Origin of the sequence: Pseudomonas sp. NFR16 (assembly GCF_900108875.1) — a bacterium.
Classification (GTDB): Bacteria; Pseudomonadota; Gammaproteobacteria; order Pseudomonadales; family Pseudomonadaceae; genus Aquipseudomonas.
The window spans coordinates 842,373-897,556 of sequence record NZ_FNYJ01000002.1 but is presented as its reverse complement, the minus strand read 5'-3'; the positions used below and the strand labels follow the sequence as shown (position 1 = coordinate 897,556).

The window sequence follows — 55,184 nt, the reverse complement described above, 5'->3', positions numbered from 1 at the left end:
GAGTCGCGCATTGCCTCGAACAACCCGGCCGGGATCGTCATGTCCGATTCTTCGCAATTTTTTGCATTTCAGCGCACGCCTCGAACGGGCCCGGTTGATGCTTTTGTAAGGCAAGCATGAACGCATTTTCTGGCCCAGACAGCCATTCGACTATCGTCAAGGCATCCGGTCGTGCGGCCAAATCCGTCGTGGACAGGCTTCAGACTCCGGTCAGGGAGACTGCGCTGCGATGGGTCCTTTGCAAGGGGGCTGGGTCAGACGCTAACGGTGCATGTACAAACGCGTAACTATTCATTTGCTCGCCACACTCTTGTGAAGTTGTGAAAACCCGTTTTTTTCACGCTCTTTTGGAGACGCGAACCTCAAAAAGGGCTGCGCGATGGCAGCTCTGCAGATCAGGTTCAATCACGATGTGGGGCAAGGGCATGCGCAAAAGGTTCGAAACAATCAATCGATCTGCGCCTGCACAGCGATCACATCGCGCTGCACATGTCTGTGTGGAAGGCTCTCTGTGGGCGATACGGAGGAGTCGGCAATGCTGTCGACGATGCTGCGAGGCCCGATCAGGAGACGTCCTTATAATCGGGGGGAGATTATAGCGATGAAACGCGCAGAATTGATCCAGAAAAAATGACTTTTATTCGCCGTTCGGTCAGATGCTGAGCAATTGTCGGGCGGTAATCGCACGTTCACGGAGCGCAACCCGGGCGCTGGCGGGCAAGGGTTGTTGCAGCCAGCAGAGCTTGGCTTCATGAACTTCGATCCAGTCTTGGCCATGAGGCGGCCTAGCGCAGTGTCTGAAAGCCAGGCAGATACCCGATTGACTCACACGAGCGTAATGGCGATAGCGGCGGCGCAGGGCGAACAACGACCAAAGAAAATCCATGACAGGACTCCTGGCTGGGAAGTTGTGAAAAGTATGTCGAGGAGCGATGACAATGCGGTGACGCTGACGTTGCGCAATTGTGTTCGGGTGAGTGAGCGGCGGAACCGGGGGAATGGCACTTTGTCGTATCTTTACGCTAGTGAGCGACCTCGCGAGGTCGTTATACTGCCGCACAATTTGTCCCTTGGCCCATGGAGAGATGAGCATGTTGCGTCGCGTTTTGTTCGGTTTGCTTGCTGTAGGCAGTCTGACGCTGGTGGGCTGTGCTCACAGTCCGCAATCCCTTAACCCGCAACCGAAGTTGAACAGCCAGCTGGCGCCGGTCGGGCATGGTCAGCAAGTGGTTGTCCGGGTCGTCGACGGACGTCCTTCGCAGACGCTCGGCACGCGGGGTGGTCTGTACCCGGAAACCAGTTCGATTTCCGTCAATGGCCAGCAACTGGTGCCGCAATTGCAGGCGCAGGCCGAGGCAGCCGTGCGTTTGATGGGTTTCACGCCTGTGCAGGGTGGCAACGGTCCGCAACTGACCGTGACGCTGGCGGACCTCAAATACCAGTCGCCCAAAGAAGGGCTGTATGTGACCGAAGCCAATATCAGCTCCACGTTCCGCGCTGACGTGCAGAACAACGGTCGCAGCTACAGCGGTCGTTATGCAGCCTCCCTGGACCAGCGTTTCGGCATGGCGCCGAACGAGGAAACCAACACCAAACTGATCAGCGACGTGCTCAGCGATGCCCTGACCCGTCTGTTCCAGGATCAGACAATCGGTCGTCTGCTCGGCCAATAATCCCGGCGGCATGACGAAAAGCCCCCGGTTTCGCGAGAAACCGGGGGCTTTTGCTTTTAAGGTCGCTTTCGGTTGCGGCGTGCCGGTTCAAGCCGCCTGATAGAAATCCAGAAAACTGTACCCCGTCACCAGATCCACTTCCGGCAGGTCGTTGTGGGCATGCCCGCCCAGTGCGCAATACACCAGCCAGTGCCGGTCTTGAACATTGAACGCCAAGGCATCGATCAACGCTTCCTGCTCGTCGCTCGGCGCGATCAGATAAAGGCGATCCTGGTTGTGGGCATGCAGCATGACGGGCTCTCTTTTTCGGGTCGGCAATTGAAGGGTGCTACACAGTGACCGGTTCAGGTGACGTTAAGGTGACACTGGTTACCTTTGCATCACCGCATTGCTCAGGTGCACCGCGTTTAAACGGTAGAACCGGCGTTAGCTGGAAAGGCGAAGCCGTTACGCCGCGTAATGGGAGGGCGTTCGTCCAGGGCTATTCCCGGCGGAAGCCGGTCCTACATCGCATTTTCCCGTGCGGCGCCGTCCGACCAGGCGCCATCGAGGCCTCATGTCGCTCATTCAGCATTCCCCTGGCGTGGTCATTAATCTGTTTGCACTGCTGGCGGCGAATCCCGGCATCTGGTTGCCGCACACCACGCGCAGTCGCGAGCAGCGAGTGAACGCCCGTCTGCACAACCTTGCCGAAAACGCCCCAATTGACGAACCCATGCACTTGATGGATGGGCCAACCGTGCGCATGATCCGGCTGAGCTACCGTATTGGGGCGGCGTGTCTGGTGTTTGCGCTGTTGCTGTCGTGGGTGAGCACGAAACTCTGACTGGCCGCGCACCTTTGGGCCATGCACGCCCATCGAGTTTGTGTTTCCGGGGTTGCAGTGTCATGCAAAAAAAAGGCGCCTTGTGAGCGCCGTTTTTGCTGAGTGCGTTAAAGCGGCAAACCGGCCTTGACCCGGTATTGGTTGCGCACTGGCGTGGCGTATTGCAGAACCAGATAAGGACGATGTTCTTCTGGGCAGCCGTCGAGGCGGCGCTGCCATTCTTCCTGCGCACGCTCCAGCTCGTCAGCCGGAAATACTTTTGCGGCAGCGGGCACGTTCAGGCTCGGGTCGGCATCGGCCCACTGTGCGTACGCCAGGTAATGCACCGGGAACAGGCGATAGCCCCCCAGAATCTGCTTGTCCATCTCGATCGCCAGCTGCTTGGTGTCCTCGAACAGCCCGGTGACCGGTGGCGCGAAGTTGACGTGCACACGTCCTTTGTAGCCGGTGATGCCCAGCGCAATGCTGACATCGTCCTCACCCGGCGCCTTGGTGTAGCTGCCGGTCGTGGCGCGAATGTACAACTCTCGCGCCTTGGCGTGGTCGCACGGATCGTATTCATAGCTGATCGACACGGGCGTCAGGTTCAGCGACTGGATGACCTCGCCGAATGGCTCGTCCTTGCGGCTCATGTGAAACATCTTGAGGATGGCCGACTCGGTGCGATCGTCGCCGTCTTTGGCGCGGCCTTCGGCCTGGGCGATCCAGATCGACTGACAGTCGTTGCGGATCGAGTGATTGATGTACGCGGACAGCAACTGATAGGCCGCCATTTTTTCCCGACGCCCGCTGATCGAGCGGTGGACGATGAAGCTTTTGTTCAGGCGCATCAGGTCGCTGACAAAAGGCTTTTGCAGCAGGTTGTCGCCAATGGCGATACGTGGCGTCGGCAGTCCGGCGTGATAGACCGCATAGTTGACGAACGCCGGGTCCATGACGATATCGCGGTGATTGGCCAGAAACAGATAGGCCACGCCGGACTTGAACTGCTCGACGCCGGTATAGGTCACACCATCGGTGGCACGCTCGATCGTATGATCGACATAATGCTCGACTTTGTCCTGCAGGGCCGCGACCGAATCGATACCGGCAAACTGACGGCGCAGCTTGCGCGCGATGGCAGGCTGAAGGATCCAGCCCAACGAGCCGGCCAGTCGTGGAAAACGGAAATGCGTGAGAATCGCGAGGAACGCCTTGTCACCGAGCAGCCGGTTGAGTACGGCTTTTACTTCGGAGTCGTCGTAAGGTCGGATGGCATCGAATTCGCCCATCATGCTCTCTTGTTGGAAACGGCTAGGGTAAAGGTAGGTCGAGTCCGGCGTGACGCCTGGATGTCGAGAAATAAAGCTCGACCCGCAAACAAGTCGGCGATTATACGCAAAACTGCTCTCGGAGACTGTGATGCACGAAATACAACCTGCAGCCCCTTATGAGTGCCCTTATTGCGGCGAGCCGGGAGAAACTGTCCTGGACCTGTCTGAAGGCGATCACAACTTCATCGAGGATTGCCACGTCTGCTGTCGGCCTATCGAGTTCCATCTCGAAACCGACGGTGAGCAATGGGACCTCGAGGTCCGTGCCGAGAACGATTGATGCGCAAAATCTATGAGCCGGAAAACATGCTGGAAGGCGAGTTATTGCAGTCCATGCTTGCCAGCGAGGGCATCGAGGCGCATATCACCGGGCGCCATCTGCTCGGGGGGATCGGTGAACTGCCGGTGTTCGGCCTGCTCGGGCTGGCGGTCGAGGACCATCAGGCGGAGCGGGCGCGGCAACTGATCACTGAGTACAATGGCGCTTTTCCGCTGTCGGGCGATGAGCCTGACAGTTACCCCGACGTGTTGTTGTGCTGAACGCCGTTCAGCCCCGCCTCATCCGCTTTCCAGAAGAGTTGCCTCAAGCCCATGTGTGGACGTTATGCGCTGTTTCGTTGGACGCCCGCTTTCGCGGCCCTGCCCGGATTCCCGACCGATCAGCAAGCGCAATGGAATATCTCCCCAGCCGACGCAGTGCTGATGCTGAGGGCGGGGCAGGGCGAGGACGGCGGACGAGAGGTGGCCAGAGCCCGCTGGGGCCTGACGCCGCCCTGGCTGACCGATATGTCACGCACGCCAGCCCATGCACGGGCCGAGACCCTGGCCGAGCAACCGATGTTTCGTCAGGCGTTTCGGGAGCGGCGGTGCCTGCTGCCGGCGAACGGGTTTTACGAATGGCGCGGCTCGGTGCGCAAGCGGCCTTTCTGGCTCACGCCCGCTGAAGGGTCGACCCTGTTTTTCGCCGCCATTTGGGAAGCCTATCCGGTGGAAGGCCACACCTACCTCAGCGTGGCGGTGGTCACGCAGGCGGCGATGGGGCAGCGCCGGCCGTTGATTCTCGATGAGCAAGGCCAGGCACAGTGGCTCGACCCGGAAAGCTCGCCGGTCACGCTGCAATCGTTGCTGGCCGCACCGCAAATGCAATTGCGCGAGCGCCCGCTGGCCAACCTGGTGAACGATCCGAAGCTCAATGCGCCGGAATGCCTGACGCCGCTTTGATAACTCCGCGTGGCCTTTTTTGAAGCGCGCTTGCCCGCGATAGCGGTGGATCAGCCAATCGCTTCGTCGCATGAATATCGCAACCGCGGGCAAGCGCGCTCCTAAAGGTCGGCCAGTGAGCGCGTGGCGTATCAGGACACGTGCTCTTACCTCATCAAACCCTGAACTGATTGATCAACCTGCGCTGCTGCTCTGCCAGTTTGGTCAGTTCGGCGCTGGCCTGGCTCGACTCGTCGGCGCCGCCGGCCACTTCGTTGGCGACCTGACCGATGTTGATCACGTTACGGTTGATGTCGTCGGCGACCGCGCTTTGCTCCTCGGCAGCACTGGCGATCTGGTTGTTCATGTCGTTGATCACCGACACCGCTTTGGTAATGCTCTCCAGTGCCTGCGCTGCCTCGGCGGCATGGCCCACGCTTTCGTCGGTCTTGCTCTGGCTGTCTTCCATCACTTTGACCACCTGACGCGTGCCGTTCTGCAACTGCTGAATCATGTTCTGAATTTCTTCGGTGGCCTGCTGGGTCTTCTGCGCCAGGTTGCGCACCTCATCGGCAACCACTGCGAAGCCGCGGCCCTGTTCACCGGCACGCGCGGCTTCGATGGCGGCGTTGAGCGCCAGAAGGTTGGTCTGTTCGGCGATGCCACGAATGGCGGTCAGGATGGCGTTGATGTTTTCGCTGTCTTTGGCCAGCGTTTGCACCACGCCGACGGCGCGGCCGATTTCCACCGCCAGTTCGCTGATCGAGTTGGACGTGTTGTGGACGATGCGCATGCCTTGACTGGCGGCGTCGTCTGCATGGTTGGCTGCTTGCGCGGCCTGCGTCGCGTTGCGGGCGACGTCCTGTGCGGTCGCGGTCATTTCGTGCACGGCGGTGGCGACCAGATCGATTTCGGCCATCTGCTTGTGCACGCCTTTGTTAGTCCGGATGGCAATGTCGGCGGTGTGCTCGGACGAGTCGCTGACCTTCTGCACCGAGGTCACCACCTGGCTGATCATCACCTGCAGTTTGCTCAGGAACGTGTTGAAACCGATGGCGATGGCGCCCAGTTCGTCGGCGCGATCGCTGGTGAGGCGGCGAGTGAGGTCGCCCTCGCCCTTGGCGATGTCGTCGAGCATGGCGACCATTTGCTTGAGCGGGCGGGCGATGCCTCGGCCGACGAACCAGACGATCAGCAGCCCCAGTGCGGCGATCAGCAGACCGACCACCATCATGCCGAAGATATCGGTCTCGCGTTGATGCTTGAGGTCCTTCTGCAACTGCTGAAGGTCGGCCATGACCGCATCGAGAGGCATGCGCATCATCAAGGTCCAGCGTGCGTCGGTGTTGCCGATGGCGAAAGGCAGGTACAGCTCGATGTGGCCGTGAGCCTTGTCGATGTCGTAACGTACTTCACCTCTGGTGATCGTGCTCAGGTTGGCGACTTCGTTGGCGTCGAGGATGTCGCTGGCTTTTTCGCCGAGCTTGCTCGTGTCCTTGGTGTAGGCGACCAGGCGGCCGTTGGTGGCGATCAGGGCCATATCGCCAGCGCCGTCGTACAGCTTTTTGTCGGCGCTCTCGAGCATGTCCTGAATGAAGTTCACCGACAGGTCGGCGCCGACGATGCCCTGGAACTGGCCGTTGAGCATGATGGGCTCGATGAACGAAGACAGCATGACCATCTTGTCGCCGACTTTGTAGGGCGCCGGGTCGATCACACAGGCCTTGCGTGTCTCCCGCGAGCACAGGTAGTACTCGCTGGAACGGATGCCGGTCGACAGGATCTTCTGATCCTCAAGGCTGGCAAGCTTTTCCAGATTGAACGTGCCGTCCGGCTTGCGATACCACCAGGCCATCATGCGGCCGTCCTTCGGGTCGACACCGATCATCGACGAGCCCACGTAGGCCGCGTCGTTACGGTCCAGCGCGTCGTGTTCCCAGCCGATGTAGGCGCCGAGAATCTTCGGATTACGGACGACGGTTTCGTGCAGCACATTGAGCAGCTGCTCACGGCTGAGGGTCAGGGCCGGCTCACCTTTGGCGTCCTTCATGCCCAGCAAGGCGTTGGTCGTGGCCAGCGCCGCGGCGGTCTGCAGCGGCGCTTCGAGTTCGCGCTGGATTTCACTGGCCTGCGTGCGCGCAATGGCGCTCAGACGTTGCTCGACCGCTTGCTCGAACTGCGACGTGGTGCGCTGCTCGACCATTTCCTGGGTACGCGCCCCTGAAAACAGGGCGAACAGCACGAGAGCAACCACGACGCTGAGGACGATGGAGCCCGCCAGAGCGGCAACGGAAAACTGGATCGACTTGAACTTCATAGGAACTCCGGACGTGGAATTACGCCTGAAGGGGATATCGCCTTGCGGCGGCGAAGCATGAGATGGATCCGACGAAATGGGCGTTTTTGATTGGGTTTCGTCGTTGCTGGATAAGTCGAGTGCGCGCCCCGGATATGAAGGGCTGCAGCTGCCCTTCGAATGAACGCACCGGTATTTCGAATCTGTTACGGATGTGTGTTTTTTTGTGTTGCGGCACATGGCAAACGGCTGGCATCTGGTGCTCCGGCCACGCAGCCCCTAGGATGAGCGCCATTGTTTCAATGGAGATACGTGATGCGTAGGACTTTTGCCCTTTGTGCCGTTGCAGCAGCCTTGCTGGTTGCAGGATGTCAGGCGGTCAACACCACCAGCGGCGACTCGGTCGGTGTCGAGCGCAAGCAATACATGTTCAGCATGCTGTCGACCGATGAGGTCAACCAGATGTATGCCCAGTCTTACCAACAGACGGTCAGCGAGGCGTCGTCCGAAGGCGTGCTGGATAACAGCAGCGCAGAGGCCAAGCGCGTTCAGGCCGTGGCCAAGCGGCTGATCGCTCAAGCCCCGAAGCTGCGACCCGATGCAGCGCAATGGCAATGGGATGTGAACCTGATCAAGAGCGACGAGCTCAATGCCAACTGTGGTCCGGGCGGCAAGATCATCGTCTACAGCGGGCTGATCGATACGCTCAAGCTCAGCGACGACGAGCTGGCGGCGGTCATGGGGCACGAGATTGCGCACGCCCTGCGCGAGCACGGACGTGAAGCCATGTCCAAGGCGTACGGCATTCAAATGGCCAAACAGGGCGCCGGCGCGCTGCTGGGATTGGGGCAAGACAGCCTGGCGCTCGCTGACACGGTCGTCAATTACAGCCTGACCCTGCCGAACAGCCGCGCCAACGAGAACGAGGCCGACCTGCTGGGTCTGGAGCTTTCAGCCCGCGCCGGTTACAACCCAAACGCTGCAATTACGTTGTGGCAGAAAATGCAGGCCCAGGCCGGGGCTTCCCAGCCTGAGTTCATGAGCACGCACCCGGCATCGACCAACCGGATTGCGTCGTTGCAAGCGGCGATCCCCAAGGTGATGCCGCTGTATCAGCAGGCGCCGAAGTCTTGATGCAGCGCTGATCAGGCGCACTCTTGCAGGGACGCGGCATTCGGGTTACACCCAGCCGCTGACCTGCATCGCTTTGTACACCGCCACGACGGCCAGAATGAAGAACGCGCCCGCCGCCAGGCGACGGATCAGGGTCAGCGGCAATTTCTCTGCGGCGAAGTTACCGGCCAGTACCACCGGCACGTTGGCCAGCAGCATGCCTAGCGTGGTGCCCAGAATCACCAGCCACAGATAAGAATATTGCGCCGCCAGCATCACTGTGGCGATCTGCGTCTTGTCACCGATTTCAGCCAGGAAGAACGCGATCAGGGTGGTCATGAACGGCCCGAACTTGCGCGCGGTGTTCGCTTCGTCGTCGTCCATTTTGTCCGGCACCAGCGTCCACAGCGCGGTGGCGGTGAAACTTGCTGCCAGCACCCAGTGCAGCATCGCGTCCGAAAAGAAGCTGCTGAACCAGGCGCCAACGGCACCTGCGGCAGCATGGTTTGCCAGCGTGGCCGCGACGATACCGCCGATGATGGGCCAGGGCTTGCGAAAGCGTGCAGCGAGAATGAGCGCGAGGAGTTGGGTCTTGTCACCGATTTCGGCCAGTGCGACGACGGCGGTGGGGACCAACAGGGATTCCAGCATCAGGGTTTTCCTAAGGGGCGGGTCGACACGGCTATGACACGTACAGCCTCCCCGCCCCGGGTCAGGATGTTCGTGTCATAGGTCTTGTCAAACCTCCGATCCGTCTGGGCGGATCTGGGGTCGCACGCACCATGGTCTGTGGACCAAGTATGTTGATGCGCGCCGGACGAGCATGGCGCTCGTGGGAGACTACTCCCCTAGGACGGTGCGGATTCTGCCTACACGCATAGCGTTCGGCAAGCGGTAATTTTCACGCACGCTTGGCGCGATAGACCCGGAAGCCCTGACCCTCTGACATGATTGCACAGGTTCCAAGATGAGCTTCAATGATCGGCTGATACCGCAGGAAGCTGTTGGCAACCAGACGCAGTTCACCTCCTTTTTTCAGATGTTCGCGCGCTTTTCGCAACAGGTTTTCGGTCGCCGCGTAATCGGTGTGAACTCCGGTGTGGAAGGGGGGATTGGTCAGAATTGCATCAAGATGTTCAGGCGCGGCGTCAATGCCATCGCCGGTCAGCACCTCTGCTTCGAGGCCGTTGGCGGCGAGCGTCAGGCGGCTGCTGGCGGTGGCAAACGCATCGACGTCGAGCATCGTGACGGTCATCTGCGGATTGCGACGTTTCACCGCGGCCCCCAGTACGCCCGCGCCGCAGCCGAAGTCGAGCAAGTGGCCGCTCGGCAAACGGTCGATATTTTCCAGCAACAGCGCCGAGCCACGGTCCAGTCGCCCATGGCTGAACACGCCGGGCAGGCTGACGACTTTCAGGGGGCCGCCGTCCAGGTCGATGTCGAAGTGCTTCGCCAGGCTGTCGAGCTCCACAGCCTGCGGGGCGTATTCCACGGTGACCTGCCATAGTTGGCAATGACGAGCGCTGTCGAGCTTGCGCGCCCGCCCGAACGGACTCAATTGCCGCGCCGCCGCTTCGATACCTGCGCGCTTTTCGCCAACCAGAAACAGCTCGCGACCTTGCAATCTGGACGCCAGCGCGTTGAGCAGATAGTCGGTCAGGTCCTTGGCTTTGGGTAAAAACAGCACTGCGGCTTCAAAAGGTTCGACCGGTGCCTCGGTGCCGAAGTGCGTGCGTCCTGGAAAACGGGCCTGCAACGCCGCGAAATCTCCGGCATGCCAGCTCCAGCCCCGAGCGTCAGGGAGCCTGCCCGGCAGGTCGTCGGCGGGCAAGCCCGTCAGCAACAAGGAGCCCTGAAACAAATCGGCCTGACGGAGTAACACTTCACTGCGCGGATCCATCTTCGGCTCCTCGAAAAAAGGGCGAAGTTTATCAGGAGAATGCAGCGAAGACAGGGAGCGCCCCGTGAACGGGCAAGTGCGCGATGCGCGAGTCAGTGTGCTCTCGAAGGTAACGCGCCCCGTTCACACCGTCAGCATTGTCGCGATAAGCTCGCTCCGCCCCGAACGGTGATGGTCCTCAGCTGACCACACGCAGGGGCTGTCCGGCATAGAACGCCTGGGCGTTCTCATTCACTTGCCCGACGATCCGCTGCCGTGCTTCCTGGCTGCCCCAGGCGCTGTGCGGCGTGATGATCAGCCGTGGGATATCGCCGGACAACAGCGGATTACCGTTGACCGGAGGCTCGACCGTCAGCACGTCGGTGGCCGCGCCGCCCAGATGACCGTTGCGCAGGGCGTCGGCCAGCGCCTGCTCGTTGATCAGGCCGCCGCGCGCGGTATTGACGATGAACGCCTTCGGTTTCAGCAGGCTGAGTTCATGGGCGCCAATCATGTCGCGGGTGTGTTCGTTGAGCGGGCAGTGCAGCGTCAGCGCATCCACTTGCGGCAGCAACTCGTGCAGCGGCACGCGATCCGGCCGGGCGGGGCGACCGGGAATCTGTCCCGGGACGACACGCATGCCGAAGGCTTGCGCCAGTTTCGCCACCGCCCCGCCGAGCTCGCCGTGCCCCAGCAGGCCCAGGGTTTTGCCCTCCAGTTCGACAATCGGGAAATCCAGCAGGCAGAACTGTTTTGATTTCTGCCACTGTCCCTGATGAATCGCCTGCTGGTAATCCGGCAGACGGGTCGCCAGCGCCAACAGCAGCATCAACGTGTGCTGTGCCACCGACGGCGTGCCGTAACCCTGACAGTTGCTCACAACGACGCCATGTTCGCGCGCGGCCTGCAGATCCACATTGTTCACGCCCGTCGCGGTCACCAGCACCAGTTTCAGATCCGGGCATGCGGTGAACGTCGCGGCGTCGATCATGATCTTGTTGGAAATCGCGACCTGCGCGCCCTGCAACCGCTCGATAACCTGCTCGGGCGTCGTGCTGGCATGCAGTACCAGTTCGGCAAAGGTCTCACGCCAGGGAGTAAGGTCCAGATCGCCCAGATCCAGAGAGGTATGGTCCAGGAAAACTGCTCTACGTTGACTCGACATCAGCTGTACCTTTTTCTGGGTTGACAGGAGGCGTAAGGTAGCGAGCCTATCAGAGCCTGCCGCTCACCAAAACGCCTGGAGCCCCTTCATGTACTGGACGGAATTTCTCACCGTTGCGCTGATTCACCTGCTCGCTGTTGCCAGTCCCGGCCCGGATTTCGCCGTGGTGGTGCGCGAAAGCGTGACTCACGGGCGCAAAGCCGGCACTTACACCGCCATGGGCGTGGGCACCGCGATTTTCCTGCACGTGGGGTATTCGTTGCTGGGGATTGGCCTGATCGTGTCGCAGTCCATCGTGCTGTTCAATGCGCTGAAATGGGCGGCTGCGGCGTACCTTCTGTACATTGGCTTCAAGGCCCTGCGCGCCAGACCTGCCGGCTCTTCCAACGCGCCTGTCGATATCGCCAAGGGCGAGCGGACGGCGCGCGGAGCTTACACGGCAGGGTTCGTGACCAATGGCCTGAACCCCAAAGCAACCCTGTTTTTCCTGTCCCTGTTCACTGTCGTGATCAACCCGCATACGCCGATGCTGGTTCAAGCCGGATACGGCGTGTATCTCGCGTTCGCGACGGGGCTCTGGTTCTGTATGGTGGCGCGCCTGTTCAGCCAGCCCCGCGTGCGCGCAGGGTTTGCCCGAATGGGACACTGGTTTGACCGCGCCATGGGCGGGGTATTGGTGGCGTTGGGTGTGAAACTGGCCCTGACCGAGATGCATTGATCGCTTGGCGGGAGTGAGTGCGCTCACTCCCGCTGTGCCATTTGCGGCACTTGTAAATGATCCGCCTTCCTCTTCCCGCCGATTGCGGCAGGCCGTCTCACGACCGATTTGCCCTTTCAAATGGCGTTATGCCTACAGGGTCATTCGTCCACAGAATCATCCCTTTGGCTGATTTGACTGGCGAGCGAAGGCCCTAGAGTGCATATTTTCAGCACCGCCTATGCATCTTGAAAAGGGATTCCTATGCTGCAGACCCGCGTGATTCAGCCCGCCGATGGCGCGTACCAGTATCCGCTGTTGATCAAACGTCTGCTGATGTCCGGCGGGCGGTATGAAAAGACACGGGAAATCGTCTATCGGGATCACTCGCGCTATTCGTATCTGACGCTCAACGAGCGGATCTGTCGACTGGCGAATGTGCTGACCGAGGCGGGGGTAAAAGCGGGCGATACAGTGGCGGTCATGGATTGGGACAGCCACCGGTATCTGGAATGCATGTTCGCGATCCCCATGATCGGCGCGGTGATCCACACCATCAACGTGCGACTGTCTCCTGATCAGATCCTCTTCACCATGAACCACGCCGAAGACAAGTTCGTGCTGGTCAACAAAGAATTCCTGCCGCTCTATAAATGCTTTGAGAGCAAGCTGACCACGGTCGAAAAGACCTTGCTCATCACCGACACGCAAGACACGAGCGCCGACTTGCCTAACTTGGTGGGTGAATACGAAACGCTGCTGGCGGCCGCCAGCCCGACGTACCAGTTCGAGGATTTCGACGAGAACTCGGTGGCCACCACTTTCTACACGACCGGCACCACGGGCAATCCGAAGGGCGTGTATTTCACCCATCGTCAGTTGGTCCTCCATACGATGGCGGTGGCGACCATCATGGGCAGCGTCGAGGGCATGCTCGGTGGAGACAAGGTCTACATGCCCATCACGCCGATGTTTCACGTTCATGCCTGGGGCGTGCCGTACGCGGCCACGATGCTCGGCGCCAAACAGGTCTATCCGGGACGCTATGATCCCGAATTGCTGGTGGAGCTGTGGCGCAAGGAGAAGGTGACGTTCTCGCATTGCGTGCCGACCATCATGCAAATGGTGCTCAATGCCAAAGCGGCCAAGGACGTCGACTTCACCGGCTGGAACATCATCATCGGCGGCAGTTCGCTCAACCGTTCGCTGTATGAAGCCGCCAAGGCGCGTGGCATTCAGCTGACGGCGGCATACGGGATGTCCGAGACCGGTCCGCTGGTGTCCGTCGCGCACCTGAATGACGAACTGATGGCGGGCAGCGAGGACGAACGCACGACGTATCGCATCAAGGCTGGCGCGCCCGGCGTGCTGGTCGAGGCAGCAATCGTCGATGCCGAGGGCAATTTCCTGCCCTCCGATGGCGAAACCCAGGGCGAACTGGTGCTGCGTGCGCCGTGGCTCACCGAAGGGTATTACCGCGAGCCGGACAAGGGCGCCGAGCTCTGGGCCGGTGGCTGGCTGCACACTGGCGATGTCGCGACGCTGGACAGCATGGGCGGCATCGACATTCGCGACCGCATCAAGGACGTGATCAAGACCGGGGGCGAGTGGGTGTCGTCGCTGGAGCTGGAAGACCTCTGCAGTCGTCATCCGGGGGTGCGCGAGGTGGCGGTAGTGGGCATCGCCGATCCACAGTGGGGCGAGCGGCCTTTCGCGCTGCTGGTTGCCCGTGAAGGCCACGTCATCGATGCCAAGGCACTGAAAGAACATCTCAAGCCATTCGTGGAGCAGGGCCACATCAACAAATGGGCCATTCCAAGCCAGATCGCCCTTGTTACCGAAATTCCCAAGACCAGCGTCGGCAAGCTCGACAAGAAGCGCATCCGCCTGGACATCGTCGAATGGCAAAGCACCAACAGCGCGTTCCTCTCCACCCTCTGAGCTGATTTTCGGGCGGACATTGTCAGGGTTTTCGGCCCTGACGATGTGCCGCGAAGGCTCTCGCCCGCCGTCTTGCTTGCCAAATTCTCAAATTCAGCCATCCTCCCCCTGCCGCTGAGCCGGTACGCCGAAATCGGCGTGTTAGAGGCTTCGACGCTGCAAATCACACTTTAGAGGGATCAAGTCATCCCACCTGCTGGATATAGTCGGCAGTAGGTTGAAACCGGAGAAAAACGCCGGATCGTTTCGCAGCTTTACATGGGCTGCCCGATCAGCGTTGACACCCAGGCACTGCGGACAAATCCGCCTGAGTCGTTTCTGGAAGCACCCACTGCCAAAAAAAATAAAAGCACATGGAGTAGCGTCGATGACATCAGCAAACCTGTTCTGGCGCCGGGCAAAACTGCCTCTGGCCGTCAGCCTCGCTTCCACGCTCGCCGGCCCTGCATTCGGCGTCAGTTTCAACATCGGTGAAATCGAAGGTAACTTCGACTCGTCGCTCTCCATCGGCGCCAGTTGGTCCACCGAGAACGCCAACAAGAACCTGATCGGGGCCAATAACGGCGGCCATGGCCTGTCGCAGACCTCCGACGATGGCCACCTGAACTTCAAAAGCGGCGAGACGTTTTCGAAGATTTTCAAGGGCATCCACGATCTGGAGCTCAAGTACGGCGACACCGGCGTGTTCCTGCGAGGCAAGTACTGGTATGACTTCGAGCTCAAGGATGAAGGCCGCGACTTCAAGGACATCAGTGATTCGGGCCGGAAAGAGGGCGCCAAGTCGTCAGGTTTCGAGCTGCTCGACGCGTTCGTCTATCACAACTACTCCATCGCCGATGAGCCGGGTTCGGTGCGTCTGGGCAAGCAAGTGGTCAACTGGGGTGAAAGCACATTCATCCAGGGCGGTATCAACAGCATCAACCCGGTGGACGTCTCCGCGTTCCGCCGGCCTGGCTCGGAAATCAAGGAAGGCCTGATTCCGGTCAACATGTTCTACCTGTCCCAGAGCCTGACCGAAAACCTCTCTGCAGAGGGTTTCTATCAGTTGGAATGGGACCAGACGGTCGTCGATAACTGCGGGACATTCTTCTCCCAGCCTGACGTGATTGCCGACGGTTGCTCCAACAACCTGGCGGTGTTGCGCAGTCAGGCCGGCCTGAACACCGCACTGACCAACGCCGGTCTGCCGGCACCTTTGCGCGGCGCGGTATTTAATACGCTGGGCCAGCAGGGCGTGAACTTCGGCAACCCGGATGAGGGCGCCGTCGTGCGTCGCGGCCCTGACCGGGATGCTCGCGACAGCGGCCAGTATGGCTTCGCCATGCACTACAACTTCGAGCCGCTGGACACCGAGTTCGGCGCCTATTACATGAACTACCACAGCCGCCTGCCGATCTTCAGCGGCAAGGGCGCGCCTGCCGGTGCCTACAGCCCGGCAGCGCTGGCCGCCGCGCTCGCGGGCAATGGCGTGCCGGGTATCGCCATTCCGGGGCTGGTCACCCAGTTGCTGCCAGTGGTGGTTGCCGCCAACTCCAGCTACTACGTCGAATACCCTGAAGACATCCACCTGTTCGGTCTGAGTTTCTCCACCACGTTGCCCACCGGCACAGCGTGGAGCGGCGAAATCAGCTACCGGCCCAACGCGCCCGTCCAGCTCAACACCACCGACATCCTGTACTCAGGCCTGTCGCCGCTGAACCCGAACGTCTCGCTGTTGCAGGGCACGCCAGGCCAGGATCAGAAGGGCTATCGCCGCAAAGAGATCAGTCAGGCGCAGACCACCTTCACGCACTTCTTCGACCAAGTGATGGGCGCCGAACGTCTCACGGTCGTTGGCGAAGTGGGCTGGACGCACGTCGGTGGTCTGGAAAGCACGTCCAAACTGCGTTACGGCCGAGACCCGAGCTACGGCCCCGGCCCGCTGCCTAACGGCCAGTGCCAGACCCTCAACGCCGGTACGCTGGCGGGCGCTGCGCTGAACAACCTTAGCCGTTACTGCGAGAACGACGGGTTCACCACTACCGATTCGTGGGGCTACCGCGCCCGCGCCATCTGGGACTACAACAACGTGTTCGCCGGTGTGAACCTCAAGCCAAGTGTGGCCTGGTCTCATGACGTCGACGGTTACTCGCCAGGCCCTGGCGGTAACTTCGAAGAAGGCCGCAAAGCGGTCAGCCTGGGTCTGGAAGCGGAATATCAGAACACCTACACCGCCAACCTTTCCTACACCAACTTCTTCGACGGCAAATACACCACGGTGGATGACCGCGATTTCGTGGCGCTCAGCTTCGGTATGAACTTCTAAGGACAATTATGAAAATGAAAATCTCGAAGGGTCTGTTGCACGTCGGCGTACTGGGTCTGTCCCTGCTGGCGACCGGGGTGATGGCAGCCGTTTCCGAATCCGATGCTGCCAAGCTGGGCACGACACTGACCCCAATGGGCGCCGAAAAGGCAGGCAACGCGGCGAACACCATTCCGGCCTGGAGCCCGATGCCGACCAACGCGGGCGCGGTGGACGACAAGGGCTTCCTGGCCAACCCTTACGCCAACGAAAAACCGCTGTTCACCATCACCGGCCAGAACGTGGATCAATACAAGAACAACCTCGCCCCGGGCCAGTACGCGATGTTCAAGCGCTACCCGGACACGTTCAAGATGCCAGTCTATCCGTCCCACCGGGGCGCGACCGTTCCGGCCGATGTGTTTGCCGCCATCAAGAAAAACGCCACCAATACCAAGCTGGTTTCCGGCGGTAACGGTCTGGAAAACTTCGAGACCGCCGTGCCGTTTCCGATTCCCAAGGACGGCCTGGAGGTGATCTGGAACCACATCACCCGTTATCGCGGCGGCAGCGTCAAGCGGCTGGTGGTTCAGGCCACACCGCAAACCAACGGGTCTTTCAGCCCGGTGTACTTCCAGGACCAGTTCGTGTTCCGCGACAAGATGAAGGATTTCGATCCGAAAAATCCAGGCAACGTGCTGTTCTACTTCAAGCAGGAAGTCACCGCACCGGCGCGTCTGGCCGGAACGGTGCTGCTGGTGCACGAAACCCTCGATCAGGTGAAGGAGCCGCGTTCTGCGTGGGTGTACAACGCCGGTCAGCGTCGCGTGCGTCGCGCCCCGCAAGTGTCCTATGACGGACCGGGTACAGCCGCCGACGGCCTGCGTACGTCCGACAACCTGGACATGTACAACGGCGCGCCGGACCGTTACGACTGGAAACTCATCGGCAAGCAGGAAATGTACATCGCAGCCGATAGCTACAAGCTCGACGATCCGAAGCTCAAATATGCCGACATCATCAAGGCCGGACACATCAACCAGGACCTGGCGCGCTATGAGTTGCGTCGCGTCTGGCACGTGACCGCAACGCTGAAGGAAGGTCAGCGTCACATCTACGCCAAGCGTGATTTCTTCATCGACGAAGACACCTGGCAGGCAGCGGTGATCGACCATTACGACGGTCGTGGTCAATTGTGGCGCGTGGCCGAAGCGCACGCCGAGAACTACTACGACAAGCAAGTGCCGTGGTATGCACTTGAAACGATCTATGACCTGCAGTCGGGACGTTATCTGGCACTGGGCATGAAAAACGAAGAGAAGCGTGCCTACGACTTCGGTTTCACCGCCACCACCAGCGACTTCCAGCCCAACGCGCTTCGCCAGGAAGGCGTGCGTTAAGGTCTGAACGAACAGGCGCAGAGTCGTGCAACGTTGATCACAGCTACAGCGCACCGTGGTCCTGCGCCGCTTTGAAAAGAAACGCCCCGATCCGTCGGGGTGTTTCGAGCGGGCCGTGACGTCGCTCAGGTCAGCGTGACCTCATCGGCGAACCATCGCCCGGTCCAGCCAGACGTACAATTGGCACCCTCCATTCGCGAATGAATCGCCTCCCGTCGCGTTCATTGGCACCTCAGCGTCATCTCCCCCAAAACATATGAAGCGACATTCGCGGTGTTGATTGGATATGTTTTCTTACAGTCTTTCGTCGAACAATCTTCAAAAGCCATCACATAGCCGCTAGTCTCCCGACATCTGAACGCCGAATAACAAGCACTTCTACAAGAGCCGGCCATGACTGATCTGTCGCGTTTGCAAGGATTCGCAAATCACGCAGTCACTGCATTGGAGGGACGTTTCTACCGCCCGCCACTGCCTGACGGCTACGTCGCGCGCCCCCGTCTGTGTGAGCGATTGAGCGCCGGTCTGTCCGGGCGACTGCTGCTCGTCTGCGCGCCAGCCGGGTTTGGAAAGAGCTCCCTGGCGGTCGAGTTCTGCGAGAACCTGCCGGATCAATGGCAAAACCTGTGGCTGGGACTGAGTCATCGAGACAGCGATCCAGGCCGCTTCCTCGAGCGTCTTCTCTCCGGCCTTCAGCAATATTTCCCTCAATTGGGCGGCCAGGCGCTGGGGCTGCTCAAAATGCGTCAACGTCATCAGCCGTTTGCCTTCGAGGAGTGGCTGGACGGGCTGCTCGACGAACTCGCCATGCACCTGATATTGAGTAAACCGCTGCTGCTGGTGCTCGATGATTATCATCTGGTCCAGGGCCCGGTGCTCGACCGTTGCCTGCAATTTCTCCTGAATCATCTGCCCGCGGGCCTCGTCGTGATGGTCACCAGCCGCCAGCGCCCCGACTGGCATCTGGCGCGCCTGCGGCTGTCCCGGCAACTGCTCGAGTTGTCCGAGCACGACCTGCGTTTGACTGACGACGAATCCCTCGCCGTGCTCGATCAGCAGCGCAATTCGCTGTCCGAGGATGCCTTGCGCAATCTGTTGCAGCGCAGTGAAGGCTGGGTCGCCGGCTTGCGCTTTTGGTTGCTGGCGGCGAGCGAGGCCGGCAGCAACACGCTGACACAGGGACTCAACGGCGGCGAAGGCCTGATTCGCGACTACTTGCTCGAAGAGGTCATCGACTGTCTGCCTGCCGACGTTCAGACCTTCCTTTATGAAACCGCGTGCCTTGAGCGATTCAGCAGTGCGCTGTGTAACGCGGCACGTGACAGCCATGACAGCGCCGAAATGCTCGGTTACCTGCAAGCCCATCAGGTCTTTCTGGTGCCGCTGGATGAAAACGGCCGCTGGTTTCGTTATCACCACCTGTTTTCCGATCTGCTGCGTGCACGCGCCGGCACCAGCCTCGCGCCTCAGCAACGGCGGCTTCACCTCAACGCCTGTCGCTGGTTCAGCGAGCAGGGGCTGCTCGACGAGGCCATTGAGCAAGCACTGCGTGCCGGGCATCTGGACGTTGCCGCCAATCTGGTGCAGAACCTTTCCGAGGAGCAACTGCTCGCCGAGCAGAACGTCGGCATGCTCCTGCGCTGGAAGATGGACCTGCCCGACAGCCTGCTGGTCAGCACACCTCGCCTGATCGTGCTGTATGCGTGGGCCTTGGGGCTGGCGTGCCAGCTGGACGCTGCCGAAGAACTGGGCAATCAGCTCAGCCGGTTTCTGCCGGCGCCCTCGGCCACCGCGCAGAACTCCATGCTGGCCCAATGGCTGGCGCTCAGCGGCATCATCGCGCGCGGGCGTGGCGACAGCGATACTGCCCAGCGTTATTGCACCGAGGCGTTGGCGACGCTGCCCCACAAGCGGTACGGGCAAAGGTTGGTGTGCCTGTCGACGCTGGCGAATCTGGCGATCACCGGAGGCGATTTGTGGCGCGCGCGTGCCTTGAATCGCGACGCCCTGGAGCTGGCGCAGCGGGTTGCCAATCCATTGTTTGAAGCGCTGGCGCATTATGACCGCGCGCGTACGTTGCAGGCCCGTGGTGAAGCGCTTCGTTCGATGGAAGAAGTGCGCCAGGGGCTGCGGCGGCTGAGCGGATTGTCTTCGCAACGACTGTACGCCGTGCGTGCCCGGCTGACGCTGTACGAAGGCTATCTGCTGGTGCAGTTTCTTCAGCCGCAAGCGGGAAGGGAGCGCCTGAACGCAGGCCTGACTGAAGCGCGCGCCTGTCGCGACATCAGCGTATTGATCGGGCACTGCGTGATCGCCGGAATGGAAGGGCGGGAAGGGCGTTTTGCCGAAGCCTTCGCCGAGCTGGCTGAGGCCGAGCGATTGATGCATATCTGGGATGTGCCGCCGGTTTATTACCTGGCGATGATCACGTTGACCAAATGCGAACTGTGGCTGGCGCAAGGCCGTATCGATCTGGCCGACGCCTGGTTGCTGCGCCTGGGCCAGACCTATGGCGGCGATCAGCCGGCGGCTGCTCCGGAATGCATGCCGCAGATGCCTCAGCAGATCGCGCTGTTGCAGGCGTCCCTCGATGCCATTCAGGGCCGCCCCGAGCGATCGGCCGAGCGGCTGCGAGACTTGAAAGCCCAGGCAGATCAGGTCGGTGCGGGGCTGGTCGGGTTGTACGCGGCAAGCCAGCATTGCCTGCTGTCACTCGAGACCGACGATCACCCTCAAGCGGCGAAGCTGCTGGGCCAGAGCCTGGAGCTGGCGAGCGGGGGCGCGGTGCTGCCGCTTCACGGCGTGATCCATAAATATCCCGACTGGCTGCGCGAGCAGTTATCCAGGCGCCCGACGTGTCGGCTGGTCGATTACCTGCTCACGCAACTGCCGCACTCGAGCCCCGGCAAGGAGCTTCCCTGCGCGCGTGTCATCAGTGAGCCTGCGGCCTGCAGCGGGCCCGATTACCTCAGCGCAAGGGAACTGAGCGTGCTGCAGCTCATCGCTCAGGGCTGTTCGAATCAGGAAATCAGCGACCGGTTGTTCATCTCTCTGCATACCGTCAAGACCCACGCCAGCCACATCAACAGCAAGCTCGGCGTGGAGCGCCGCACGCAAGCGGTGGCCCGCGCGCAAGAGCTGGGCCTGCTGGGATAGATCAGGCAGCGGCCGTGCGCAGGCCGTCGGTCATCCTGCAGGACAGCCCGCCCACATCTCATCGACGTTGTGCATGCCCCAATCCTCCGCGAGTTCGAATTTGACAATGGCGTCCTGTTCTTGCGCACAGGCGAGGTTGATGACCTCGGGCGTGAACGGGATGCGGGTCTTGGCCGACATGAATAGCTTCACTTTGGGATGCAGCAGCGATTTTTCACCCTGTTCAATGACAATGCCAAGCCGCTCGCTCTTCAGACGGACCAGCGCGCCCACTGGATAAATGCCGACCGTCTTGACGAAGTGCTGGAAGATTTTCTCGTCAAAATGCCCTTTCCATGAGGCCATCTCCCGGACCGACCTGGCCGCATCCCAGCCTTTCTTGTAGGGCCGGTCTGACGTCACGGCGTCATAGACATCGCAGATTGCACCCATACGAGCCAGCTGACTGATCTGCTCGCCCTTCAAACCATGGGGATAGCCACTGCCGTCGACCTTTTCATGATGATGCAGGCACACATCCATGACCGCGTGGGTCACTTGCTGACAACCCTGAAGAATTTCGAGTCCTGCCTGGGGGTGATGCTTCATCGCTTCGAATTCATCGAAGGTCAGGCGATCGGGTTTATTGAGGATGGTGTTGGGGATCATCATCTTGCCAACGTCGTGCATCAGCCCGGCGACGCCGGCCTCGCGCACTTGCTCCTCATCCAGATTCATCTGGCGCGCAAGCGCAACCATCAGCGCGCACACCGCCACTGAATGCATGTAGGTGTATTCATCGGACGTTTTAAGACGGGACAGACTGATCAGCGCGTGAGGATGGCGCATCACTGACGTCGAAATTTCTTCGACCAGCAGATCGACGTCTTCGGTGTTCATCGAGCGACCCATGCGTGCGTCGCTGAACATGGTCATGACGGCCGCTTTGGCCCGGCCGCAAATCAGTCTGGCGCGAGCCAGTTCCTGTTCCATGCTGGCTGGCGAGGTATCGGAATCGCTTTCGCTGTCGCAGGCCGTTGTCGGGCCCGAGGCCAGAATGCTGCTCTGTTCGGCAGGGCTTTTGCCCAGTCGGGTGTCAATCCACACCTCACGCGTGGAGGCCTGAATCTGGCGCAACACCGCCTCGTCTCGCAGCTCCCGCTCCACGTGGGACGTCCAGAACGGGTCGTTGATCCGGGGGCGGCAGAATTCGTGGATGTACATGCCCAGAGTAAGGTCGGAAACCGCGATTTTTCTTAGCATGAAAGCCTGCTCTACGCTGTTGCTGAGCTGCCTTGCGGGTGCATTGAGTCGACGTCTTATCACCTCAAATGACGCACTATCCGTGTAGTCGCGCAATGCCAGTATATGAGCGCGTTAGTGAAAAATATATCGCGGCAACAAAAATATATTTGTTTGCTTAAAATCGAATTTAGTCAATAAAATCAGTATTTTGCATAACAATTCTTTGAATGGTTCGAATGAGTTACAAAAGATTTTAGTGATTTAATAAAAGTCAGACTATTCAAGCCCGTGTCGCATTAGTTCTCATGCAAATAGTTGGCGTTGCAACTAATTGTTCGCCGGTCTGGCGCGGCGGGCTGACGTCTCCCCCTGGCTGCGTCAGAATGCGTCACCCCCTTTACAGGAATCACCATGCAGCCCGCCAAGCCTCAGTTGATCCGCGAAACCTTCCCCGTCGGGCCGTTGCAGTGCAACTGCACGATCATCGGCGATCCCGTCACCCGGCAGGCCGTTGTCGTAGATCCGGGCGGCAACCATGAGCTGATTCTCGCCAGGCTTGAAGCACACGGGTTGAAGGTCGTGAGCATCATTCACACCCACGCGCATCTGGACCATTTCCTGGCGTCGGGGCAATTGAAGGAGAAGACCGGCGCAACCTTGCACCTGCACAAAGAGGATCAGTTTCTGTGGGACAACCTCGAAACCCAGTGTCAGGTGTTTCGCGTGCCGTACGTTCCTGTCCCTGCGCCGGATCGTTGGCTGGCGGACGACGAAGAACTCGCTTGCGGCTGCGGCGTGGCGCTGCACACGCCCGGACATACGCCCGGCTCGATGAGTTTCTGGTTTGCGGATGCCAAGCTGTTGATCGCGGGCGATACGCTGTTCAAGCGCGGTGTGGGCCGAACCGATCTGTGGGGCGGCGACCAGGCCACGATCGTGCGCTCTATCAAGCAGCGCTTGTACACGCTCGATGAGGATGCAATCGTGGTGACCGGGCACGGACCGGACACGCGACTGGGTGACGAAATGCGTGAGAATCCTTTCGTCAGAGCGTAGCGCTGTTCAGGCCTGGTTAAGGAATTTTTGACGGTTGCCGTGCTCTAATCGCGCAAATCGTTCGGTCTTCTTTTGTTGGCCGTAGAAAAGCAAAACAGGAGCTTTCCTTGATGTTGACCTTTCGCCGTTTGACCATCGCTGCCACTGCGCTGGCCATGTTGTCTGGCTGCGCTTCGCAGAATCCGTATGACAATCAGGGGCAGGCGCAAAATTCGGGCGGCGTGAGCAAAACCGCCAAATACGGCGGCCTGGGCGCGCTGGCCGGTGCCGTCGCTGGTGCCGCAATCGACCACAATAACCGCGGCAAAGGCGCCTTGATCGGCGCGGCGCTGGTCGGTGCAGGCGCAGCGGGTTATGGCTATTACGCAGACAAACAGGAAGCCGCCCTGCGCGCCAGCATGGCCAATACCGGCGTGGAAGTTCAGCGTGAAGGCGACAACATCAAGCTGGTCATGCCAGGCAACATCACGTTCGCGACCGACTCCTCGGCCATCGCCAGCAGCTTCTACTCGCCTTTGAACAACCTGGCGGGTTCGTTGAAACAGTACAACCAGAACATGATCGAGATCGTCGGTTACACCGACAGCACGGGCAGCCGTCAGCACAACATGGACCTGTCCCAACAGCGCGCGCAGAGTGTTGCGACCTACCTGACGTCCCAAGGCGTGGATGCCTCGCACCTGTCGGTCCGCGGGGCAGGGCCTGATCAGCCGATCGCGAGCAACGCCGACGTCAACGGTCGCGCTCAGAACCGTCGTGTCGAGGTCAACCTCAAGCCTATTCCAGGGCAGCAGTACCAACAGCAGCAGTAAGCTGGCGACGCCATGCTAAAAGCCCCGGCCTGAGTGCCGGGGTTTTTTATGGGCGGGCGCTATGTGCCGAGCGTTTACTCAGGCGAGTTGAACGGTACCGCGAGCTGGTCAGCCCGGGTATCGCTCGTGCATCTGTGCCAGCAACGCATCTTTGTCTTCCCACATGCGGTTGATCCACTGCTGGAATTCCAGGCGGTACGCGTCATCCTGGTCGTAGCTTTTGCCAATGAACTGCGGCGGAATCGGCACTTCTTCGAAATGCGCGACCACTTCGCGCACGTTCCCGCACAGCAGGTCCCAATAACCGGGCTGGCCCGCTGGGTAATGAATGGTGACGTTGACGATCGATTCCAACTGCTCGCCCATGGCATCGAGCACGAACGCGATGCCGCCGGCCTTGGGCTTGAGCAGATAGCGGAACGGGGAGTTCTGCTGCGCGTGCTTGGCCCGGGTAAAGCGCGTGCCTTCGACGAAATTGAAGATGCCGACCGGGTTGTTTCGAAATTTCGCGCAGGTGCGGCGGGTCGTCTCCAGGTCCTTGCCTTTCTTTTCCGGGTGTTTGGCCAGGTAGGCCTTGCTGTAACGCTTCATGAACGGAAAGCCCAGCGCCCACCACGCCAGCCCGATCACAGGCACCCAGATCAGCTCTTGTTTGAGGAAGAATTTCAGCGGGCGGATGCGCCGGTTAAGCACGTACTGCAGCACCATGATGTCGACCCAGCTCTGGTGATTGCTGGTCACCAGATAAGAGTGCTGATAATCCAGGCCTTCCAGACCGCTCAGGTGCCAGCGGGTATGACCCAGCAGGTTCATCCAGGCATTGTTGTTGCTGATCCAGGCTTCGTGAATGTGGCTCATGAGCCAGTCAGTGACCTTTTGCGCGGCAGTGAAAGGCAGGCACAGCTTGAAGATCGCGACGACGAACAGCGGGGTGCAGCAGACGATGGTGTTGAGCGCCAACAGCAGCGAGGCAATGACGCCACGCAAAGGGGCGGGCAAGAAATCCATGAGGGATCGAACTCCGAGGCAAGACAGCCGCCGGTGGGTTCCGGCGGCGTTATTGTGAGTGAAGGATATTGCAGGCCGACGTTATTGAGGCAAAGTCGCCGCCTGAATCGCAGTCAGGGCGATGGTATACACGATGTCATCGACCTGCGCGCCCCGCGGAAGGTCGTTTACGGGTTTGCGCAAGCCTTGCAGCATCGGGCCCAGGCTGACGCAGTCCGCACTGCGCTGCACTGCCTTGTATGTAGTGTTGCCGGTGTTCAGGTCAGGAAAGACGAACACGTTGGCGCGACCGGCCACCGGGCTGTCCGGCGCCAGTTGGCGGGCGACGGTTTCGTTGGCAGCGGCGTCATATTGCAGCGGTCCGTCGATGAGCAGACCGCGCTGCGTCTCCCGAGCCAGTTGCGTGGCTTCGCGAACCTTTTCCACTTCCTCTCCGCTGGCCGAGTTACCGCTTGAGTAGCTGATCATCGCGACGCGCGGGGCCAGTCCGAATGCCACGGCAGAGTCAGCACTCTGCACGGCGATCTCGGCCAGCTCACTGGCGGTCGGGTGCGGGTTCATGATGCAGTCGCCGTACACCAGCACTTGCTCAGGGAACAGCATGAAGAACACCGATGACACCAGGGTGCAGCCCGGCGCGGTCTTGATCAGTTGCAGTGCCGGCCGGATGGTGTTGGCGGTGGAGTGAATCACCCCGGAAACCAGGCCGTCGACCTCATCGAGCGCCAGCATCATGGTGCCGATCACCACCGGATCTTCCAGCTGTTGCTCGGCCATCGGCGCGTTGAGCGCCTTGTTCCTGCGCAGGTCGACCATCGGCGCTACATAGCGCTCGCGCACCTCGTCCGGATCGAGAATTTCCAGCCCCGGCGGCAACTCGATGCCCTGCGCGCGCGCGACCGCGTGCACTTCTTCGGGTTTGGCCAGCAGCACGCAGCGGGCAATTCCGCGCGCCTGACAAATGGCGGCAGCCTGTACGGTGAGGGGCTCGGCACCTTCGGGCAACACGATGCGCTTGTTCGCCGCTTGAGCGCGCTGAATCAGTTGGTAACGGAAGACGGCGGGTGACAGGCGCATCTCACGCGGCGTGCCACAGCGCTGATGCAGCCAGTTGGCGTCCAGGTGGCTGGCGACGAAGTCAGTGATGATCTCCGCGCGCTCGCGGTCGTCGATGGGGATTTCCTTGTTGAGCTGGTTGAGCTGGTTGGCGGTGTCATACGACCCTGTACTCACTGAGAGCACCGGCAGACCCGCCTGCAGCGCGCCTCGGCACAGGTCCATGATGCGCGGGTCGGGCAGGGTATCGCTGGTCAGCAACAATCCGGCGAGCGGCACGCCATTGAGTGTCGCCAGGCTCACGGCCAGGATGATGTCGTCGCGATCGCCCGGCGTCACCACCAGCACGCCCGGCTTGAGCAGTTGCAGCGTATTGAGCACGGTTCGCGCGCAGATGATGATCTTCGACATGCGCCGTTGTTCGTAGTCGCCGGCGTTGATCACCTGCGCGCCCAGCAGGTCTGCCACGTCTCGGGTGCGAGGGGCGTTGAGATCGGCCTGGAACGGGATGCAGCCCAGCAGGCGGAAGTCGCCGCTGCGCAACAACGGGGAATGCTCTTTGAGGCGCGCCGAAAACGCCTCCATGCTCTCATCGGTGCGCACCTTGTTGAGGATCACGCCCAGCACTTTCGGGTCCTTGGGGCCGCCAAACATCTGCGCCTGAAGCTCCACGCGGCCCGACAGTTCGGTCAGGACCTCGTTTTCCGGCGCCGAGACCAGAATCACTTCCGCATCCAGCGCCTTGGCCATGTGCAGATTGACCCGGGCGGCGTAGCTCGCGCTGCGGGTCGGCACCATGCCTTCGACGATCAGCACATCGCGGCCGACCGAGGCCTGCTGATAGAGGCTGATGATTTCTTCGAGCAACTCATCGAGCTGGCCCTCGCCAAGCATCCGCTCAACATGCGCCAGGCCAAGCGGCTTGGGCGGTTTGAGGCCATGAGTGCGGGCGACCAGCTCGGTCGAGCGCTCCGGGCCCAGGTCGCCGGGATGGGGCTGGGCGATGGGCTTGAAAAAACCGACTTTAAGTCCGGCGCGCTCCAGGGTGCGCACCAGTCCAAGGCTGATGGACGTCAAACCCACGCCAAAATCAGTGGGCGCGATAAAGAAAGTCTGCATGCGGGCTTCTCGAAAGTGAGCGTGCAAAGGTCCCGGCGTGGTTGTGTACGAATTCAGGCTGCGCTTGCCGATGTTTCGTACAGACCCGAGTCCGCCAGTGGACCGAATAAAACCGGACGCTGTTCAGTCGCAGCGTCTCAACGGGGAACAAGGTTATCGTTATCTGCCCCTTGCGCGCACCAGCCGCAGCGAAAGGATTGTCCTGTTTTTTCTTGTCGCAAGGCTGCATCGAGCACCCATGGCCGAGACTGCCACGGTGGCTGGTGACGTAAATGCTGGGTGTGCCCGCAGGAGAGTTCGACGATCCAGTGCCCGTCTTCATCTTGATGAAAGCCAGTAATCTTCGGGTCGTTTTCGGGCAATGGGAGGTCGTGCAATCGGGGCCGTCCGTCTGAGTTGCGTTCGCTTTCGCGCGAGTGCTTGGTTAGACTTGGTCGCTCATATCTATTTGCAAAAGGTCTCGCCCCATGCCGATCGCCGCCAACAAGGCTGTCTCCATTGACTATACCCTGACCAACGACGCTGGTGAGGTCATCGACAGTTCTGCCGGCGGCGCGCCGCTGGTTTACCTGCAAGGCGCAGGTAACATCATCCCGGGTCTGGAAAAGGCACTGGAAGGCAAGGACATCGGTGACGAGCTCAAAGTCTCCATCGAGCCTGAAGACGCCTACGGCGAATACTCGGCCGAACTGGTCAGCACCCTGAACCGCAGCATGTTCGAAGGCGTTGACGAGCTGGAAGTCGGCATGCAGTTTCACGCTTCCGCTCCGGACGGCCAGATGCAGATCGTGACCATTCGCGACCTGGACGGCGACGACGTCACTGTCGACGGCAACCATCCTCTGGCCGGTCAGCGCCTGAATTTCCAGGTCAAGATCGTTGCGATCCGTGATGCCAGCCAGGAAGAACTCGCTCACGGCCACGTACATGGTGAAGGCGGTCATCACCACTGATTTGTCCTGCTAAGCTCATTTAGCTGGCCAGGCGTCCTCGCGGGTTTGCGAAACAGTTCGGTTTTCGCGACTTGGGAGGGCGCCTTTTTCGGCCAGGGGTTTTATGTACGGTGAGCAGGGGAGTTCGTCATGAGTGTATTTCACGACCTGAAATTGAAAGCTCTGGATGGCCAGGAACTGCCCCTCGCGCCACTCAAGGGCAAAGTGGTTCTGGTGGTCAACGTGGCATCCAAGTGTGGCCTCACGCCGCAATATGCCGCGCTGGAAAACCTCTATCAAAAGTACAAGGATCGCGGCTTCAGCGTGCTCGGTCTGCCTTGTAATCAGTTCGCCGGACAGGAGCCCGGGACCCAGGAAGAAATTCAGGCGTTCTGCTCGCTCAACTACGGCGTGACCTTTCCACTGGGCGACAAGCTGGAAGTGAACGGCCCTCATCGTCATCGTCTCTATCAGATGCTGGCGGGTGAAGGCGCTGAATTTCCAGGAGATATCACCTGGAACTTCGAAAAGTTTCTGGTGGGGCAAGATGGCCGCGTACTGGCGCGTTTCTCCCCGCGTACCACGCCGGATGATCCTGCTGTCATCCAGGCCATTGAAAAAGCGCTTCATTGACCGTCAACGCACGCTTTGCAGGTAAAGCTGCTTGCGCTGCGTTGATTATGATCAGTCAGTCACGCCTTGCCGATCGCGACCGCCAGCAAGCTCACTGCCAGTTCGCGTCATTCTTTCTATACTTTAATCATTCCAATCAATAGTGCTGGGCATGGTGCGCCGTTCGGCTCATCCTGTATGACCTTCATAATATTTCCCTACGCCGAGGACGCCCGCATGCCAGTCAAAGCCTTGTTCAAACCATTCCACATGGGCAGCCTGGAGCTACCGACGCGCGTGGTGATGGCGCCAATGACCCGTTCGTTCTCGCCGGGTGGCGTGCCTAATTCCAAGGTCATCGAGTACTACCGCCGCCGTGCCGCTGCCGGCGTGGGCCTGATCATCACCGAAGGCACTACAGTCGGACACAAGGCCTCCAACGGCTATCCGAACGTGCCGCAATTCTTCGGCGAAGCCCCGCTGGCCGGCTGGAAGAAAGTGGTTGAAGCGGTGCATGCGGAAGGTGGCAAGATCGTGCCTCAGCTCTGGCACGTCGGCGCTGTTCGCCGTCTGGGCACCGAGCCGGACGGCGCTGTTCCGGCGTATGGGCCGACGGAGAAGCTCAAGGACGGCAAGGTCGTGGTTCATGGCATGACCCGGGAAGATATCCAGGACGTCATCGGTGCTTTCGCTCAGGCGGCGAAGGATGCCAGGGACATCGGCATGGATGGCGTTGAGATCCACGGCGCGCATGGTTATCTGGTCGATCAGTTCTTCTGGGAAGGCACGAACCAGCGTAGCGATGAATATGGCGGCGATCTGGCCCATCGGTCGCGCTTTGCGATCGAGCTGGTCGAGGCTGTGCGCGCTGCGGTCGGCCCGGATTACCCGATCATCTTTCGTTATTCGCAGTGGAAACAGCAGGACTACACCGCGCGCCTGGTCCAGACGCCCGAGGAGCTGGGGGCCTTCCTCCAGCCACTTTCCGACGCTGGCGTGGACATTTTCCACTGCTCGACGCGGCGCTTTTGGGAGCCTGAGTTCGAGGGTTCTGACCTGAACCTGGCGGGCTGGACACGCAAACTGACCGGCAAGCCTACGATTACCGTCGGCAGCGTCGGCCTGGATGGCGAATTCCTGCAGTTCATGGTGAACACCGATAAAGTCGCCCAGCCTGCAAGCCTGGAGAACCTGCTCAAGCGCCTGGGCGATGATGAGTTCGACCTCGTCGCCGTTGGCCGCGCGCTGCTCGTCGATCCCGACTGGGCGGTGAAAGTGCGCGACGGTCGCGAAGAAGACATCCTGCCGTTCAGCCGCGATGCGTTGGGCAAGCTTGAGTAAGGCATCCACGATTACTTGTAGGAGCGCGCTTGCCCGCGAATCGGTGGTTCTGTCGCTGAAGATGTGGCGCCATTACCGGCCTCTTCGTGAGCTCACTCCCACCTATTTCGCGGGGGACACAGCCTGGCGAAACACCATAAACACTGTGGAAGTGAGCTCGCGATCGGCGACGCGGTCGTCGTAAACCCGGCTATGCGATCTGCCTGATGTAGCGCGTCATCCGATTCTGCTGCCGCTGCGCGCCAGATCGCGGGCAAGCGCGCTCCTACAAGGTAATGCGGCGCCGACGAGTATCGAGCCACGCCACAAAGCCTGTGGGAGCGAGCTTGCTCGCGATGGCTGATTTCCAGACGCTGCAACTCCACAGCCTGAATCGGCCTTTTCCCGGCTGAAGCCGGTCCTACAGACGCTGCAGGTTTTTCGTAGGACCGGCTTTAGCCGGGAAGACGTCGGGTGTTGTGCCGTTGATCGCAGGTGGGTTTATAGACAGCAAGCTCACTGCCACAGGTTCAGCGTTGACTGTGCGTTTCAGACCGCCCACCTTGTAGGAGCGCGCTTGCCCGCGAAAAGTCGGACAGTCCATCGCCCAAGCTACATCCCCACCACTACCCCTTCCTGCGTTTCGCTCGCCACGCGCAGGTAGCATTCGAACGCTTCGATGACGCCCGCCCAGCCTTGGCGGCTCGCGTGCTGCCGGGCGTTCAATCGCACGCGTCGCAGTGTCTCATCGTCTTCGAGCATCCATCGTGCGGCGTCGATAAAACCTTCTTCATCGCCCGGCATGGCGACGGCGCCATTGTGTCCGTGACGGATATGCTGGGCCGCTGCGGCTTCGTCGTAAGCCACGACGCCAAGCCCTGAGGCCAAGGCTTCCAGCACCACGTTGCCGAACGTCTCGGTCAGACTGGGGAACAGAAACAGGTCTCCGGACGCATAAAGCGTCGCCAACGCTTCACCGCGCTGGGCCCCGCAGAAAATCGCATCCGGCATTTGCGCCTGCAATGTCTCGCGCACCGGGCCGTCGCCGACAATCACCAGCTTCAGGTTTTTCTCGGGATATTCACTGACCAGCGAGTCGAAAGTGGTCTTCAGCAAGCCCAGATTCTTTTCCAGTGCCAGTCGGCCGACGTGCAAAACCGCGATGTCGCCCGCTTCCAGTCCCCAGGACTCACGCAAGGAAGTGGAGCGCCTTGACGGATGAAACAGCTGGCAATCCACGCCCCGCGACAGCAATTCCAGGCGCTCGAAGCCGCGCCGTTCAAGCTCGGTTTTCTGAGTGACACTGGGCACCAGCGTGGCGGTAGAGCGGTTGTGAAACCAGCGCAGATACGAGGTCAGCAGGCGGGTAATGAAACCCAGCCCATACTGCCGCGTGTACTGCTGAAAGTTGGTGTGAAAACCGCTGACGATCGCAATCCGCAAACGGCGTGCCGCCCGCAGGGCAGAAAGGCCCAAGGGACCTTCGGTAGCGATGTAAAGCACATCGGGACGATTGCGCCGCCAGCGCCGCAGCAACTTGTGCATCGACGACTGCCCCCATTGCAACCCCGGATAGCCGGGAATCGGCCAGCCGCGGCACAGCATCAGATCATCCCCGGCAGCGCGTGAAGGATCGTCCGTCTGCCGAGGCCTGATCACCTCGACCCGATGCCCCCGCGTGCGCAAACCCTCACACAAGCGGCTGAGCGTGTTCGCCACGCCATTGATCTCAGGCGCGTAGGTTTCAGTAATCAGGGTGATATGCAGGGATTTGCTCATGACAGCCAGTCTCTGAGCCCCGCATTGCGCTTGTATGGCGGTTGAGTGATGGATTTGTGACGGATGAAACATCTGTACACAAGAGGCGCTGTCCGGCCGGTTACAGAAACGCCAACCGGCGCCGAACACCGCCTTTGTCCGAGCGCAGAGCGGCGTCCGCTTAGCTGCCCACAAGCTATGGCACTATCCGTGAACTGCCGATTTTTTCCAGCGCCGCGGCTTCAGGGACGTAGCCGGTCTGCCGAGGATTGAGGCTGACCAACTCCAGATGCGAGCGCGGCCGCACATAGCTGGTGAGTGCTTCCGGTGCTGCCTTGGTCGTTTTTGTCGCGAAGTTATCAACGGCCTGCTCCAGCGCTTGCATGAACTTGGGTGCATGGGAGTCGGCTTTTGACTTCTTTTCCATCAGAAAAGAAGAGGCCGGCAACGTTGTGCTGTTTGAAGCATTGATACGGTTCGATTCCATGGACATGTAACTCCCGATGATGGAAGCGTCAGCCAGGGCAACCCGACGTCGCTCGCCCGGAAGGGGCAATGTCAATGGTGAAACAGACAGTGCGTAGGACGTTGGGAAGACTCCAGTAGGTGTTTTCCTGATTTTTCGGGGAGATGACCGACGGATCAGGCCGAAAAAAAAGCCTCTTTCGAGGCCTTTCTGGTTTGTCACCGAATCCGCTCCGCCAGTGTCTCCGCCCCGCGCTCCCTTACCCAGAACAGCGTCGCGCCGGCCACGGCTGCCGGCATCATCAGGATGTTGACCACCGGGATCAGCAGCACCAGGTACACGATCCCGCCGAAGCTCATGCTTTGCCAGCGTTTGGCGCGCAGCCAGGCGAGCATGTCTTGCCAGCTCATTTTGTGGTTGTCGGCGGGGTAGTCGATGTACTGGATAGCCATCATCCATACGCCGAACACAAGCCATAACGGCGCGGCGACGATGTTGACGACGGGTATCCACGAAAGGATGAACAGGCCGATGGCCCGTGGCAGAAAATAGCCCAGTTTGCGCATCTCGCGGCTCAGGGTGCGCGGGACCATTTCGATGAGTTCGGCCCAGCTGAAGGCGGGGAAATCATCCTTGCCTCGAAGCACCACTTCGACCTTTTCAGCGAGAAATCCGTTGAACGGTGCCGCGATGATGTTGGCGATCATGGTGAAGGTGAAGAACACCATTAACACGATCAGCACCACGAACAACGGCCACAGGATGTAATTGAGAAAGCTCAGCCAGCTTGGCAGCGAGGGCATGAAGGAGTCGACCCACAGGCTGAATTCGTGTCCTGCGAAGTAGATCAGGGCGCTGAACAGCACCAGGTTGATGGCCAGCGGTAATAGAACGAACAGGCGAAGCCCGGGGCTGAGGACCAATTTCAGGCCTTCGCGCAGGTATTGCGGGCCGGACAGGGCGGGTGCAGGCATAAAGGCCTCCAGGTGTTGAAGTCGCGCCGACCTTACCGGCTTTGTCGCGGGCGCGGAAGCTGGACGGGCATCATGACATTCGCCGAAACAATCTCTGGCCGATAAAGTCTATCGACGGAACCGTGCGGCATTCGATCGTGGATAGGTGGGGTCTATGAGCTGGATTGTGAATCGATATTTCCTTAATCTCTGCCGCCCCGATAAGCTTGCGGGCAACTTTTAAACCTCTTTCCATTCACTTTGAGCCTCGAAGGAGTATTGATGAGCGTTCTGGTAAACAAACAAGCCCCTGATTTCGAAGCAGCGGCCGTACTGGGTGACGGTTCGATCGTCGACAGCTTCAAGCTGTCGTCCTTGAAAGGCAAATATGTTGTGCTGTTTTTCTGGCCACTGGACTTCACGTTCGTGTGCCCGTCGGAGATCATTGCCCACAACAACCGCATCGGTAAATTCCGTGAGCTGGGCGTTGAAGTCGTCGGCGTTTCCGTCGACTCGCACTTCACCCATGCTGCATGGCGCAACACGCCAGTGGAGAAGGGCGGTATCGGTGAAGTCGAATTCACCATGGTTGCCGACATCAAGCACGAGATCACTCGCGCTTACGGTATCGAACACGAAGACGGCGTCGCGCTGCGCGGTTCGTTCTTGATCGACAAGGCTGGCGTCGTTCAGCACCAGGTGGTGAACAACCTGCCACTGGGCCGCGACGTGGACGATATGGTGCGCTTGGTCGAGGCACTGCAGTTCACCGAAGAGCACGGCGAAGTCTGCCCTGCTGGCTGGCGTCCAGGCCAGAAAGGCATGAAAGCCGACGCTTCGGGCGTTGCTGATTACCTGGCTGCAAACGCTACCAGCTTGTAATACCTTCGCTGCGGCCAAGGTCGCAGCGTCATGATTTCAGGATTGGCGAACGGGACAACCGAATGGCTTTCAAGCCGTCGCCAACCCTTTTTATTCCAGCCGGTGCGCCGGCTTAGACCACAGTGACTCCGACCACACGTGAACGATGGCCGGTCAATAGGAGTGTGTCATGTCTGATGTACGTCATTCCCGAGTGATTATTCTCGGCTCCGGCCCCGCCGGTTACAGCGCTGCGGTCTATGCGGCACGCGCCAACCTCAAGCCGCTGCTGATCACCGGCATGCAGTCCGGTGGTCAGCTGACCACCACCACCGAAGTCGACAACTGGCCGGGCGACCCCCACGGCCTGACCGGCCCGGCGCTCATGGACCGTATGCGTGAACACGCTGAGCGTTTCGAGACCGAGATCGTGTTCGACCACATCAACGCCGTCGATCTGGCCGGCAAGCCGTTCAGCCTGAAGGGCGACAGCGGGACCTACACCTGCGACGCACTGATCATCGCCACGGGCGCCAGCGCTCGCTACCTGGGCCTGCCGTCCGAAGAGACGTTCATGGGCAAGGGTGTTTCGGCCTGCGCAACGTGCGACGGATTCTTCTATCGCAACAAGCCTGTGGCGGTCGTCGGTGGTGGTAACACTGCCGTTGAGGAAGCGCTTTACCTGGCCAACATCGCCAGCAAAGTGACTCTGGTTCACCGTCGCGAGACGTTTCGCGCCGAGAAGATCCTGATCGACAAGCTGCATGCACGTGTGGCGGAAGGCAAGATCGAACTCAGGCTGAACTCGACGCTCGACGAAGTGCTGGGTGACGACATGGGTGTAACCGGCGCGCGCCTGAAGAACAACGACGGCAGCTTCTCGGAGCTGAAAGTCGATGGCGTCTTCATCGCAATCGGTCACACGCCGAACACGTCGCTGTTCGAAGGCCAGCTGGCGCTGAAGGACGGCTACATGGTCGTGCAAGGCGGTCGCGAAGGTAATGCAACGGCGACCAGCGTCGAAGGTGTGTTCGCGGCCGGTGACGTGGCTGACCACGTGTACCGTCAGGCGATTACTTCGGCTGGCGCAGGCTGCATGGCGGCACTGGATGTCGAGCGTTACCTGGATGGCCTGGCGAACGCGTCGTTCTGATCCAACGCTTCAAAACATAAAAAACCGGCCCAAGGGCCGGTTTTTTTGTGTCTGATGATCGCCTTCATAGTAGGAGCGTGGCTTGTCCCGCGATCTGCTGCGCAGCAGTCGTAAAGTCAGCTCCATCGTTGCATCTGGCACACCGCGTACACCGAATTCACGACGACTGCGTCGCCGATCGCGGGACAAGCCACGCTCCTACATAGGCGAAGGTGGCGTTACGCCTTGCGAGTCAGCGGCTGCGCGCTGAATTTCACGCCCGCCAGCCCGTTGGCAATCAATGCGCGGATGTTGCCGTGATCGGTGCCTTCAGGCGATGCAGTCACGGAGCGGTAGTGTTCGCCGAAGGCCAGTAGCGCTTCTTCGTCACTCAGCCCTTCCAGCAATGCCAGGCCCAACGTCTTGCACGAACCCTCGTTCTGACCCGCTGCGTTTTCTACCGCACCGTTGCTGAACGCCTGAGGCTGGTAGTCGTAATGGGCGGCCACAAAAGCCAGTGTGTCAGCGAAGACGTGCTCGCCGCTTTTCAGGCTGCTGCGCAGGGCGTTCAGGTCAGTCATGTTTCTGTTCCTTGGCGAACGCCGCTTGTTGGTCGGCGCTGGCTTCTTTCTGGTATCTGGATTTCCACTCGCTGTACGGCATGCCGTAAACCACTTCGCGGGCGTCATCGAGGCTGATGTCGATGTGCTTTTCGTCAGCTTCGGCCTTGTACCACTTCGACAGGCAGTTACGGCAGAAGCCGGCGAGATTCATCAGGTCGATGTTCTGGACGTCCTTGCGGCTGTCCAGATGCGCGACCAGACGGCGAAAGGCGGCGGCTTCGAGTTCCAGGCGTTGTTGCTCGGTCATGATGGACTCTGTGCGAATGAAGGTGGGGCGGATGATAAGAGTGCGGGGCAGGGCGGGCAATGGTATTCGTCGATCGGATGCACGAGCCGTGGGCGCGGATGAGTGCGCGCCCATAGAGGTGAGTGCCCGAATCGGGAAGACCAGCGGGCGATGCTCAGTGCCCGATGTTCAACGTTCGGCGGCGAGGGTAATGGACACCGATTCGGCGAATCGCAGCGCGTGCGGCTTGTCGACTTCCACCTCGGCGTACTGCACCGCCTTGTGGCTCATCACCAGATCCAGCACTTCCTGGGTCAGACGTTCGAGCAGGGCAAAGCGGTTGCTTTCCACGTGCTGAATGATCGCCTTGGTGATCGTGCGGTAATTGAGGGCATGATCGATATCGTTGTCGCGCACGGCTTCCTGAGCCGCGTACAGGATCGTCAGATTGATCAACACGTCCTGTTTATTGAGGATCTCATCCTCATTGATGCCGATATAAGTGCGCAGGCACAGGTCTTTGACCCGAATGCGCGCGGTGCCTGGTTCAAGTCTTGCCATGGACTACTTGCTCCGTCCGATCAATTGCAGAAATTCCATGCGTGTCGTGGTGGAATCGCGGAAGGCGCCAAGCATCACCGAAGTGTTCATGGTGGAATTCTGCTTTTCGACGCCGCGCATCATCATGCACATGTGTTGGGCTTCGATCACTACCGCCACGCCCGCAGCGCGGGTGACACCCTGAATCGCATCGGCAATCTGCCGTGTGAGGTTTTCCTGAATCTGCAGGCGTCGGGCGAACATGTCGACGATCCGGGCGATCTTCGAAAGCCCCAGAACCTTGCCGGTCGGAATATAAGCCACGTGGGCCTTGCCGATGAAGGGCAGCAGGTGGTGCTCGCACAGCGAATACAACTCGATGTCCTTGACGATCACCATTTCGTCGCTGTCGGAGGCAAACAGCGCGCCGTTGACGATTTCCTCAAGCGTCTGAGCATAGCCATGACACAAATACTGCATCGCCTTGGCCGCGCGCTTGGGCGTGTCCAGCAACCCTTCGCGCTCAGGATCTTCACCCAGGCCGACGAGGATCTCGCGGTAGTGCTGTGGCAGTGACAATGTCATTAAGTGGGTCCTCGGGGCGGCTTACTTGACGTGCCGTCCGCCGTTCAGGGTCAGAGTGGTGCCGGTAACGTACGGGTTGTCAATCAGATAGCGAAGGCTCCGGTAAATCACCTCGGCGCCGGGTTCAATGCCCAGCGCAGATTTGGCCAGCGTTCTGGCGCGGTACGCCGCGTCGTCGTCGGGTTGGAACATCAGCATGGCGGGAGCGATGCCATTGACCTTGATATGGGGCGCGAATCTGGCGGCAAACGACAGCGTCAGATTCTCCAGCCCCGCTTTGCTTGCACTGTAGGCGATGTGCTTGCTGCTGCCTTTGCGCGTGACGTCATCGCCAATGTGAACGATGTCGGCCACTTCGCTGCGCTGCAACAGTTCGGCGCAGTGCAGATTGATCAGATACGGCGCCAGCATGTGGACGCTGAACAGGCGAGTGAACACTTCGGCCTCGTCGCCCGGCGTTTCAGCGAGCCAGTCCGATGCGTTGTGCACGATCGCGCGCAGGCTGTCGGTCTGCGCTTTGAGCTGCGCGATGAAATTCATCACGCTTTCTTGCGATGAAAAATCGGCCTGAATCACCACCGCGCCCAGCTCTTTCAGGCGCTGCACGCCCGGTCGCTCGCTGCGATAGCTGATGATCACCGGCTGGCCTTCGTGCAGCAGGCGTTCGGCGCAGTGCAGACCGACGCGCTGACTGGCGCCCGTGATCAGGACTGGGGCAAGAGAGGAAGCCATGGCTGCTCACGTGGTCATCAAGAAAGAAGAGAGAGGGCGGCCAGTCGATTCCGAATCTGCGGCGAGCTGCTTTCATTGCGCCATCAGAGAATGACCGTCCTGGGCAAAGTTAACCCAATGGTCAGTGGTGTACAACTGTAGGGTATGAGCGCGGGGCCGGTATGCGCGGTGATCGCGGGAAAGCCGCCAACGGGCTCCCGCGAAAACCGCGGAGCAAGGTCAGCGGGTCGAGGCGGACTCAGTGGCGGCAGTGGGCACCTGCACATGGTTGTTCAGCCAGCCCGACAGGAGATGGGTCGACAGCGGGATGAACCAGAACACCATCAACGGCGTCAGGATCAGGGTGCTGATCATGATGCGCGGGAGCAATTCCAGCTGACCCAGCAAAGGACCCAGCACGTAATTGAAGATCAGCGAGACAGGGAAGAATGCCAGCCAGATCGCGACGGCCTGTTTCCAGCGCGGCGGGCGCTGACCAACGGTACCGAACCAGCCGTCCATACCCCGTACGCGATGCACGGAATTCTTGGCAAACAGGCCGCTGCCGCGCACCAACCAGGAGCGTCGAGACGCGGAATGCTCCCAGGCGTGCATCGTGGCCTCATCGGCAAAGCGGAAAATAATCTGGAATTCGTCATCTCCCGGAGGCGGCGCAAGCACGCCAGAGCCAAGGTAGCCGGGAAAGTCTGTAGCGAGCTGTTCGCCTTCATGCAGCCAGGCAATCAGTTCCTGATAGCGGCCATGGGCGACGCGACGGGCAACCATCAGCGTGACGGGTGAGGTAGACATTGTGTATCTCCGATAACGAGTGAGCTTCCCGGGTAGGGAAATCACATGGCGCAGTGCCGGGGTGGTGGCGTTGCGTCAGCTTCACTGGAAAAGCAAGCAAGGATTATTCCTGATTCCCTGAATAAAGCCATCCGTCTTCGTCGGACAAAGCGCCTCTTTGCCGGTTTGCGCCGCTACAATGCGACCGAATCCAACAGTGATCTGGCCCGCCATGACTCAAATGCTTTCCGACTCGCGCGGCATTGAAGAACTCAATAACACCGAGCTGTTTCCGATCCGCGAAGTGTCGCGTCTGACTGGCGTCAACCCAGTCACGCTGCGGGCGTGGGAGCGTCGCTACGGCCTGATTTCGCCTACCCGCACTGAAAGCGGCCATCGGCTTTATTCCCAGGCCGATATCGACAACATCCGCAGCATCACCGACTGGATCGAGCGCGGCGTGTCGGTGAGCAAGGTCGGCAAAATACTCGCCGGCATCGGCGGGCTGGGGGCTCAAGAGCGAGCGTTGCACAGCGTGATCGATGCCGCCGAACAGAGCAGCTGGCAAGCTCAGGTGCGTCAGGCGGTCAACGAATTCGATGAGAATCGCCTGGACCAACTTTATGGCCAGATATTTTCGACGTACCCGTTGCCGGTCGTGTTTCAGGAGTTGTTGATGCCGGTCTGGCGCGAGTTCGCTGCGCGGCATGACGGTTTCGGGCAGATCAGCGAATGGCTTTTTCTGGACAGCTTCCTGCGGGCGCGCACTTTGCAGCGGGTGCAACTGACGCGAGGCTCGGCCAGTCAGCGCGTGTTGTTGGCGTCGATGCCAGGCGGCTGTCGAGAGCTGGAGTTGTGGGTGGCGGGCATTTTGATGAGCACCAGCGACGTGGCTGTCAGCGTGCTTGCTCCCGGGCAGCCCCTTGAAGAGTTGAGCCTGGTGTGCAGCAAAATGCGGCCGCAGGCGCTGGTGCTCTTCTCAAACTCGCTGCCGAGCGCCGACACGCCGAAGAAGCTGGTTCGTCTGGGTTTGAGCCTGAACTGCCCGTTGCTGCTGGCCGGGGAAATCGCCGACATGGCCCTCGACAGCCTCAGCGGCACCGCCATCGGCTGCCTCGGCAGCGAAGGCCAACTGATGCAGCGGCGCTTGCAGTTATTTCTGGCGGGGCGACTGGATACGTGAGGGTAGGCTGACGATCGCCGGGCAGTGCCAACTTCGGCCTGCCGCCTGCGACGTGTCACGTCACAGGTGCATCGAGGGATGGATCTTGCGATGCTGCTGGAGGATGTACTGGCGCAGGCGCTCAGTGTCTTCCTTGCTGTTCTGGCTCAAGCGATAAGCCGCCAGGCCTTGCTCGGTCAGGCGTTCGAACGTGCCGCGCAGCGCGATGGGCGCATGGCCGGGCGGGGTGAACCACGCTGAGAAATACTTTGGCGGTTTGGTCTGCTTGCGGTTTTCAAGTAGGATGCCCTTGAACGAAATCTCGTGGACCCAAAGCGCTGTGAGCGAGCCTTTTTCCGTCTCGAGTGCCATCGGTTCCGGCAGCGTCAGGCGCCATGGACGAATACGCGGGCCTTCTTCAAAAATGCTCGGAGCGCCGAGCTCAAGGTGCAACGCGTGGAATTCGTCCTCGACCAGATGCAGGGGGAAGGTCATCTGTTGGTTGTCGAACTGGGCCTGGATCGTCACTTGCTCATGTGCGGCCAGGCGCGTCAGCAGATCCTGAATCTGCACGCCGCCGTTAACCACCAGGCTGCGGGACTTGTCACGCAAGTTCAGCTTGGGGTTGCGCTGCATGTTCTGGATGAAGTCCAGCTCATCCTGCGTGAGGATATTGTCGCGCTGCATGTTCGAGCTCGATTGACCGGTTATTGAGAAAGCAGACCCGAAATTCGCTGATTGGTTGCTGCCGTTCGTCAGTTACAGGACGTTACCGTTTCAGCGCTTCAATCTCTGCTCGAGCTTGCGCCAGTTCCGCCTGCAATTCGACAACTTTCTGTTGTGCCAACACGTGCTCTGTCACGTCCTTCTGGATGCCGATGTAATACATCAACTTTTCCGCATCGTTGAACACTGGCGTGATCGACAGCTCATTCCAGAAGGACGTGCCATCCTTGCGATAGTTGCGCAAGATCTGACGACAGGGCTGACCTTTGGCAAGCGCCTGACGAATGACCTTTCTGGCCAACTGATTGCGCTCGTCACCCTGAAGAAAACGGCAGTCCTTATAAAGGATGTCCTGCGCGCTGTAGCCGGTCAGGCGCTCGAAAGCTTTGTTGACGTAGATGAGAATGTCGTCATCGCCTTCGTGCTCGGCTACCACGATTCCGTCGTTGGACTCGTCGACGACCAGTTGCAGCAGTTTTGCGTTGATCACTGAATGCTCCTCCCTGGCATTGCAAAGGCGGCATTCTAAGACATTGCGCCGCTCTGGGGCATAATGCCGCACGATTTTACTCAGTCACAGGATCGCACAATGAAAGTCGCCATTGTTTCAGGCTCGGTGTACGGCTCGGCCGAAGAAGTCGCTCGTCACGCACAGGCCATCATCAAGGACGCCGGCCATGAGGTCTTCTTCAACCCGCGCGCAACGCTGGCGGATCTGCAGGCGTTTGCTCCGCAGGCCTTGCTGGCCGTGACGTCCACCACCGGGCTGGGCGAGCTGCCGGACAACATCCTGCCGCTGTACAGCCAGTTGCGCGACACGTTGCCGGCGGCATGGCGGGGTCTGCCGGGCGGGGTGATCGCTCTGGGGGATGCCAGCTATGGCGACACGTTCTGCGGCGGTGGCGAGCAGATGCGTGAGCTGTTCATGGAGCTGGGTGTTCGCGAAGTGCAGGAGATGCTGCGTCTGGACGCTAGCGAATCGGTGACGCCGGAGAGCGATGCCGAGCCCTGGCTGGCCGGGTTCGTCAGTCAGTTACAGGCGTAAACAAGCCATTGGGCGCCGCCCGTTCACGCAGCAGCGCCAGCCAGGCCTGAGCGGCCTTGGACAGATACGCACCCTTGCGCCAGATGAAGGCAATGTCCCATCGCAAGGTCGGCGGCGCGTTGAGGGTGACGTGCACGACGCCAGGGCGGACCAGCGCACGCGCCACGACTTGCGGCAGCAGCACCACGCCTTGGCCGGCAGCCACCAGTGCCGCCAGAAAATCCGCCTGACCACTGCGCCCGCCTTCTTTGGGCGTGAAGCCAACCTGCTGGCACGCCTGCAGCAGACGATCGTTGAGCACGAAGCTGCGCTGATACAGCAGAAACGGCGTATCCGCCAGCTGGCTCAGTTCGATCTCACTAAGGTTCGCCAGCGGATGACGGGCGGGCAGCAGGGCATCTAGCGGCTCGTCGCAGAAAGGTTGCCAGGCGAAAGCGGGATCGTCGGGCGTCAGGCTGCCGCCCAATTCGAGCTCGCCGCTCATCACGGCCTGCTCGATGGCCCGGCTGCCGCCTTCGATCAGATGAATCGTGACATTCGGGTAACGCCGCCTGTACTCGGCAAACGTCTCGGCGAACAGCGTGTCACTGCCCAGCATCGGCAGGCCCAGATTCAGTTCCCCGCGGGCCAGATGACTCAGGTCATCCAGCTCTCGCAGCAGGCCGTTGCGCAGCACGAGCATTTCTTCCGCACGGTTGAGCACGATTCTCCCTGCAGCAGTAAGGCTGACTTGCGATCCATGGCGATCAAGCAGGGTGACGCCAAGACTTTCCTCGAGCTGCGCGACCTGCTTGCTGACCGCTGACTGGCTGACATACAGCGTCCTGGCGGCCTGAGTGAAGCCACCTTGGCGCACGACTTCGACAAAGCTGCGCAGTTGCTTGAATTCCATCGCAGAGCAGATTCCTGAATGAGCGGTGAACGCAGTGTGATGCTTTGTATTCCGAAATGGAATTCTTGCAAGTCAAACAATTCGTTTTTGAGATTCCGGTTCGGTCGATAGACTGAACTCCCCAGAGGACCGGAATATCATGAAACGTTTGTCTCACTTTTCCCGACTGATTGTCGAAATCGCCGTCTTGCTGGCGATCTATCAGCTGGGCTGTGAAGTCGCGCTGTGGCTGAACTGGCCGATTCCGGGCGGTGTAATCGGTCTGGCGCTGTTGCTGATGACCTTCGCGACAGGCTGGGTGAAACCGGCGACGCTGCAACTGGGCGCGGGATTGCTGCTGGCGGAAATGCTGCTCTTCTTTATTCCGCCGCTGATGAGTCTGCTCGACTACGGCACGCTGTTACGCACCGATGGCTGGCGCATCATGCTGGTGATCGGCTGCAGCACGTTGTTGGTCATGCTGGTCACGGCATTTACGGTCGAATTCGTCTGCCGCCTGAAAGAACGCTCGCAGGAGCCGCGCGGATGAGATTCGAGCCCATGCCGGTGTTCTGGCTGGTGGTGACACTGGCCGCCTACCTCACCAGTCGCTGGTTGTACCGCCGGACCGGCCGCTACCTGCTGTCGCCATTGATTATGGTGCCCATTGTGTTGCTGGCCATCGCCGTGCCGATGCACACCGCTTACGCCGAATACTCTACGAATACCCATTGGCTGATGCTGGTGCTGGGGCCTGTGACGGTGGCTTTCGCGGTGCCGATCTGGCAACAACGGGCGCTGCTGGCGCGGCACTGGCCTGCTTTGTTGATCGGGATGCTCGCAGGCAGCGCGGCGTCGATTGCCAGCTCTTTCGGCCTGTCCCGAGCTCTGGCGCTCGCCCCGTCGGTCGCGATGTCCCTTGTGCCTCGCTCCATCACCACGCCCTTTGCGATGCCGCTGGCCCATGACTTGGGCGGCGTGCCGGAGCTGACGGCGGTGTTCGTGATGTGCACCGGCGTCTTCGGCGCGGCGCTTGGCGGCGTGTTGCTCAAATGGCTGCCGCTGCGCACGGCCCTGGCGCGCGGCGCATTGTTTGGCGTGGGCGCCCACGGTGCCGGCGTCAGCCGAGCGCGCGAGGTCGGCGGCGAGGAAGGATCGGTGGCGGGGCTGGTCATGGTGCTGACCGGCCTGATGAATCTGTTTGCGGCGCCGCTTTTGGTGTGGATGCTCTGAGGCACGCGCTGCAGAGCGCTGCCGGTTTTCGTGACTCGCCAGGCCACTAACGTGGCTGCCAAGGCAAGTAGCGCCCGGCTGGGGGCTGACTAGACTGCTGAGCCAATGAGAGCACGACACCATCCCGAGGACAGCCGATCGTGAAAGTCGCCCAGGTGTTTACCGATACCCTCAGCTCTTCCAGCAGCCCCGTGAAGAATCAGGTCAGTGAAGCCGAATGGCAGACCCGCGTTGATCTTGCCGCGTGTTATCGCCTGGTGGCGATGCATGGCTGGGACGATCTGATCTTCACGCACATCTCGGCCAAGGTGCCGGATACCGAAGACTTTCTGATCAACCCGTATGGTCTGATGTTTCACGAGATCACTGCGTCCAGCCTGGTCAAGGTCGATCAGTCGGGCAAGAAACTCATGGACAGCCCGTATGAGATCAACCCTGCCGGCTACACCATTCACAGCGCGGTGCACGAGGTGCGGCACGATGTGAATTGTGTGTTGCACACGCACACCGCGGCCGGCGTCGCTGTTTCGGCTCAGAAGCAGGGTATTTTGCCCATCAGCCAGCAAGCGCTTTTTGTCCTCGCCAGCCTGTCGTATCACGGTTACGAAGGTGTCGCGTTGAATCACGACGAGAAGGCCCGGCTGCAGGCGGATCTGGGCGGCAATAACTTTCTCATGCTTAACAATCACGGGCTGCTGACCTGCGGATCGAGCATCGCCGACACCTTCCTGATGATGTTCACCTTTCAGCGCGCGTGTGAAATTCAGGTCCTGGCGCAAGGCAGTGGTGCCGAACTGATCGGCATCGACGGACAGATTCTGGCGGGAGCCAAAGCGATGATCGCCGGCGTCACGCGCAGTGCCCAAGGCATGGGCGGGCATCTGGCGTGGCCAGCGCTGCTGCGCAAACTCGACCAGTTTTCGCCGGGATACGGCCTGTAATGGGCCTTGCAGAAATCCCGCTCAGTGTCTGGCGCACCCGTGGGCATGATTTCGAGTTTCAGGGACAGGTCATCCGTTACTGGAGCGCGGGGCAGGGCGAGCCTTTATTGCTGTTGCATGGATTCCCGACCGCCAGTTGGGACTGGAATTACCTCTGGCAACCGCTCTCGCGTCAGTATCGTGTGATCGCCTGCGACATGCTGGGCTTCGGCGATTCGGCCAAGCCGCGCGACCATGACTACAGCCTGCTGGAACAGGCAGACCTGCAGCAAGCGTTGCTCGACCATCTGGGCGTCAGCCAGCCGGTTCATGTCCTTGCGCATGAATACGGCGGCAATGTCGCTCAGGAACTGCTGGCCCGCGAAGGCGAGGGCCTTTTCAAGATGGCCAGCTGCGTGTTTCTCAACGGCGTATTATTTCCCGAAACCCATCGGCTGCGGCGTGTACACAAATGGTTGCTGAGCCCGCTCGGCTGGCTGGTGACCCGCCTGTTCGACCGCGCCAGTCTGGACAATGGCTTCAGCCGGATCTTCGGTCCGGACACCCGGCCGAGCGAAAGTGAACTCGATGATTTCTGGAGCCTGATCACCAGCAACGGCGGGCAACGCATCCTCCACCGATTGATCACCTACATCCCGGAGCGTCTCGCTCAGCGCGACCGCTGGGTGCAGGCCATGCAGCAGACTTCCCTGCCGTTGCGCCTGATAAACGGTGTCGCTGACCCTTACGTCGGGACGCGGACTGCCGACCGGTATCGCGAGTTGATCCCCGCCCCCGACGCAGTGCTGATCCCCGGGATCGGGCGCTACCCTCACACCGAGTCGCCCGCGCTGTTGTTGCGGCATTATCAGCGGTTTCGCGCCGACATTGCTGAGCGGCGCACGTGTCTCGTGCCTCCGCGTCCTGTCCAGGACGCCCCCCAGCCTGATCATCCCGCTGCGTTATCGATCACCATTCAGAGTGCCTCGTGTTGATTGTGACCGGCGCCTGACTGGTCGACACTCGATGACTGATTCGCGTGTTCCAGATCTTCTGCTGTCCGGCACCTGTCTGGACGGCACACTGGGAACGGCACCATTCTCGGGAGAGCACTATGAGTGAGACCGTACGTTTTGATGACAAGGTCGTGATCGTCACGGGCGCAGGCGGGGGACTTGGTCGGGCGCATGCATTGCAGTTCGCTCGCCACGGCGCGCGAGTCGTCGTCAACGATCTCGGCGGGTCTGCCCACGGGGAAGGGGCGAGCGCCTCGGCGGCGGATCGGGTCGTGGCGGAGATTCGCGAGCAGGGCGGCCAGGCCGTGGCCAGCCATGATTCGGTCACCGATGGCGACAAGATCGTACAGAACGCGCTGGACGCTTTCGGTCGAATCGACGTGGTGGTCAACAACGCAGGGATTCTGCGTGACAAAAGTTTCGCGAAAATGGAAGACGCCGATTGGGATCTGGTTTATCGCGTCCACGTCGAAGGGGCCTACAAAGTAACGCGCGCTGCCTGGCCGCATCTTCGGGAGCAGAACTACGGTCGGGTGATCTTCACGTCTTCCACTTCGGGTATCTACGGCAATTTCGGCCAGTCCAATTACGGCATGGCCAAGCTGGGACTTTACGGCCTGACCCGCACACTCGCCATCGAGGGGCGTAAGAACAACATCCTGGTCAACGCCATCGCCCCCACCGGCGGCACCCGGATGACCGAGGGTTTGATTCCCGCGAGCGTTTTCGAATTGCTCAAGCCGGAGCTGGTCAGCCCGCTGGTGGTGTATCTGGGCAGCGAGCAATGCCAGGACACCTCTGGATTGTACGAAGTCGGTGGCGGCTGGATCGGCAAAGTCCGCTGGGAGCGTAGCCTGGGCGCCGGCTTCGATCCACGCGCTGGCTTCACCCCGGATGACGTCGCCGCCCAATGGCAAACCATCAGCGACTTCGAGGACGCGGTCCACCCGGGCGACAATGTGGAAGCCTTGAAGGAAATGATGGCCAACCTGCAGAAGTTTCCGGGCTGAGGGCGTTGCCTGACTGAGGAGCTGCCAGTCCGAGGTCGGATTGGCAGTTTTTTGTAGGAGAGTTATTTGAAGGATTGTAGGACCTATCTATTTTCCCCCAATGTCAGGTTTGTGGGCTCAAGGAGCGTAACGACTTTCCGATAGGACGAAAGTAATCCTGTCTGTCGTGGAGGTGGCCATGCTTCAAAATTTCTCAATAATCCGTGAGCGGCTCAGTAATTATGTCGTAGTGCCGGACAGAAAATTTTTGACTGACTCTGGAGCGTCCGCTGAGGAGGAAAGTATCAGTCAAAAGGTCCGTCAATACTGGGCCGATGAGACGGTGTCAAACGCCCAGAAACTCAAAGGCTTTAATTTGGATATCTCGGGTTTTGACCCGCGCAACACAACCAATCGAGAGCTTAGGGAAATCGGAAGTGTGCTCGTGGGGCTGGGCATTATTGATTATGGAACGTCGGGTTGGTTGTCAGGTATTGATATTGAGTTTGATGCGCAGGGTAATGAGATAGGTCTGAATAACCCAGTTGATATGTATGATTACTTCGAGCGGCAATTAACATTTCTGAGCGGCTGTATTACCGAGGGGCGTAGCTTTGCCAACGATACGTTAACCAAACTAAAAACGGTTATGTCGGTGACGCAGGCGCTGGATGAGCGCGCCAAGCGACCGCCGCCCAGAGCCTTGGTCAACATCCGTGCCTAGCCGCATAAGGGCCTGAACCCCCGGGAATTCTGGCCTTTGTGTGCGTTACAGTGGCAGCGAGAAGCTGCCACCATAGCCCACGGGCGCGTTGCCGTTGCGGTTATTCAGAATGACGCGAAAGCTGCCTGCGCCCCAGTTGGCCGAAGGGTCATAGGCATTACTCGCCACTACGACCCAACGCCCACCCTGGAAACGTTCGACCGTGACAGGCTGCACAGATCCCTGCTGAGTTCGGACGGTCAGGTGGTGCATTGTTGTTCCGCATTTGACGGTGTAACTGTGGATCACTTTGTATTCGCCCGGTGCGGCAACTCCCGGCGACATCTGGCTGCTGTATTTGTAGCATTGATCAGCCTGAGCCCCGGGTGCAGCAGTGGCTGATTGGGACACCTGAGCCATGCCCAGCGCTAGCATAGCTAATAATGCCGCAGGATAAGTCTGAATATTTCAACGGGTGCTTATCATAGCCAACAACCCTCAGCTGAGAAAAATCTGCTGCGTTGAATATATTGACTGCAAAAAAAAGCCGCTGCAGCGGCAGCGGCTAAACAAGACGTTAGATCCAGGAGCTGAAAAATCAAACGTCGATGACACTCACTAAGCGAGCTCGTATCCCGCATAAGCACAAGCAGGGAAACAGTGACGCTGAGTCAATGGCGTAATGATGAAGATTGGCGGGCAAAAGAAACAGACCTGTTTAAGACAAGCACCTTTACGGACGAGGCAACAATGCGTTCTTGCGAAACCCTTGAACGCGAGTTGAGGATCTTTCTGTCACGGCGTTGGTGTAGCGTCGCACTGTTTGTGTCGGCATGCGGGGCTGCAATAAATATTTAATTATTCCTGTCGTGAAACGCCAATGGCGTTTGATGGAGTCTCATTTTGCTGCTCGTTGTTTCACCGCCGTGGCTGGATGCCTGGCGGGGCGAGTGGCCTATCTTGGAGCTTCAAATGAACGACCTTTCTTTTACGCCTGCTCAACCAACAAACCCGCACGCCCGCGCTTTGGACGAAGTGACCGGCCACCTGGCAAAACTCGCAGGCGCCTCGGCTTGCTGCATTGATCTGATGAACAATGCGCCGTCGCTTCGGACCGTGGCTTTCGACCTTCTGCAAGGCTTTTTGCCTCGCGGTACGCGGATTTCCAACCCCGACAGCATCTTTTTAAACAGCGTGGCCGATACTGGCGTGAAGTCCCTGTCGCTCACCGACGCGCTGCTTCACTCGATGATTCATGGTCATGGTTTTCTCGAAAAGTCAGACCTTCAGTTTTATCAGCGACACGATTCGGTCGCCGATCTTCACAGGTTTTCGTCTGACGAAACGAAGCGCGTCACCAGCGCCGTGCGCCAGCTTGTGGACGTGTTGCCGGGGCGCTTCGAAGGCCAGATCCACGCCTTCTGGAACGCCCACCACGCCCGGCCAGATGACGCTTCGCGGACCGCGAAGCTTCGAGAAATCATCAGTGATCAGCAGACCCTGGCGTTGAAATGCGAGGCGCAAATCCACTGTGCGACTCAAGCCATCACGCTGAGCGAGAAGGAACATGTCCTTCAGGCATTGGACGACGATGTGCCGCAAGGCGGGTTTTCGATCAGCCTCGTGACTCAAGAGGGCCACACGTGGGAGTTACCGCTGATTGCCATCGAGCAGCCGGCGTCCGGCGAAGACGCGTCGGCCGTGTTTCTGCTGATCCCGGGCAAAGGCATGGAGCGGATGGACTCGCTCAGCGTACTCACCGAAACATTGAGCCACCGACTCGCAGGCCCGTCACGCGATGAGCTGCTGCTCGGCTGCCTGCCTGCGCCGCTGCGACAGCAAGTCGAGCGGGGAGTCGCGCTCCAGGGGACGTTTCATCCCGTGGCCCTGCTTGAGCCCATTCTGCGTCGCCAGATGGACGTCCTGCTGAACAGACAGGTCCATGATTTCAACTACCTGCTCAGCCAAGCGCGCAATGACGCACAGCTTTCGGTGTTTCTTGATCGCATGGAGCACGTTCAGCCTGCTGCCGCGCTGAGCGATGCACTGGGCTACCGCGTGAAAGCCTTGACGGTGCAGGCGAATGAAAGCTTCAGGCCGGGCTGGTTCACATACGCTGACCCGGCACATCGCGAAGAGTACGTACTGTTGGAAGCCGAACATCAGCAACGTCGCGAGACCGTCGACAGCATGTTTGCAGGCCTTGAGTCCCTGGAAACGTTCGGACTGAAGGAAATCGATGCGTATGTCCTGAAGCGCCTGGGTTACAGCGTCGATCCTCGTCAGGTCATCGTCAGCGTGCCGGATGAAGTTGCGCTCAAGAGTGGAACGATCAGCACACATCACAAGAAGTCGTTGTTCGATTTCGCCATTTCCGGACTTCCTTTCGCTGCCCGGAATGGCATCGTCGAATTGCCGGCGGGCAAATCCAGTCCACTGTTCGATTTCAGCTTCGTCGTCGATCTGGTCACTCAAGTCGATCTTCAGCGTCGCTATGCGCAGATGCTCAGGGACCGCTATTCGCAAGCGAGCGTTCAGCGCGCATTGGTTCACATGCGTGACAGTGCTCTGGCGTTGAGCGTCTGCGGTGCGGTGATGCAGGGGCATCTGCGCGATGCGCGCAGCGAAGAATGGGTGAGAGGCGTGCGCGCAGACGTGGCGCTCACTCACGCGCCGCTCAGGATGGGCAGTCTTTCGCTCGCCGCCACCGGCACACGATTCAAGGACGCGATCGTGTTCTGCAACGGTCTGGGGAGCGATGCACACTTTGTCTTGTATGCACCGGGCGCGCCTGCGGGCAAGGACCTGTTCGAAGGTTCCTGGCAACAGATTGCCAACGAAGTCGGCGGGTGGATCGCGACCGAGTCGGGCAGGCGTTACGTGACCGATCAGGTCGCCGAATACAATGGCAATGATCCTGAATCCTTCATGCACGCCATTCAACTCAAACCCAGTCTCTGGAGCAGCGAAAGTATTTCTTTCGAGCCATTGGCTGTACAACCGTACGAAACGAACCTGCTGAGCCTGATCAGCCACAAGGTCGATCGCGTCCTGAACCAGCAGGACGCAGACGTTCTGGAACTCAGGAACGAAACCGCTTTCGCGAACCGCCGCACACTGGCATTCATCGATGCGCGTCTGGACTGGCTGGACAGGGAGTTCAGAGAAGCGATCCGAGGGCTGCTGTCTTATAAGGATTTCGTCATTCGCGAAACCAGAGCCGCTTTCGATGAGTACTTACAGGCCAACGGCATCAATGACTCGATCGATCCGGACACGCTTTACTTCGATGTCCACAATACGGCTTATACCGACTCGCCTGACTTCAGTGAGTACACCCATCTGCGTACGCTCACCAGTCTGATGGCCGAGGGTTACTCCGATCAATACGCCTACCGGCCGACAGCGCCGATGTATTCGTCTGTAGGGCAAAACCCGTTGGACTGGCCGCTGTATTTCGTCCAGTTCGTCGATCAGCAACTCAGGAAGGCCAACCTCGGCGCGCGCTATATCGACTACCTCAAAAGCGACTTTTTGAACGCCAGCCATCCTCAATACGCACATCGACGTGCGCTGATGGGCATGCGCACGCAGTTTCAGATGCGCCGCGCCGCCATTTCTCATTTCCTCGACGGCTCATTGAGCGAACAGCAATATCGTTGGCTGGTGGACATGATCGTAGGGCTGGATGAGGACGTGCTGGCGAGCGATGTGTTACTCAGAGAGCGTAATCGAGGCCGTGCGATGTCTCCCTTCCGACTCGCCGGTCACATTGTCCAGGGCGTGTATATCTTCAGGGATTTCAACTCCGATAATCCTGCGTTCAAGTTGCTCTACACCCCTGATGCACCCGATGGCGCGTCGTTCCGGCCGGTGACCGATTACCTTCAGTTACTGAAGTCTCATGAGATGCGCAGTTATTACTATCACCGGGTTTCCTATAAGGGCCAACCCAGCGTCGGCACGCTCTACGAACAGATGGCACGAGGGCTCAAGCGTGACCCGGAGTCGATCAAGGTCCTTCAGCCAATGGTGTCTGCCGACGATGTCATCACCGATGTGTATAAGCTGTACGACACGATGTTGGGGCGCATGATTTTTGACGTGGATGCCCAGACCACCAGCACCGCAGAGCAGTGGGCGGAAGTGCTGTACACGGTCGTCAGATGGACCGGCACCATTCTTCTGTTGCCCTTTCCGCTGGCGGGCGTCGCCTGGGGCGTGGTGACAAGCGGCGTCAGTTTCTTTCGTGGCGCGATTGCCTACAGCTACGGCGATCGTGCGACTGCGTTGCCGCATCTGGTATTTGCGGTGAGCGGCCTGTTGCTGGCTGGCGATGGGGTCCGCGCGTTGAGCCAGGGCACGCAGACCATACTCAAAAGCATCGGGCTCAGGGCCGTCACTTCAAGCATGGCCCGGGGCGGCGTGATCATTTGACGGCCTGATCAGCGCGCGTGGCTTTTCCCAGCTTACAAGACGCTTCAGTGAACGACCCGGTCGCCGGGCAGTTGGCCAAGACGCTGAGTCAGCCGCACCCGTTGTACCGGATCATCACTTAACAGCAACGCATACTCCAGGTCGAAACGCTCGGCCTGGGGGCATTCAAGATTCTGGTACAGGCTGGCGCGAGCAAGGTAATCGCTGGTGTTGGCCTGACCCAGCTCCATCACGCGATTGGCATCCTTGAGTGATGCAATCAGGTCGTCGTTGATCTGGTGCAGATGCCGCAGGTTGCGCGACAACCGCTGAAGCATCGCCACCGGCGTCGCCGTGACCATGTGCTCGGCGCGCAGCGGCATGTCTGGGCCGAACTGGCGTAACAGCAACTCCCTGCAATCCTTGGGATAAAGCCGCCTGCCGCCGCAGGGATCGAGCGTGTGATCGGCACCCGGCACGCGCAACAGAAAGTGCCCTGGGAAGTTGACCCCTTCCAGCGGGATCTCGAGCCTTCGGGCAATCTCCAGGGCAATCAGTGCAAGCCCCAATGGCTGGCCTCGGCGACGTTCAATGATCTTGTGCAACAACGCCGCCTGAGGTTTGGGCTGGGCGGCATCGTCCAGCTGAAAACCGTACGTGGCGAGCTGTCGCAACAGCGGTTGTGCCAGCTCCGAAGAGGGCAACATAGGCAGGGCTGCGCTGACGTTGCGTTCAAGCACGGACAGTTGCTCACGCGTCCGTTCCAGATCAAAGTTTGCATCGTGCTCAACGGATATCCACATCGCCGCTTCGAAGGTCGCCGGTGGCGTACGTTGCAGGCAGGCGATGCACAACTGGCGAGGATTCATCGACTTCTCCGACAGGATCAGGCGTCCGAAATCTGGTTCTTGAATCCACGTTGTAGCCTCGGTGGCAGGCTTCGTCCAGTGTTGATCGCCAGTCGGTGCTTCAAGTATCGCCGGTCAGGCTGGTCGTCTGGATATGGCGCACGGCCCCGTCGTTTTTTCTGGCAGCGCCTATACTCGCCAATACAAAAAAGAACGGGAGCACGGCCTATGTTCGCTCTCATGCAAAGCTCACGCGTGCAGTCGTTGCACCTGATCGTCGATCCGCGCACCAGCCTCAAAGCGGTGATCGCCATTCACAGCAGCCGGAAGGGGCCGGCGCTGGGAGGCTGTCGTTATCTCTCCTATCCAAACGAAGAGAGCGCGATTGAAGATGCCATCCAACTGGCGAGGAACATGAGCTACAAGGCTGTGCTCGCCGGGCTTTCTCTGGGCGGCGGATCCGCGGTGATCATGCGGCCTGCTCACGTTCCCGATCGCGCAGCGCTCTTCGAAGCCTTCGGCCGCTTCATTCAGACACTCGATGGCCGTTACATCACAGCCATGGACAGCGGAACGTCCAGCGAAGACATGGACTGTATCGCTCAATATACCCAGCACGTGACCAGCACCACCGAAGTGGGCGATCCTTCCGCGCACACTGCGCTCGGCCTGTACGCCGGCATCCGTACCACCGCCATGGCGCGACTGGGCAGCGATAACCTGGAAGGCCTGCGCGTGGCGATTCAGGGGCTGGGCCATGTCGGCTATGCACTGGCCGAGCAACTGCACGCCGCGGGGGCCGAATTGCTGGTGTCCGACCTGGACAGCGGCAAGGTGCAACTGGCCATGGAACAGCTTGGCGCCAAACCGATCGCCAGCGAAGCGCTGCTCAGCACGCCGTGCGACATCCTCGCACCTTGCGGTCTTGGCGGCGTCCTCAACAGCCACAGCGTCACCAAACTGCGCTGCGCAGCGGTGGCCGGCGGCGCCAACAATCAACTGAGTTGCCCCGCCATTGCCGATCAACTGGAGGCGCGGGGCATCCTCTATGCACCCGATTATGTGATCAATTCCGGCGGCCTCATCTACGTCGCCCTTCAGCATCAGGGAGAACAGCCAGGCACCATCACTGCGCACCTGTCGCAGATAGGAACAAGGCTGACTGAAGTATTTGCCCACGCCCAGGCCGAGAAGCGCTCACCCGCGCGGGTTGCCGATGCGTTGGCAGAACGCCTGTTGAACCTCGAATAAGCGCCTCACCGGAGCTGTTCGAACCAAGCTCGCGACCACAAGTGGCGAGTGTTGACCATCACGCGTGCATCGCCATGGCGTCGCCGCGTGCTCAGGAGTGTGCAATGTCCAATAACAAGATCGAGCTTGCGTACACCCGTTATCTGTCCCCCGACGGTCGCCTGACCGGAGAACTTCCCCCTTGGGCCGATGACTTCAATCTTCTCACGCGTCTCTATCGGCAGATGGTCCTGACCCGGCTCTTCGACCAGAAAGCCGTTGCCCTGCAACGCACCGGACGCATCGGCACCTACGCCCCGACCTTGGGCCAGGAAGCGATCGGCGTGGCGATCGGCAGCCTGATGCACCCTGAAGACGTGCTGATTCCGTACTACCGCGACACCGCCGTGCAGTTGATGCGCGGGGTGCGCATGGAAGAAATTCTCCTGTACTGGGGTGGAGACGAACGCGGCAGCGACTACGCCGAACCCTCGGTGGCGCAGGACTTTCCGCTCTGCGTGCCGATTGCGACACAAGCGCTGCATGCCTGCGGCGTCGCCAGTGCATTCAAGATTCGCGGCGAGCATCGAGTGGCCGTCACTACGTGTGGCGACGGCGCTACCAGCAAAGGTGATTTCCTGGAGGCCCTGAATGTCGCTGGCGCATGGCAATTGCCGGTCGTGTTCGTGATCAATAACAACCAGTGGGCGATTTCAGTCCCGCGCCGGATTCAGTGCGGCGCGCCCACGCTGGCGCAAAAGGCCATTGGCGCCGGCTTTCATGGCGAACAGGTGGATGGCAACGACATGCTGGCCGTGTACGACCGGATGCAGATTGCGCTGGAGCGGGCTCGCAAAGGCAAAGGGCCAGTCTTGCTGGAGTGCCTGAGTTACCGGCTGGGTGATCACACCACCGCGGACGACGCCACCCGCTACCGCGCCGCCGAGGAAGTGAAGCAGGCGTGGCAGGAAGAACCGATCAAACGCCTGCAGTCGTTCATGGCCAGTCAGGGCGTTTGGGACGAAGTCCGGGAGCAGGCGCTGATCGCCGAATGCCAGGGCCTGGTCCAGCAGTCTGTGGATAACTTCGACCGCGCGGGAAATCAACCGGCCGAATCCGTCATCGATCACGTCTACGCACGGTGGCCTGCGCCTCTGGCGGATCAGCGGGAATGGTTTCTGGAGCGCGCGGCGCGTCGTAATGGAGGGGCTGATCATGGCGAATGACAGTGCGATGCAGCAAAAGCCCGCGGACAAAAAACTGAGCCTGCTGGAAGCCGTGAACCTGGCGATGCATCGT

The 55,184-nt window shown here is 60.0% G+C and carries 54 protein-coding genes, 2 pseudogenes and 1 riboswitch (1 of these 57 only partly in view); of the genes and pseudogenes, 30 read left to right on the top strand and 26 right to left on the bottom strand.

From position 1 onward, the window contains the following. Positions 1-652: 652 nt before the first annotated feature. On the bottom strand, positions 653-886 hold the full coding sequence (locus tag BMZ10_RS12775) for a hypothetical protein (protein WP_093462334.1): 234 nt from the start codon (positions 884-886) through the stop codon (positions 653-655). A 205-nt stretch (positions 887-1,091) separates the two neighbouring features. Here BMZ10_RS12775 and BMZ10_RS12770 point away from each other — a divergent pair, with 205 nt between their 5' ends. Beyond that, on the top strand, positions 1,092-1,673 hold the full coding sequence (locus BMZ10_RS12770; RefSeq protein ID WP_093462331.1) for a YajG family lipoprotein: 582 nt from the start codon (positions 1,092-1,094) through the stop codon (positions 1,671-1,673). 87 nt (positions 1,674-1,760) lie between these two features. On the opposite strand, the gene BMZ10_RS12765 is transcribed toward BMZ10_RS12770, so the two are convergent. Beyond that, positions 1,761-1,964, bottom strand: a complete 204-nt coding sequence (locus BMZ10_RS12765; protein ID WP_093462328.1) for a hypothetical protein — start codon at positions 1,962-1,964, stop codon at positions 1,761-1,763. A 265-nt stretch (positions 1,965-2,229) separates the two neighbouring features. Between BMZ10_RS12765 and BMZ10_RS12760 the strand changes: the two genes are divergently transcribed. Beyond that, a complete protein-coding gene (locus tag BMZ10_RS12760) occupies positions 2,230-2,499 on the top strand; it encodes a hypothetical protein (protein WP_093462326.1) in 270 nt (89 codons plus the stop codon). 107 nt (positions 2,500-2,606) lie between these two features. On the opposite strand, the gene BMZ10_RS12755 is transcribed toward BMZ10_RS12760, so the two are convergent. Further along, on the bottom strand, positions 2,607-3,770 hold the full coding sequence (locus tag BMZ10_RS12755) for a 1-acyl-sn-glycerol-3-phosphate acyltransferase (RefSeq protein WP_177182106.1): 1,164 nt from the start codon (positions 3,768-3,770) through the stop codon (positions 2,607-2,609). Positions 3,771-3,900: 130 nt separating this feature from the next. Here BMZ10_RS12755 and BMZ10_RS12750 point away from each other — a divergent pair, with 130 nt between their 5' ends. From BMZ10_RS12750 to BMZ10_RS12740, 3 genes are read left to right on the top strand one after another with little or no spacing between them, the layout of a single operon-like run. After that, positions 3,901-4,092, top strand: a complete 192-nt coding sequence (locus BMZ10_RS12750) for a CPXCG motif-containing cysteine-rich protein (protein ID WP_093462322.1) — start codon at positions 3,901-3,903, stop codon at positions 4,090-4,092. After that, positions 4,092-4,352, top strand: a complete 261-nt coding sequence (locus BMZ10_RS12745) for a putative signal transducing protein (RefSeq protein WP_093462320.1) — start codon at positions 4,092-4,094, stop codon at positions 4,350-4,352. The genes BMZ10_RS12750 and BMZ10_RS12745 overlap by 1 nt, the downstream gene beginning before the upstream one ends. Before the next feature lie 51 nt (positions 4,353-4,403). Beyond that, positions 4,404-5,033 (top strand): SOS response-associated peptidase, encoded by a 630-nt coding sequence (locus BMZ10_RS12740; RefSeq protein WP_093462318.1) that lies wholly within the window; start codon positions 4,404-4,406, stop codon positions 5,031-5,033. Between the two features lie 154 nt (positions 5,034-5,187). Here the strand turns inward: BMZ10_RS12740 and BMZ10_RS28295 are convergent, their stop codons facing one another. After that, a complete protein-coding gene (locus tag BMZ10_RS28295) occupies positions 5,188-5,931 on the bottom strand; it encodes a methyl-accepting chemotaxis protein (protein WP_371265966.1) in 744 nt (247 codons plus the stop codon). A gap of 114 nt (positions 5,932-6,045) precedes the next feature. After that, positions 6,046-6,243 (bottom strand): annotated as a pseudogene (locus tag BMZ10_RS28290) (HAMP domain-containing protein); the annotation flags it as partial. A gap of 1,380 nt (positions 6,244-7,623) precedes the next feature. On the opposite strand from BMZ10_RS28290, the gene BMZ10_RS12730 reads away from it, so the two are divergent. Then, the gene (locus BMZ10_RS12730; protein WP_093462312.1) at positions 7,624-8,442 is read left to right on the top strand and encodes a M48 family metallopeptidase; all 819 of its coding nucleotides are present in this window, start codon (positions 7,624-7,626) and stop codon (positions 8,440-8,442) included. 45 nt (positions 8,443-8,487) lie between these two features. Here the strand turns inward: BMZ10_RS12730 and BMZ10_RS12725 are convergent, their stop codons facing one another. From BMZ10_RS12725 to BMZ10_RS12715, 3 genes are all read right to left on the bottom strand, one after another. Beyond that, positions 8,488-9,072, bottom strand: a complete 585-nt coding sequence (locus tag BMZ10_RS12725; RefSeq protein WP_093462308.1) for a TMEM165/GDT1 family protein — start codon at positions 9,070-9,072, stop codon at positions 8,488-8,490. 90 nt (positions 9,073-9,162) lie between these two features. After that, positions 9,163-9,282, bottom strand: a riboswitch (yybP-ykoY riboswitch). 40 nt (positions 9,283-9,322) lie between these two features. After that, on the bottom strand, positions 9,323-10,321 hold the full coding sequence (locus BMZ10_RS12720; protein WP_093462305.1) for a class I SAM-dependent methyltransferase: 999 nt from the start codon (positions 10,319-10,321) through the stop codon (positions 9,323-9,325). Positions 10,322-10,499: 178 nt separating this feature from the next. Next, positions 10,500-11,465, bottom strand: a complete 966-nt coding sequence (locus BMZ10_RS12715; protein ID WP_093462303.1) for a 2-hydroxyacid dehydrogenase — start codon at positions 11,463-11,465, stop codon at positions 10,500-10,502. An 88-nt stretch (positions 11,466-11,553) separates the two neighbouring features. Here BMZ10_RS12715 and BMZ10_RS12710 point away from each other — a divergent pair, with 88 nt between their 5' ends. The 5 genes from BMZ10_RS12710 to BMZ10_RS12690 all read left to right on the top strand — a co-directional run bounded on the left by BMZ10_RS12710 (position 11,554) and on the right by BMZ10_RS12690 (position 20,943). Beyond that, complete coding sequence (locus BMZ10_RS12710; RefSeq protein ID WP_093462300.1) at positions 11,554-12,183, top strand: LysE family translocator; 630 nt, start codon at positions 11,554-11,556, stop codon at positions 12,181-12,183. A 243-nt stretch (positions 12,184-12,426) separates the two neighbouring features. Then, positions 12,427-14,103: a fatty acid--CoA ligase gene (locus BMZ10_RS12705; RefSeq protein WP_093462297.1), complete on the top strand. Its 1,677-nt coding sequence runs from the start codon at positions 12,427-12,429 to the stop codon at positions 14,101-14,103. Positions 14,104-14,470: 367 nt separating this feature from the next. Further along, positions 14,471-16,408: a DUF1302 domain-containing protein gene (locus tag BMZ10_RS12700; RefSeq protein WP_093462294.1), complete on the top strand. Its 1,938-nt coding sequence runs from the start codon at positions 14,471-14,473 to the stop codon at positions 16,406-16,408. Between the two features lie 14 nt (positions 16,409-16,422). Then, positions 16,423-17,787 (top strand): DUF1329 domain-containing protein, encoded by a 1,365-nt coding sequence (locus BMZ10_RS12695; protein ID WP_177182105.1) that lies wholly within the window; start codon positions 16,423-16,425, stop codon positions 17,785-17,787. A 393-nt stretch (positions 17,788-18,180) separates the two neighbouring features. Continuing rightward, positions 18,181-20,943, top strand: a complete 2,763-nt coding sequence (locus BMZ10_RS12690) for a helix-turn-helix transcriptional regulator (RefSeq protein WP_093462288.1) — start codon at positions 18,181-18,183, stop codon at positions 20,941-20,943. A gap of 30 nt (positions 20,944-20,973) precedes the next feature. Here the strand turns inward: BMZ10_RS12690 and BMZ10_RS12685 are convergent, their stop codons facing one another. Then, on the bottom strand, positions 20,974-22,185 hold the full coding sequence (locus tag BMZ10_RS12685) for a cyclic di-GMP phosphodiesterase (RefSeq protein ID WP_093462286.1): 1,212 nt from the start codon (positions 22,183-22,185) through the stop codon (positions 20,974-20,976). 393 nt (positions 22,186-22,578) lie between these two features. Here BMZ10_RS12685 and BMZ10_RS12680 point away from each other — a divergent pair, with 393 nt between their 5' ends. Beyond that, positions 22,579-23,223, top strand: a complete 645-nt coding sequence (locus BMZ10_RS12680; RefSeq protein ID WP_093462283.1) for an MBL fold metallo-hydrolase — start codon at positions 22,579-22,581, stop codon at positions 23,221-23,223. 110 nt (positions 23,224-23,333) lie between these two features. Beyond that, positions 23,334-24,035: a YiaD family glycine zipper/OmpA-like lipoprotein gene (locus BMZ10_RS12675; protein WP_093462280.1), complete on the top strand. Its 702-nt coding sequence runs from the start codon at positions 23,334-23,336 to the stop codon at positions 24,033-24,035. Between the two features lie 108 nt (positions 24,036-24,143). Here the strand turns inward: BMZ10_RS12675 and BMZ10_RS12670 are convergent, their stop codons facing one another. From BMZ10_RS12670 to BMZ10_RS12660, 3 genes and pseudogenes are all read right to left on the bottom strand, one after another. After that, positions 24,144-25,043: an acyltransferase gene (locus BMZ10_RS12670; RefSeq protein ID WP_093462277.1), complete on the bottom strand. Its 900-nt coding sequence runs from the start codon at positions 25,041-25,043 to the stop codon at positions 24,144-24,146. An 81-nt stretch (positions 25,044-25,124) separates the two neighbouring features. Next, positions 25,125-27,218, bottom strand: coding sequence for a phosphate acetyltransferase (gene pta, locus BMZ10_RS12665; RefSeq protein ID WP_093462274.1), 2,094 nt, complete (start codon positions 27,216-27,218; stop codon positions 25,125-25,127). A gap of 137 nt (positions 27,219-27,355) precedes the next feature. Next, positions 27,356-27,717: pseudogene (locus tag BMZ10_RS12660) on the bottom strand (DUF3565 domain-containing protein). On the opposite strand from BMZ10_RS12660, the gene BMZ10_RS12655 reads away from it, so the two are divergent. The 3 genes from BMZ10_RS12655 (at position 27,686) to BMZ10_RS12645 (ending at position 30,103) form a co-directional block, all read left to right on the top strand. Next, positions 27,686-28,171, top strand: a complete 486-nt coding sequence (locus BMZ10_RS12655) for an FKBP-type peptidyl-prolyl cis-trans isomerase (protein ID WP_093462268.1) — start codon at positions 27,686-27,688, stop codon at positions 28,169-28,171. The pseudogene BMZ10_RS12660 and the gene BMZ10_RS12655 overlap by 32 nt on opposite strands. 129 nt (positions 28,172-28,300) lie before the next feature. Further along, positions 28,301-28,783, top strand: a complete 483-nt coding sequence (locus tag BMZ10_RS12650; protein WP_093462266.1) for a glutathione peroxidase — start codon at positions 28,301-28,303, stop codon at positions 28,781-28,783. Positions 28,784-28,999: 216 nt separating this feature from the next. Then, positions 29,000-30,103, top strand: a complete 1,104-nt coding sequence (locus tag BMZ10_RS12645) for an NADH:flavin oxidoreductase (protein WP_093462264.1) — start codon at positions 29,000-29,002, stop codon at positions 30,101-30,103. A gap of 591 nt (positions 30,104-30,694) precedes the next feature. Here the strand turns inward: BMZ10_RS12645 and BMZ10_RS12640 are convergent. The 3 genes from BMZ10_RS12640 to cysZ all read right to left on the bottom strand — a co-directional run bounded on the left by BMZ10_RS12640 (position 30,695) and on the right by cysZ (position 33,280). Next, the gene (locus BMZ10_RS12640; protein ID WP_093462262.1) at positions 30,695-31,861 is read right to left on the bottom strand and encodes a glycosyltransferase family 4 protein; all 1,167 of its coding nucleotides are present in this window, start codon (positions 31,859-31,861) and stop codon (positions 30,695-30,697) included. Positions 31,862-32,036: 175 nt separating this feature from the next. After that, positions 32,037-32,327, bottom strand: coding sequence for a hypothetical protein (locus tag BMZ10_RS12635; protein ID WP_093462260.1), 291 nt, complete (start codon positions 32,325-32,327; stop codon positions 32,037-32,039). A gap of 197 nt (positions 32,328-32,524) precedes the next feature. Then, positions 32,525-33,280 (bottom strand): sulfate transporter CysZ, encoded by a 756-nt coding sequence (gene cysZ / locus BMZ10_RS12630; RefSeq protein ID WP_093462257.1) that lies wholly within the window; start codon positions 33,278-33,280, stop codon positions 32,525-32,527. A gap of 261 nt (positions 33,281-33,541) precedes the next feature. Between cysZ and BMZ10_RS12625 the strand changes: the two genes are divergently transcribed. Both BMZ10_RS12625 and trxB read left to right on the top strand, forming a co-directional pair. Continuing rightward, positions 33,542-34,141 (top strand): peroxiredoxin, encoded by a 600-nt coding sequence (locus tag BMZ10_RS12625; RefSeq protein WP_093462254.1) that lies wholly within the window; start codon positions 33,542-33,544, stop codon positions 34,139-34,141. Between the two features lie 169 nt (positions 34,142-34,310). Further along, positions 34,311-35,273 (top strand): thioredoxin-disulfide reductase, encoded by a 963-nt coding sequence (trxB, locus tag BMZ10_RS12620; RefSeq protein WP_093462251.1) that lies wholly within the window; start codon positions 34,311-34,313, stop codon positions 35,271-35,273. Between the two features lie 218 nt (positions 35,274-35,491). Here the strand turns inward: trxB and BMZ10_RS12615 are convergent, their stop codons facing one another. The 6 genes from BMZ10_RS12615 to BMZ10_RS12590 form a co-directional block, all read right to left on the bottom strand. After that, on the bottom strand, positions 35,492-35,833 hold the full coding sequence (locus BMZ10_RS12615; protein ID WP_093462248.1) for a HopJ type III effector protein: 342 nt from the start codon (positions 35,831-35,833) through the stop codon (positions 35,492-35,494). Continuing rightward, a complete protein-coding gene (locus tag BMZ10_RS12610) occupies positions 35,826-36,122 on the bottom strand; it encodes a DUF1244 domain-containing protein (RefSeq protein ID WP_093462245.1) in 297 nt (98 codons plus the stop codon). Before BMZ10_RS12610 ends, BMZ10_RS12615 begins: the two co-directional genes overlap by 8 nt. A 168-nt stretch (positions 36,123-36,290) precedes the next feature. Beyond that, a complete protein-coding gene (gene folX, locus BMZ10_RS12605) occupies positions 36,291-36,662 on the bottom strand; it encodes a dihydroneopterin triphosphate 2'-epimerase (protein WP_093462242.1) in 372 nt (123 codons plus the stop codon). A 3-nt stretch (positions 36,663-36,665) separates the two neighbouring features. Next, entirely contained in the window at positions 36,666-37,226 is a 561-nt protein-coding gene (gene folE, locus BMZ10_RS12600; protein ID WP_093462239.1) for a GTP cyclohydrolase I FolE, read from the bottom strand. Positions 37,227-37,247: 21 nt separating this feature from the next. Continuing rightward, complete coding sequence (gene folM, locus BMZ10_RS12595) at positions 37,248-37,958, bottom strand: dihydromonapterin reductase (RefSeq protein ID WP_093462236.1); 711 nt, start codon at positions 37,956-37,958, stop codon at positions 37,248-37,250. Between the two features lie 219 nt (positions 37,959-38,177). Further along, entirely contained in the window at positions 38,178-38,747 is a 570-nt protein-coding gene (locus tag BMZ10_RS12590; RefSeq protein WP_093462233.1) for an antibiotic biosynthesis monooxygenase, read from the bottom strand. Between the two features lie 211 nt (positions 38,748-38,958). On the opposite strand from BMZ10_RS12590, the gene BMZ10_RS12585 reads away from it, so the two are divergent. Beyond that, positions 38,959-39,909 carry a MerR family transcriptional regulator gene (locus BMZ10_RS12585; RefSeq protein WP_093462603.1) on the top strand — a complete coding sequence of 317 codons (951 nt, stop codon included), beginning with the start codon at positions 38,959-38,961 and terminating at the stop codon, positions 39,907-39,909. A 60-nt stretch (positions 39,910-39,969) separates the two neighbouring features. On the opposite strand, the gene BMZ10_RS12580 is transcribed toward BMZ10_RS12585, so the two are convergent. Beyond that, positions 39,970-40,575: a hypothetical protein gene (locus BMZ10_RS12580; RefSeq protein WP_093462230.1), complete on the bottom strand. Its 606-nt coding sequence runs from the start codon at positions 40,573-40,575 to the stop codon at positions 39,970-39,972. Positions 40,576-40,657: 82 nt separating this feature from the next. Then, positions 40,658-41,104, bottom strand: a complete 447-nt coding sequence (locus BMZ10_RS12575) for a PAS domain-containing protein (protein WP_093462227.1) — start codon at positions 41,102-41,104, stop codon at positions 40,658-40,660. 99 nt (positions 41,105-41,203) lie between these two features. Between BMZ10_RS12575 and BMZ10_RS12570 the strand changes: the two genes are divergently transcribed. Then, the gene (locus BMZ10_RS12570) at positions 41,204-41,659 is read left to right on the top strand and encodes a flavodoxin (RefSeq protein ID WP_093462224.1); all 456 of its coding nucleotides are present in this window, start codon (positions 41,204-41,206) and stop codon (positions 41,657-41,659) included. Here BMZ10_RS12570 and BMZ10_RS12565 read toward each other — a convergent pair. Beyond that, on the bottom strand, positions 41,640-42,551 hold the full coding sequence (locus BMZ10_RS12565) for a LysR family transcriptional regulator (protein WP_093462221.1): 912 nt from the start codon (positions 42,549-42,551) through the stop codon (positions 41,640-41,642). The two genes, BMZ10_RS12570 and BMZ10_RS12565, sit on opposite strands and share 20 nt — an antisense overlap. A gap of 139 nt (positions 42,552-42,690) precedes the next feature. On the opposite strand from BMZ10_RS12565, the gene BMZ10_RS12560 reads away from it, so the two are divergent. The 6 genes from BMZ10_RS12560 to BMZ10_RS12535 all read left to right on the top strand — a co-directional run bounded on the left by BMZ10_RS12560 (position 42,691) and on the right by BMZ10_RS12535 (position 47,412). Next, entirely contained in the window at positions 42,691-43,080 is a 390-nt protein-coding gene (locus BMZ10_RS12560) for a CidA/LrgA family protein (RefSeq protein WP_093462218.1), read from the top strand. After that, on the top strand, positions 43,077-43,763 hold the full coding sequence (locus BMZ10_RS12555) for an LrgB family protein (protein ID WP_093462215.1): 687 nt from the start codon (positions 43,077-43,079) through the stop codon (positions 43,761-43,763). The genes BMZ10_RS12560 and BMZ10_RS12555 overlap by 4 nt, the downstream gene beginning before the upstream one ends. Before the next feature lie 155 nt (positions 43,764-43,918). Further along, on the top strand, positions 43,919-44,704 hold the full coding sequence (locus BMZ10_RS12550; RefSeq protein WP_093462600.1) for a class II aldolase/adducin family protein: 786 nt from the start codon (positions 43,919-43,921) through the stop codon (positions 44,702-44,704). Then, positions 44,704-45,678: an alpha/beta fold hydrolase gene (locus BMZ10_RS12545; RefSeq protein WP_093462212.1), complete on the top strand. Its 975-nt coding sequence runs from the start codon at positions 44,704-44,706 to the stop codon at positions 45,676-45,678. Before BMZ10_RS12550 ends, BMZ10_RS12545 begins: the two co-directional genes overlap by 1 nt. 119 nt (positions 45,679-45,797) lie before the next feature. Beyond that, complete coding sequence (locus BMZ10_RS12540) at positions 45,798-46,709, top strand: SDR family oxidoreductase (RefSeq protein WP_093462209.1); 912 nt, start codon at positions 45,798-45,800, stop codon at positions 46,707-46,709. Between the two features lie 178 nt (positions 46,710-46,887). After that, entirely contained in the window at positions 46,888-47,412 is a 525-nt protein-coding gene (locus BMZ10_RS12535) for a hypothetical protein (protein WP_093462206.1), read from the top strand. Between the two features lie 45 nt (positions 47,413-47,457). On the opposite strand, the gene BMZ10_RS27440 is transcribed toward BMZ10_RS12535, so the two are convergent. Next, entirely contained in the window at positions 47,458-47,811 is a 354-nt protein-coding gene (locus BMZ10_RS27440) for a hypothetical protein (protein WP_143070290.1), read from the bottom strand. 552 nt (positions 47,812-48,363) lie between these two features. Between BMZ10_RS27440 and BMZ10_RS12525 the strand changes: the two genes are divergently transcribed. Continuing rightward, positions 48,364-51,828, top strand: coding sequence for a dermonecrotic toxin domain-containing protein (locus tag BMZ10_RS12525; RefSeq protein ID WP_143070289.1), 3,465 nt, complete (start codon positions 48,364-48,366; stop codon positions 51,826-51,828). Positions 51,829-51,872: 44 nt separating this feature from the next. Here the strand turns inward: BMZ10_RS12525 and BMZ10_RS12520 are convergent, their stop codons facing one another. Then, the gene (locus BMZ10_RS12520) at positions 51,873-52,676 is read right to left on the bottom strand and encodes a SirB1 family protein (RefSeq protein WP_093462197.1); all 804 of its coding nucleotides are present in this window, start codon (positions 52,674-52,676) and stop codon (positions 51,873-51,875) included. Positions 52,677-52,883: 207 nt separating this feature from the next. Here BMZ10_RS12520 and BMZ10_RS12515 point away from each other — a divergent pair, with 207 nt between their 5' ends. From BMZ10_RS12515 to BMZ10_RS12505, 3 genes are all read left to right on the top strand, one after another. Next, positions 52,884-53,906, top strand: coding sequence for a Glu/Leu/Phe/Val dehydrogenase family protein (locus tag BMZ10_RS12515; RefSeq protein ID WP_093462194.1), 1,023 nt, complete (start codon positions 52,884-52,886; stop codon positions 53,904-53,906). A gap of 104 nt (positions 53,907-54,010) precedes the next feature. Continuing rightward, on the top strand, positions 54,011-55,111 hold the full coding sequence (pdhA, locus tag BMZ10_RS12510) for a pyruvate dehydrogenase (acetyl-transferring) E1 component subunit alpha (protein ID WP_093462191.1): 1,101 nt from the start codon (positions 54,011-54,013) through the stop codon (positions 55,109-55,111). 7 nt (positions 55,112-55,118) lie between these two features. Then, a protein-coding gene (locus BMZ10_RS12505; protein ID WP_093462597.1) for an alpha-ketoacid dehydrogenase subunit beta crosses the window boundary here: on the top strand, positions 55,119-55,184 show its 5' end (the start). Its footprint extends 933 nt past the window's final position; the window shows 66 of its 999 coding nt (coding positions 1-66); it begins with the start codon at positions 55,119-55,121; the stop codon falls past the right edge of the window.

Coding starts and splice junctions, on each gene's coding strand:
- BMZ10_RS12515 (WP_093462194.1), top strand. CDS start 52,884: ATGTTCGCTCTCATGCAAAGCTCACGCGTGCAGTCGTTGCACCTGATC.
- BMZ10_RS27440 (WP_143070290.1), bottom strand. CDS start 47,811: ATGGCTCAGGTGTCCCAATCAGCCACTGCTGCACCCGGGGCTCAGGCT.
- BMZ10_RS12625 (WP_093462254.1), top strand. CDS start 33,542: ATGAGCGTTCTGGTAAACAAACAAGCCCCTGATTTCGAAGCAGCGGCC.
- BMZ10_RS12545 (WP_093462212.1), top strand. CDS start 44,704: ATGGGCCTTGCAGAAATCCCGCTCAGTGTCTGGCGCACCCGTGGGCAT.
- cysZ (WP_093462257.1), bottom strand. CDS start 33,280: ATGCCTGCACCCGCCCTGTCCGGCCCGCAATACCTGCGCGAAGGCCTG.
- BMZ10_RS12645 (WP_093462264.1), top strand. CDS start 29,000: ATGCCAGTCAAAGCCTTGTTCAAACCATTCCACATGGGCAGCCTGGAG.
- BMZ10_RS12770 (WP_093462331.1), top strand. CDS start 1,092: ATGTTGCGTCGCGTTTTGTTCGGTTTGCTTGCTGTAGGCAGTCTGACG.
- BMZ10_RS12685 (WP_093462286.1), bottom strand. CDS start 22,185: ATGCTAAGAAAAATCGCGGTTTCCGACCTTACTCTGGGCATGTACATC.
- BMZ10_RS12740 (WP_093462318.1), top strand. CDS start 4,404: ATGTGTGGACGTTATGCGCTGTTTCGTTGGACGCCCGCTTTCGCGGCC.
- BMZ10_RS12650 (WP_093462266.1), top strand. CDS start 28,301: ATGAGTGTATTTCACGACCTGAAATTGAAAGCTCTGGATGGCCAGGAA.
- BMZ10_RS12680 (WP_093462283.1), top strand. CDS start 22,579: ATGCAGCCCGCCAAGCCTCAGTTGATCCGCGAAACCTTCCCCGTCGGG.
- BMZ10_RS12615 (WP_093462248.1), bottom strand. CDS start 35,833: ATGACTGACCTGAACGCCCTGCGCAGCAGCCTGAAAAGCGGCGAGCAC.
- BMZ10_RS12640 (WP_093462262.1), bottom strand. CDS start 31,861: ATGAGCAAATCCCTGCATATCACCCTGATTACTGAAACCTACGCGCCT.
- BMZ10_RS12710 (WP_093462300.1), top strand. CDS start 11,554: ATGTACTGGACGGAATTTCTCACCGTTGCGCTGATTCACCTGCTCGCT.
- BMZ10_RS12585 (WP_093462603.1), top strand. CDS start 38,959: ATGACTCAAATGCTTTCCGACTCGCGCGGCATTGAAGAACTCAATAAC.
- BMZ10_RS12590 (WP_093462233.1), bottom strand. CDS start 38,747: ATGTCTACCTCACCCGTCACGCTGATGGTTGCCCGTCGCGTCGCCCAT.
- pta (WP_093462274.1), bottom strand. CDS start 27,218: ATGCAGACTTTCTTTATCGCGCCCACTGATTTTGGCGTGGGTTTGACG.
- BMZ10_RS12715 (WP_093462303.1), bottom strand. CDS start 11,465: ATGTCGAGTCAACGTAGAGCAGTTTTCCTGGACCATACCTCTCTGGAT.
- folM (WP_093462236.1), bottom strand. CDS start 37,958: ATGGCTTCCTCTCTTGCCCCAGTCCTGATCACGGGCGCCAGTCAGCGC.
- trxB (WP_093462251.1), top strand. CDS start 34,311: ATGTCTGATGTACGTCATTCCCGAGTGATTATTCTCGGCTCCGGCCCC.
- BMZ10_RS12520 (WP_093462197.1), bottom strand. CDS start 52,676: ATGAATCCTCGCCAGTTGTGCATCGCCTGCCTGCAACGTACGCCACCG.
- BMZ10_RS12760 (WP_093462326.1), top strand. CDS start 2,230: ATGTCGCTCATTCAGCATTCCCCTGGCGTGGTCATTAATCTGTTTGCA.
- BMZ10_RS12540 (WP_093462209.1), top strand. CDS start 45,798: ATGAGTGAGACCGTACGTTTTGATGACAAGGTCGTGATCGTCACGGGC.
- BMZ10_RS12570 (WP_093462224.1), top strand. CDS start 41,204: ATGAAAGTCGCCATTGTTTCAGGCTCGGTGTACGGCTCGGCCGAAGAA.
- BMZ10_RS12700 (WP_093462294.1), top strand. CDS start 14,471: ATGACATCAGCAAACCTGTTCTGGCGCCGGGCAAAACTGCCTCTGGCC.
- BMZ10_RS12705 (WP_093462297.1), top strand. CDS start 12,427: ATGCTGCAGACCCGCGTGATTCAGCCCGCCGATGGCGCGTACCAGTAT.
- BMZ10_RS12690 (WP_093462288.1), top strand. CDS start 18,181: ATGACTGATCTGTCGCGTTTGCAAGGATTCGCAAATCACGCAGTCACT.
- BMZ10_RS12635 (WP_093462260.1), bottom strand. CDS start 32,327: ATGGAATCGAACCGTATCAATGCTTCAAACAGCACAACGTTGCCGGCC.
- BMZ10_RS12725 (WP_093462308.1), bottom strand. CDS start 9,072: ATGCTGGAATCCCTGTTGGTCCCCACCGCCGTCGTCGCACTGGCCGAA.
- BMZ10_RS12750 (WP_093462322.1), top strand. CDS start 3,901: ATGCACGAAATACAACCTGCAGCCCCTTATGAGTGCCCTTATTGCGGC.
- BMZ10_RS12580 (WP_093462230.1), bottom strand. CDS start 40,575: ATGCAGCGCGACAATATCCTCACGCAGGATGAGCTGGACTTCATCCAG.
- BMZ10_RS12610 (WP_093462245.1), bottom strand. CDS start 36,122: ATGACCGAGCAACAACGCCTGGAACTCGAAGCCGCCGCCTTTCGCCGT.
- folE (WP_093462239.1), bottom strand. CDS start 37,226: ATGACATTGTCACTGCCACAGCACTACCGCGAGATCCTCGTCGGCCTG.
- BMZ10_RS12775 (WP_093462334.1), bottom strand. CDS start 886: ATGGATTTTCTTTGGTCGTTGTTCGCCCTGCGCCGCCGCTATCGCCAT.
- BMZ10_RS12675 (WP_093462280.1), top strand. CDS start 23,334: ATGTTGACCTTTCGCCGTTTGACCATCGCTGCCACTGCGCTGGCCATG.
- folX (WP_093462242.1), bottom strand. CDS start 36,662: ATGGCAAGACTTGAACCAGGCACCGCGCGCATTCGGGTCAAAGACCTG.
- BMZ10_RS12565 (WP_093462221.1), bottom strand. CDS start 42,551: ATGGAATTCAAGCAACTGCGCAGCTTTGTCGAAGTCGTGCGCCAAGGT.
- BMZ10_RS12525 (WP_143070289.1), top strand. CDS start 48,364: ATGAACGACCTTTCTTTTACGCCTGCTCAACCAACAAACCCGCACGCC.
- BMZ10_RS12670 (WP_093462277.1), bottom strand. CDS start 25,043: ATGGATTTCTTGCCCGCCCCTTTGCGTGGCGTCATTGCCTCGCTGCTG.
- BMZ10_RS12730 (WP_093462312.1), top strand. CDS start 7,624: ATGCGTAGGACTTTTGCCCTTTGTGCCGTTGCAGCAGCCTTGCTGGTT.
- BMZ10_RS12755 (WP_177182106.1), bottom strand. CDS start 3,770: ATGGGCGAATTCGATGCCATCCGACCTTACGACGACTCCGAAGTAAAA.
- BMZ10_RS12720 (WP_093462305.1), bottom strand. CDS start 10,321: ATGGATCCGCGCAGTGAAGTGTTACTCCGTCAGGCCGATTTGTTTCAG.
- BMZ10_RS12655 (WP_093462268.1), top strand. CDS start 27,686: ATGCCGATCGCCGCCAACAAGGCTGTCTCCATTGACTATACCCTGACC.
- BMZ10_RS12695 (WP_177182105.1), top strand. CDS start 16,423: ATGAAAATCTCGAAGGGTCTGTTGCACGTCGGCGTACTGGGTCTGTCC.
- BMZ10_RS12765 (WP_093462328.1), bottom strand. CDS start 1,964: ATGCTGCATGCCCACAACCAGGATCGCCTTTATCTGATCGCGCCGAGC.
- BMZ10_RS28295 (WP_371265966.1), bottom strand. CDS start 5,931: ATGGCCGAAATCGATCTGGTCGCCACCGCCGTGCACGAAATGACCGCG.
- BMZ10_RS12560 (WP_093462218.1), top strand. CDS start 42,691: ATGAAACGTTTGTCTCACTTTTCCCGACTGATTGTCGAAATCGCCGTC.
- BMZ10_RS12535 (WP_093462206.1), top strand. CDS start 46,888: ATGCTTCAAAATTTCTCAATAATCCGTGAGCGGCTCAGTAATTATGTC.
- BMZ10_RS12555 (WP_093462215.1), top strand. CDS start 43,077: ATGAGATTCGAGCCCATGCCGGTGTTCTGGCTGGTGGTGACACTGGCC.
- pdhA (WP_093462191.1), top strand. CDS start 54,011: ATGTCCAATAACAAGATCGAGCTTGCGTACACCCGTTATCTGTCCCCC.
- BMZ10_RS12745 (WP_093462320.1), top strand. CDS start 4,092: ATGCGCAAAATCTATGAGCCGGAAAACATGCTGGAAGGCGAGTTATTG.